Genomic DNA, 57,671 nt, shown 5'->3' with positions numbered 1-57,671 from the left:
GTTTTCGCCATGCACCAAAGCCGCCCTCCCTATTTGGATTGCAGTGAAGAAGGCAACCGCTACCTGCTGCCTATTTTCAACATGCTGAAAGAAGAGTGCGCACGAGAAGAGAGTGACTGGGACTTAGTAGAGTCGCTCATGAATAGCTTTTTGCGCTACATCCTGCGCTTTGCTAGCCAGTCCTCGCTGAAAGGTGAAGTACGCGATAGTCGAGTGAACAAGGTGGTTGATTTGATTGAGCAGCACTACGCCACCCATAAACATTGTGATTTTTATGCGCAAGCTCTGTCGATAACCAACAAACGCATTAACGAGATCGTCAAAGCTGAAAAAGGTAAAACCGTCACTCAATTGATCCACGACCGAATCATTTTAGAAGCGAATCGAGAACTGATCTTCTCAACCAAGACCATTAAGACCATCGCTTTTGAACTCGGCTTCGAAGACCCGGCCTATTTCAGCCGTTTTTATCGCGGCCAGATGAAAGAGTCACCAGCACAGTTTCGAAGCCGATGTGCAGATAGTGCAATATAATACGCAGATAATCCCTTTTTTAGCCGCCACTAAGTTCCGATAATGCTCCCTCTTTATTTCATCCATTTTGGTACATCCAAATTGTTGGGAGCTTGTTCGAATGGCCATCAACCTAAAAACCGATCCAATATCTAAATCCTTTTATCAATACCTTTGGCCTGCGTTAACCGGCATGGTGATCAAATCCCTTTTCATCATGGGAGACGCTTGGTTCGTTGGGCATGGTGTCGGTCCTGATGGCTTGGGCGCTATCGCTCTCACCATCCCTGCTTTCTCAATATTCACTGCAATTGCCATGATGGTTGGTATTGGCGGCGCGGCGCTGATGTCTATTGAAGTGGGCAAAGGCAACGTAACCTCTGGGCAAACTCTTTTTAATCAATCGATGTTGATCACCGCTCTGTTTAGCACAGTAACTGTCAGCATTGCCTTGTATTGGCTCGATGAGGTTATTGCGCTGATGGGTGCTTCTGGGTACATGGCAGAGCTCACTCACGACTACCTATCTGTAATGTTTCAGTTCTTCGTGCTCTACTCGTTAGCTTGGGTTATGTCGTGCTTTGTGCGTAACGATACCAACCCAAAACTGGCGACTTACGCCATGTCGATTGGTGCTGTGGTCAACCTCGTATTGGATTACTTCTTCGTCCTAAAATGGGGCTGGGGCATGAAAGGGGCCGCCTATGGAACAGCCATAGCGCAGGGTGTCATCGCGTGTATTTTATTGAGTCACTTTGTACGCAAACAAGGCACCTTAACACTGAGTTTAAAAGGCATTGGTTTTGATAAACTGCCAAGCATCCTGAAGATTGGCACTCCAACTTTCTTCATTGAAGTAACAGCCGCTATGACGATCTTGCTGTTCAACTATGTACTGTTGGATCAGTTTGGTGAGAACCACATTATCGCTTATGGTTTAACAGCCAACATCGGGGTCTTTGCTCTATTTGTGATGGTCGGTATTGCTCAAGCTTGTCAGCCTATCATTAGCTTTAATCATGGTGCGAACCAGCCAAATCGCATCGAAGAAATCTTCCGCTTAGGATTAAAAAGTGCGGTCGGCAGTGGCCTAGTATTTATGGGGATTGTGTATCTGTTCGCCCCTCAAATCGCAGCGCTTTATCTGGGAGCTTCAAGTGATTTGATAGGGTTATCCGCGACCGCACTCACCTTCTTTTTCTTTGGTGTGCCGCTAATGGGAATCAACTTAGTGATTGCTAACCTGTTTCAAGCGACTGCCAAACCTAAACAGGCAACGCTGATATCTCTTGCTCGCGGTTTTGTGTTCGTGGCTTTAGGTATCATCATTCTGCCAAAGCTGTTCCCAGAACAAGGGATTTGGGCGAGCATCTTATTTGCAGAAACTGTCACTGCGATATTCAGCCTAAGCATGCTGCGAGCCTACAAGAAGCGTTTCTCGGGTTCGTTAGAAGAGCAAGCAGCTTAGAGCGTTACGCTTTTGGTTAGCACATACAAAAAAGCTCCAATATCGCTATTGGAGCTTTTTATTTATCTCATCAGAGCTATAGCAGTCTAGCGCCAGCTAAACACTCGCACTTCATTACCCTCTTCAGGCTTCTTAGGAATGTTTAAAGATAGCGCCAACGAAACCGCTGCCATCACTGCACCAATATAGAAAACCGTTGCAGGAGACGATAACCAAATCACACCAAACGCGACTGGAATAACAATCGCGGCGATATGGTTGATGGTGAAAGAGACACCTGCGGTTGACGCCATGTCTGCTGGATCTGCAATTTTTTGGAAGTAGGTTTTAATCGCTAACGCCAACGCAAAGAACAGATGATCGACCACGTAAAGTGCCGCCGCCCACTCAGCGCTTTGCACCAAGCCATAACCAACAAATACACCGATCAAACCAACATATTCGAAGATCAACGCCTTGCGCTCCCCAACCACACCAATGAATCGTCCAATACGTTTCGCGAACAAGAAATTAAACAGGTAATTCACTAAGAACAGTAACGTGACATCGGCAGCGGAGTAACCGAATTTCTCCACCATCAAGAAGCCTGCAAACACGGTGAAGATCTGTCTTCTCGCGCCACTCATAAACGTCAGTGCGTAGTAGAGCCAGTAACGCTTCCTTAGCACTAACTTCTTATTCTGTTGGGTCTTGGTTTGAAACTCAGGGAAACCAAAGGTCATCACCAACACCAGAACGAAGCCGATGCCTCCGGTAATGCCATATACACAAGCGAAATCGAATTTTAGCTGTTCTAGCATCACCCAGATAGAGCCATAGGTGAGGAGAGATGCAAGTGCACCCACCGAGATCATTTTGCCTAGCATCTCTGGCGCTTCTTCTTTACTTAACCATTGCAGTGACAAAGATTGCTTCAGCGTTTCAAAATAGTGGAAACCCGTCGACATCAAAATGGTGGTAAGCAAAAGGCCTGTCAGTGAAGGGAATAAACCAGTAATCGCCGTGCCCACGGTCAGCATCGCTAGCGATATCAACATGAAGCGTTGCTCACGAATGAAGGCTAAAACAAACACCACAGTAAACGCTAAAAAGCCGGGTATCTCACGAACACTTTGCAGCAAGCCTATATCAGCACCGTCAAAGTTCGCTTTCTCAATCACGAAGTTATTCAGCAGAGCCATCCAGCTCGAAAACGCGATAGGTACAACAATCGAAATCAGTAATAAAAAGTTTTGCGGCGTTTTCCAGCTCGCGGGTGATGCTCTCATAGCAGCCAAATCCTAAATAGTAATCCAGTATCATACTCCGGTTTTATGGTGATTAACAAACGATTAACTTTTGTTTTTCTCATGTTCATACAGGCCGAAAATACATACAACAACAAGGTATAAATAAGATGAATTAGTAGCTATATCTAGAGAGAATAGTGAAATGAAAAAGGAGGAATAAGAAGGGAGAAACTCTCCCTTCATTAAGGCAATTAGCCGTTAAAGACCTTTATAAAAAGTTAACCACTCCCCACGCTCTAAACCGCTCACGTGGACTCCAGAGATACCACTAGAGGTCGTTGCGTTCGTCGGCAAGAATGACAGATTTACGTTTTTAAATTGATCGGAGATTTCACTTTCCGTGCCCGTTTGAGAAAGAATGTAACCCAAGTTTGTTGAGCTCCAGCTAGAGTTACCGCTGTCCTCCCACTTTTTGAGGAGTTCTTTTGTCACCAATTGGCTACCAACCTTGAGGGCTGGGCCGCTGATATTGCGGAACTGATAATAGTCAGCGCCTGAAGACGTTAACGCGATTACCTTCTCAGACAACACATATAAAGATTTGATGCCATTGCTACTCAACGACTCTTTGGCCAGTAAGGTTCTCGTCTGGTTATCTACGATATAAAGAGAATTTGCGGTTGTAATAGCACTGGTTTTTCCATCACGAGATGTCGCTATCTTGCTAATTTCAGCATCGACGACCAGTTCCCCAAGCACAGTTTGTTGTATTGAATTAGAGACCCACTCAACCTTATTGCTATCCAGCCCCAACAGTATCTGCTGGTTCACGACAATATTGGCGGTTTTGAGGTTTAACTTATCAACAGTCATCTTAGTGGAAAGGTTAGAGGTATCGATAATTTCTGCTGCTAAATTGCTGTTTGAGAAATAGTTCTTATAGACAATCACGGCTTCACTTTCGTCATAAGATGGCATGACTTGCGGTGAAGAAGCTTTCAACGCATGGCTCCAGCTTTTCATATCAAGCTTATTAGCACTTAACGATTTGAGTTCTTGCTGTGAGTATATCGAGCTTCCAGTATTTTTAATCGCCAACAACGAGCCGCTTTGTAACAGAGGGATCACTGCCGCAAAGTTATCGTTAATGCACGACTCACTCGATTTAGGCTGAACTGCAGGGTTAGGTTTTGGTATGGGCGGAAGCGTACCTCCACTACGGCTGCTGTATGTATCAATCGCAAAAGCTTTGACGCCGGCATTGTTGTTATTCGAACCATTGAGACTCGTGAGGAAAACACCATTAGCGCCTTGGCTATTACAAATATCACTCGCTGTCGGTGAAACGTAAGCTGTCGGCTTATAAACTTTGTAAGCCTGGACACCATTTAACGCTGGCACTAACTGGATGATTTCATTTGCATCTATCGTAGTTTCCCCACCGCCAGTACCACTTCCATGATCGCCATCGTGGTCATCGTCATCATCATCATCGTCGTCGTCATCATCGTCGTATGAACGAATGCTAACTAAATCAGAAGCCGTTTGAGACGCTGGGTCACCATTGATTGTCACCGGTTTATTGCGTGACGAACTATCGATCTGCATAACCACATCGTCCGCCGTTACGAACACTATCTGGCTGTTCGCAGGATTCAACGCAATCGACTTAGCAGCATATAATTCTGGTACTGACTGAGAGCCTCTTACCACTAATGAATTTTCAATTTGCAGGTGTCTCGACACTGCTCCAGCAACATCAATCGCCGATAAATCCAGAGTTTTATGTTCGATCATCAGATCTAACGCGTGAGCAATATTTGTGTAGGAAGATTGTTTACCGTCCGTTTGTGCCTTTTTCAAAGAATTTAACAACAAATCAGATAAGTCTTTAGGTCCATAGGTGGTATCAAGCACACTGAAATTGATGCCAACATGATCCCCTAATTTACTCTGAAGTGATGCTTTTGCTTGTTCAACATCATTGCTTACGCCGGGGTTAAACATCATCTCGCTATGAATCAAAGTCGTGAAGGGTGTCACCAATTCCATGTTGGGAGAAGCGGTTAAAATTGCACCATCATATTGCCTCTGTTTAGCGTACCCAGAAACCTCTTCAAGCTGTTTTTCTTGATCACTGCATGTGCCATTCAAATCTGCATCAGCACATACTAATGAACCTTGATAGGCATAGCCTGAGGCAGGCGTTCCAACTGAGCTATTCCCGTCTGAACCTCCTCCACACCCAGCGACCATTAAGACACTAGAGATAGCTAGTGACAATTTGCATATTAAAAATTTATTGTGCATTTTTTCGACCGATTCACCTAGTTTATTATTGGATTGATAGTATTTTATTTTGCTATTAAATCACTTAACGAAATAAAAGATCAAATGATATTGATAATTACTATCATTTAAATTAATATCCTCCGCCTTTCCTATGGGTAATTTATAAATTATTTGGAGTTCAGGTGGTCAGGAATCCATACAAATTAATGAGTGTTTCACTCGTTTCCACAATGCTCATTGCTTGTGGCGGAGCAGGGTCAGATCCGAAGCTTAAACAGTCACAAACTCAGCCAAATTCTCAGAATATTTTGGGGATCGCTTTGGATGGTTATTTACACAATGCGAAGGTTTGTTTCGACAAAAACAGCAATGCCATGTGTGACTCTGCTGATGGAGAGATTGCTACTACGGACTCCGAAGGAAGATTTCAACTAGACATCGACAATGATGTCACGCAATACCCAATATTGGTCGAAGCGGTTGCAGGTGTCACCATCGATATGGATTCACCGAATAAACCTATCGAATCTGGATTTACGTTAGAAGTGCCTAACAACAATTCGGACGTAATCAGCCCCGTGACATCTCTCATTGCCAGTGTGTCGAGAACCAGTGGAATCAGCTTTGATGAAGCAACTAAGCTTGTTGCCGATGACTTAGGTATCGATACACAACTGGCAGTTAGTGATTACTCAGCCTCGAATTCAACCAAAAGCCGCGAACTACACATGTTTGCGCGCGGCGTTACTCGCGTACTTCAAGAAGCACAAATAGCTTCTGTCGACGCTGGTATCGACCAAGTCAATGCTCGTAAAGGCGCAATGTACAAACTGGCCGAGCTTGACTTGGCAGAGTTTAAAACCAAGACCGATTTACTGTCTCATGGCGCATCTGGAACCGACAATGCGTTGAAACAGCTGGGTAAGGAATACCGAGATCAACTCAAAGTTTCCCAAGAAGACGTCGATGGCAATGACATCATCACTAGACCGCCAGCGCCTAAGCACGGTCAGGTCAATGACGCCTCAGACACCTTCAATTGGCAGTTTGTTCGTAGCTTCAACCAAAACACAGATTACGAATATTCATTGGATTCAGGTAAGACGTGGACGACAGTAATTCGTAAACCGATTGTTGTAGGAAAGCTAGCGTTCGAAAAAGGAGCCGTTCAAGTTCGGGTTGCCGCGTCTAACGTTCGCAATACTCCTGCCGGAAAACCCATGCTCTCAGACAAAGCGTTTACGTTAACTACCGTGCCTGCTGCTCCAGCTTGGATTACGGTGAATAACGCAATCAATCAATTTGATTGGGCATTGGTCGATTCATTTAATGAACTGGATCTTTATGAGTATTCATTGGACAACGGTTCAAGCTGGACAAAGGCGACTGAAAAGCCACAGAACATTCAAGATCTGGATATTCCTCTTGGACACTTAAAAGTTCGTATTGCTAAAAATGATTCTCTGGGTCACCCAACTGGCTTAAGTGCAATGTCAGAGAAGCCGATGACAGTAACACCAGCCCAATCAGCAAAACCGGTGTTGGAATTTGCTAACGACAGCACGAATCAAATCAACTGGCTTTGGGCCACTGGATACAATGCGCCATCTTTCTACGAAATTAATCTAGGTAGCGGTTGGAAGGACGTAACCTCACTGCCGTACCTGGTTGGTAATGTGTCACTTCCTGCGAACTCGATTTCGGTTCGCGTTAAGTCAAATGCATTGGATGCTCGCCCTGCAGGTGTTCCGTTGGTTATCAGCTCGGCATTCACTCGCTCAGAAAATCAGCCTGTAGCACCCACCTCACCGATTGTTGACGATGCAGAAAACACATTCGCATGGACGAACGTTGAAGGTTTCACGGGGAGTGATTCCTATGAATACTCACTGGATAGAGGCATTACTTTTACTCCTGTAACTAGCAACCCACAAGCCATCCCCGATGAAATACTTACCAAGGGACAAGTCTGTGTACGAGTGAAAGCAGAATCGGATCCTCTGCATGATCCTGGCGAAACGCTATGTTCAGACAAGAGCTACTCTGTGACTCCTAGCATGCCTGCCGCTCCGACATCACCAACCACCCATGATGGGTTAGATACATTTGATTGGACGTTCGTACCTGGCTTTTCAGAAGCAACGGATTACGAGATCAATGTACTCAACGCAGGTTGGGTTGTGATTACCCAAAAACCATACCAGTTAAACGACCAAGCCTACGCTATTGACTCAATTCAAGTGCGTGTTAAGCGAGACCCAATTACCGGTCGCCCTAGCAGTTCAGAGTTGACCAACGATGTCGCGTTTACTGTACGTCCGTCAGCACCAAGCGCCCCGACTGGCCTGGTGGTTAACGACACCGACAACACACTCGATTGGACATACTTCGGTGAATTCACACAACCGGAGCATTTCGAAATCACGCTCGACTCAGGTTCTACTTGGACTAAAGTCACTGCAAAACCAGTTGTGATTGGTAATGTCGACAGGAATATCGGTGAGGTTCAAATACGCGTCGCTCAAAACCCGACGAATGGCATGCCTCATGGCGTAGCAGCATTAACCACACAAGCCTTCACCAAAGTGTTTGAGATTTCAGCACCAACATCGCCTGAGATAACCAACACTTTTACTGGCTCAAACCCAATCAAGACCAATGGTTTTGAGTGGGACTACTTAACGGCTAACGTTGATGGTCAATCTGTTCGCTTTGATGAAGCCGAATACTATGAGTTCACCAACGACAAAGGCCTGACCTGGCAACCTGTTGTTTCGATTCCTCAATTTATTGGCCCAGAAGCGTACGACAAAGCCAATGTCGGTGTTCGACTAAAAGAGAATGCGAAACAAGGTGTATCAAACTCAATTAGTGACACCCTTTGGGCTACAGCGGCGAGTAGTCGCTTCACGGCATTAAAATTCGTACCGATGAAAACCCGTTCGCAGGCCGCTGGTTTTAATTACGGTGGCTCATGGAATACCTACTCCCTAAATTGTATTGCTGAATACGATGATAAAGGGCAAGGGGAACCGACGTTTTGGGCGGAACGATTCTCTTCAGAAATAGATACTGTATTCGATAAAGTCACACAGCTGGATGATTGTGGTATTGCGGGTTGGACACTTCCAGACACCAGTGAAGTAATCACGTTGTCGCAGAGAGATCCTGCAACACTGCCATCAAATCTAAGAAGTGGTTACTTGGTATCGAATAAGTCAGTGAATGTATTAGCGGATAAAAATGGCGTCGCTGTCACTATCAACAAAGGCCAAGAATCTGTTGAGCAATATTATTCAAAATACGCATACGCTAAATGGCAATTGCCATCAGGTGCAGAGTTACTCACTGGTGTAGATAGCGCGACAACTGAAATAACCGCCTTTCTGAGTACACAAGATACGAAGATTAACGCTACGGAGCTTTATTTAGAAACCTGGCTAACCGCCAACCAATCTAAGAGCAAAGGTTACGCTGCATTAGAAACGGAAGCGCAAGCTAAAGTAGTAGAACTGCAGGCTTTGACCCAACCATGGGCAGATGATCTTAAGAATACGCAGCTAAAGCTAAAAGCTCTTGAGTTTCAGGCGTCTGTCGCTCAAAGCCGAACTGATGCGGAAAGCCTTGAATTCATTACCAAAGTAAAAGCGTATAAGGAACAGGTCGCTCAATTAGAGCAAAACACAGTTGCGTTAAGCGCATTAGTCTCTGGTTCTGAATTTGCTCAAAAATTGGCGTTCTTGCAACAGAAATCCGCCGCCCTAACCAGCGCAACCAACACACTAAGTTCAGCCTCACTCGCTAAGGATATTCACCAGGCAAGTTTAGACCTGTACAACGCGATTTCAGATTTGGAACATCAATATGGCTTGGTTAATACGTTCGTAAACGAGCTGAATACCTCGACACAATTGATAGGCTCAGAGTTTGACACTCTTGCCGCATTGTTCCAGAAGTTTATCAGTGAGATGAACACCACAGCCCAAGCCCACAATCTAATGCAATCAAAAGTGTTGGCAAAAGACGGACTAAAGCTGGCTAAGGACAATGGCTTTAGTGTCTCGCAAGCAGACGCAACCATAAGCAGCCGCTTCGCTAAATTGGATGAACTAGGTAACTACCTACCGAAAAGCACCACCTACCAACAAGGTTGGCGCTGTGTTGAAGACACCCAAATAGCGGGCAAGCGCCGAGTATGGACACTGCTTAAAGACGGCCGACCAAACGGTGCTGACGATCTCGCTTATGACGCTTCGGCATCAGGTGTAGCGAGTGTCTTGGGCAGTAATGGTCTGCTAGAGAGTACTAACAACGCTAACTTATGTGGCTTCAATGATTGGAAGGTACCAGGGCTATCTCAGCTGTTATCACTACAGACTAAAGCTATCTCTAGTTCAAACTCGACCATAACGATCGATACAGATGCATTCCCTCATCACCGAGGACTGGACCCGGAATATGACAAGTCTAGCTATTACGGTGGCGTGACCTTTTACTACTGGTCGAATCAAGCAAAGGACTCTAAGCAATACGTCACAAACTACAGCTCTGAACGCAGCTACCAAGATGTACGTAGTTCGAAAATCGACGGTACTGAAGATGCCGTCATCTTAGGACGTCTTGTCAGAGAAAAAGCGACCACATACCAGTACCTAGATATGCAAGGGAACGTCGTGGCCGATCGCCAAAATGCCATTTGCGTACAAGACACTGACAGTAACCTCGTTTGGCAACTGTTTACCAACGGAGACACTAGCCGTTTCAAGAAATACGTAGATGTAACGCCTTTAATTTCAACACGAAATACACAAACCGTATGTGGCAAGACGAACTGGCGCTACCCATCGAAAGCAGAGCTATACGGGTTGCTGCCGATCAATGCGGATGTCTTTAAATTTAACGAAGTGACTGGTGGAGGTTATTCCAACCATAGTTCCTATATCACCAGCGACCCCGCTCCTTACGGTCGAGTCCTCGGATTGAATATGACAACCATGGATGAAAGCCAAGTTGGCACTCAAAGTTACGACGGCCGCTACCTATACCGAATCGTTGCCAAATAGGCACTCAAAACACCTTTATTAATGACTACAGCAGCCTCAGCTGAGGCTGCTTTCATCTAGGAAATAACAACATGTTTAACAAGAAAAAGCAGCGCGGCGCGGCCGCTATCGAATACGCAATTCTCGCAGCAGCAATGTCTGTGGTCTTGCTTAATTTTGTAGGCGGCGAAAATGGTGATCTAACCGAAGCCATTACTGGCGCTTACCAAACTGTCGTCGATCAGCTCCGCGAAGCTCAAGAATCAGAATAAGTCCGTTTACCGTAAATTAAAGGAATAGTTATGACTGCCAAGCGACTCATGTTGCTGTCGTTATTTTGCTCGGTGCTCGGATTGTCCGTTTTACTGTTGAGCCAAACCAATAGCGAGTCTGCGACCACCTCTTCTAAACACGCCGCTAAGCAAACGGTCAAAGTGCTGGTTCCAACTCGCACGATTGAGATAGGCCAAGCCTACACTCCAAACTCGTTCCGATGGAAAGAAGTTCCACAGCAAGAGTTGGAGAACTACATCGACCATGTGACGCCGGAAGATATTTCTGCCGACCACACGATGTCAGGGCTAGCACGTACCAAGTTAGTCAAAGACTCAGTGCTATCGAAGGCCGATATTACAGAACCTAAAGGTGGCTACTCGCTCTCATTGAAGTTGCAACCGGGCTATCGCGCGATTTCGGTTCCGGTCGATCAAGTCACGTCTAATTCAGGATTCATTGAACCGGGCGACCGAGTGGATATTCTCCTACTCGGTTCACAAGATGGTGAGCTACTTCGTTACGGCAATTCATCTCAAGGATTGTACGTTACAACGATAGTGCACGATGCAAGAGTCTTGGCATTTAATAACAAGCAAACGGCAGAATCTTATCAAAAGGCTCGGGAATCTAATGGTTTCGAAAATGGTATCCCTGACGATAGCAGTGTCTCTTTAGAAGTGACACTCGAGCAAGCAAACCAAGTGGTTCTTGCGAAACAACTAGGAAAGTTAACGCTTGTGTTGCGCGGGCAAAACGAGGCCCAAGATCAACCTCAACACGCAAATGCAGTAACGCTGAAAGTCATTTCTCCTGATACAACTCAGGTATTACCTGACGTGGGTTTAGTGGAATTTAGAGCCGACAATAAAACCGTTAAAACTAATACTGGAGCTGATAACAATGGCTAATATCTGTCGTTGGTGGGGTGTTCTCCTGCTCTCAAGCCTATGTGCCTCTTTTGCATCTGCAGCGTCAACATTTGATGTCACGATCAATGAGGCAAGAATGATTCACTTACCAGAGAAAGCGAAATCCATTTTCATCTCGAGCACCCATATCGCTGATTACCAAACCTTAACCAATACCAAGGTGATGATATTCGGTAAGCGAGCGGGCAGCGCCACGATCACCGTTTTGAATGAACAAGAACGCGTGATTTATACCAACAAGATTCGCGTCACGCATAACAGCCGTGAGTTCAATGAACTGGTTAAAAACAAGTTCCCAGAAGCGTCAGTCAACGCGGAGTCTCTGGGCGGAAAGTTATGGCTTAAAGGTCGTGTTCCCTCGCCTATGATGGCACACAATATCGTAGCGCTAGCGAAAGGCTACTTATCCCCTATTGTCGGTTCTACCGAACAACAAGAGAGCTCGAATTCACGGGGAAACAGTAACAACAGCAGTAATTCAACCAATCAAAATCAGCAGACTCAATCCAATGATGATGAACTGATCAATCAGTTGGTCGTGACCATGCCAAATCAGGTCAACATTCGTGTGAAGATCGCAGAAGTTTCAAGAAATGTGTCCAACAAGTTGGGAGTGAAATGGGGCTCGATCGCCGATGGTGTAGGGCAGTTTTCATTTTCAAAGCTGCCTAATGTCAGTAGTTGGGGCAAGCCGAGCATTACTGCTCTGATTGATGCACTCGCAACCAACGGGATGATGTCTGTGCTTGCAGAGCCTAACTTGACCGCAATGTCAGGCGAAGATGCTGAGTTTTTGGTGGGTGGACAAGTTCCCTTACCACTGATTACCGCTGACACCACTCAAATCGAATACAAGGATTTCGGTGTAAAACTGAACTTCACCCCAACCGTGCTCAGCCAAAACCGCATTAGCTTGAAGGTGAACCCTGAGGTCAGCAACGTCTCAATCGAAAGCCAACAAGTCATTCACGGGACTAACTTCCCATCGTTTACGACTCGTAGTGCGTCCACCACCATTGAATTGGCCAGTGGGCAGAGCTTTGCTTTGGGTGGGTTATTGAAATCGGAAGACATCGAACAACTGCAGAAAGTCCCGTTGATTGGCGAGGTTCCCGTTCTAGGTTCACTATTCCGTTCAAGTGAGTTCACTCGCAGAGAAACCGAGCTAATCATCATAGTAACCGCGTACCTGGTGCAACCGACTCGCTCAGATTCAATGCCACTACCAACCGATGGATTAATCCCATTGAGCGATGTTGAACGATTACTGGCATGGCCAAGTAATCAACAAAAAGCATCAAATAATAAAGCGACTTACACCGACAACCAGAAGCCTCGCTTACTGGGTGACAACGGGTTCTATTACTGAGGTCATGATGAATAAATTATCCTTATTGCTCCCTGCCCTATTTGTGTTTGCGGGATGCGCTCCAACGCTTACACCACAGCAACCTTCTGTCGATGTCGTGTCCGTGACAAACAAACTGACTTTAACACTGTCGGGCAAAACGTTGTCGGCTCAAGAACAAGCAGACATCTCTGACTTTATTGTTCGTCGAGGCACGCTGTCCAACTTAATGGTCAAGATCGAAAATACGACTCCGAAAGGAGAAAGCCAAAGCGAAAAAGTCAGGCTTGGTCTTATTGAATCGGGTCTCTACCCTTCGCAAGTTTTAGTGTCAGACGAAGTAACAGAAGGTAAAGGCGACATCACAATTTTAGTGGAATCTTACCGTGCGAAAGTCCCTGAATGTGACGCAGGGAAAACGCCAAGAACCACACTCAACGCTTATCGTACTCAGCGCAACTTTGGTTGTGCGAATGCGAGCGCACTTGCACAAATGGTCGCGAATCCAAAAGACCTAATTGTTGGTCAAGCCATCGACAGCGCACAAGGACAAAAAGCGGTGTCCAGCATCAACAATTACTTTGCGCCACCAGCACAAAACCAACAGACCAACTCTGGTTCTTCGAATACCACATTAGGAGGCTCGCAATGAATCAAGTACATAACTTAGCGGTACTCATCGCGGCATCGGAGCAACTCGATACATTAGCACTCACATACACATTAAATGACTGTGGTATCAACAACATCACGACCTCTTCGATTCAAGAAGATGACATAGTGAGACAGGTACTCAAGAATGACATTAAAACCCTATTCCTCGATGTTCTGAATTGGGATCTGTCAGAGTCGAAACAGGTTGTGCAACGTTTGATCAAACGTACTGGGTGCCAAGTTATCGCGATTGGGCATTCAACCGAAATTCTTGCATACCGTGGAATGCTCGCCTCAGGTGCCAGTGACTACTTGGTCAATCCTGTGACATCACAAGATCTTGAACATGTCTCGTTTGCTGCTTTGCAACTCAATAGCGAACAACGCCATGAAAAAGTCATTTCTATTGTCAGTGCGAAAGGTGGTTCAGGAAGCAGCACCATTACCGCGACGCTATCTCAGCAGCTTGCCGAACTCGGTAAACAAGTGACCTGTATGGATCTCGATTTCTCGATGGGCGATTTGGATCTGCTACTCAATGTAGAAGGCAACACGGCGTTGGTTGAGCTTTTACAGTATCCAGAAAGATTAGAACCCCTCGTGTTCGAGCGCAGCGGGATCAGTGTGTCACCCGAGCACACGCTCTTTACCGGTTATCTGCCTTTAGACACAACACCATTCTGGCCACAAAAGAGTGCATTCGATCAGTTTACAAAGTTCTGCCTGCAAAGCTCAGACTACTTGTTAATCGACATTCCAACCTATTCCTTGCGTGACCAGGTTGGCTTTGAAGCGCTAAAAAGTGCCGATATCCGCATCATAGTGGTGGAGCCTACGCTCAGCTCGATCCGCAATGCCGGTCAGATAATTAAACGACTTCAAAACCAAGCGGACTCACAAACGATTGTGGTGCTGAACCATTGTAAATCCGATTCTGCATCCCTGATTTCAGTCCATGATGTGAAGAAATCACTCGGAACATCTGTAGATGTCGTGATTCCATTTTTACCAAACCATTTCTTGAGCAAGTCATCGCTTGGTCAACCGGCCCATAAAGGCAACCGGAAAGTGAAACTCGCCTTTAACTCTCTACTTGAATTGGTCACTGGTGAGCCGCAGCAAGGCAGCCGCCGTTTTTGGAAGCGAGGCGCATAATGTTTGGTCAGAACACGCAAACCATTGATCCGATTGAAGTGAATAGATCTCTATCGCATAAATCCATGACATCAACACCTTCAGTTCGTGAGCATTATCATGTGATTCATGAAGAAGTAATTAAGGCGATCGACCCATCGGTTGTGGTGAGCTTAAGTGCGTCCGATCTTGAGGCTAGAATCGCCGAAATGGTGTCAGATATCGTGATCTCTAAACAGCTACCGCTTGGTCACAAAGATGTCGCTCATTCGGTGGAACAACTGCTCAATGAGTTTCTCGGTTTAGGCCCACTACAGCCCTTGCTTGAAGACCAAGGCATTACCGACATCATGGTCAATGGTTACCGTGAGGTCTACGTAGAACGTTCTGGGAAATTACAAAAGACTGCTGTTCAATTTCGTAACGAGGAGCAGCTACTCAACCTAGCGAGGCGCATCGTCAGTAAAGTTGGGAGAAGAATCGATGAATCAAACCCGTTAGTCGATGCACGACTGGATGATGGTAGCCGTGTCAATGTGATGATCCCACCGCTGGCGCTGGATGGAACCTACATTTCCATCCGAAAATTCAACGAGAATAAGCTAACGCTCAGCCAATTGGCGCAGTTTGGCGCAATGTCGAAATCGATGATTAAGCTTATCGATATTATTGTGCGCTCCCGACTTAATGTGCTTGTTGCGGGAGGCACTGGTGCAGGTAAAACCACATTGCTCAATGCGATGTCTTTTAGCATTTCACCTCAAGAACGCATCATTACCATTGAAGACACCGCAGAACTGCGTCTACAACAACCTCATGTTGTGCGCGCAGAAACACGCCCTGCCAATGCAGAAGGTTTAACGTCGATTACTCAGCGAGAGTTAGTACGAAATGCGTTACGTATGCGACCAGATCGCATCATTTTAGGCGAAGTTCGTGGTGATGAAGCCTTTGAAATGATGCAGGCAATGAACACTGGCCATGATGGTTCACTGTGTACATTGCACGCCAACTCCGCGACTGACGCCTTGGTACGTATGGAAAACATGCTAATGATGAGCCAAGCGACTCTGCCTTTATTCTCATTACGCCGCCAAATCGCCGACACCATTGATGTCGTTATCCAAGTCGAAAGAATGCGTGATGGCAAAAGGCGCATTGTTTCGATCACCGAGGTGCAAGGGTTAGAAGGAGAGCAATACATCACTCAAGACTTGTTCGCCTTCAAGCCATTATCGGAAGATCAACAAGGTAACCTGATTGGCGAATATAAGAGTGCTAAGTGCGTACCGAGCTTCAATGAAAAAGCTAAGTACCACCAACTCGATGCTCAACTCAGAGTCGCTATGGAGCTTGAAGCCGGATGATTCTAGTTCTCACTGTTTTCGTTTTGCTGATCGCGATCGCGTTGTTACGTTTGAACTCAAAGCAAGCCATTGTAAATAAGCGCTTGTTGTTAGTCAGTGGTAGTCAGCGATCACTCTCAGCAGACGTTTCAATAAAAAAAACTAACCACCAGCGAAACAACAAGCTGCACGCTTTCTTCTTACGAGTTAATGCGTTGCTGCCGGTTTGGGATAAATATTTTATTGCCTTATCAGCTGTCGGCTTCCCGGTTGCGGGTCACATGTTGTTTCCCCAACTGGCAATGCATCATCAACTATTGGCCGCTGTTGGGCTTTGGTTTGTATGCGCATGCTTCTTGGTGATGTATCGCCGAAAAGTGCAGGTAGAGGAATTCGAACAAGGCATCATCAATGTACTGGGCTTAATTTCTAGAGCTGTGGCAGCGGGGCTTTCTGTTCCACAAGCGATTGAGCAAGTTTCAGAGACACAGCCGGGGCTATTAGGACGTGAGTTCTCTTACATTCGCGATAACTTAGCGCTTGGTTTAAGCCTTCGCCAAAGCCTCGATGATGCATGTGTTCGCCTTCCTTACAGCAGTTTCCGCTACTTCTCGGTCGCGTTAATCCTGAACCAATCGAATGGTGGCCAACTGCGCGACATTCTTCAAAGCTTAAGCCGGACCATGCATGACAACCGAGCGATGAGAAAAAAGGTCAAGAGCTTGACCTCAGAGCCTCGTATGACTGCCCTGTTTTTATCCCTACTGCCCATTGGTTTATTAGCCGCGATCGCGGTAATGGAACCGACGATGATAGATCGCTTGGTCAATACAAAATCAGGACAAGATGTATTGGTTTATGCGTTATGCAGCGTCTGCTTGGGAACCCTAGTCTTGAACTCTCTCACTCGTAACAAGAGGTTCTCGTCATGATCTATGTTGCCTTGCTTCTATTGGGGTGTGCATTACTACTCACGCTTATCGCGCACTTATCTTCTTTCAAACGAGATGTTGTAGCCGAGCGACTGACTCGCGTATCGAGCTACTCCTCTAAATACACCGCAGCTTCAAGTAAATGGCGTTTCCAAGGAGCAAAACCACGACGCCAGAAATTGATCCTCATTGGATGGTTGAACCCGAATGCCGAGATCTATTTTCTGGGCTTGAGACTACTGGCAATGATGACTGGCTCTATTGCTTGGTATGCCACTCGAATCCAGGTGCTTAGCATCAACTCTGCGGCCGAATGTATCGCTATCGCCATTGTGGTCGGCATCCTGTTCGATCGCCTTCTAGATTGGCGTGTGAACCAAGTCCGAATGCAAATTAGCCGCGTGATTCCTGATGCGGTCGATTTGATGGTGGTGTGTGTTGCATCAGGTCTAACACTTGAAGCGGTATTTCGCTGTGTCGGTGAAGAGATGCGTTCTATCTCTCCAGCGTTATCACGCGAATGGTTACTCACTGCGACTGAAATCTCGGTTCTTGATTCACCACAAACGGCACTTTCAAACCTAGACAAGAGAGTGCAGCTTCCTGACATCAACAATATTGTGACCACCATGAATCAAGCGCTTCAATACGGTACTCCTCTTGCAGAGGCATTAAAACTGATTGCCTCTGATAGTCGTCAGTATCACTTTCTTGAGCTCGAAGAGTGGGTAGGAAAAATACCAGCGAAGATGTCATTTCCCTTGGTGATACTCATCATGATCCCTTTTGTCATCATTGTTGTTGCGCCAATCATGTTAACCCTGAAACATACTCTGGGGGGCTTATGAACAAGATTTATCTCTTGGGTTTGGCGTTGATCCTAGTTGGCTGCCAATCAACTAGTAATGTTGAAACCGAGACCACTGAAGATATGAAAGTCGCCGAGGTGGCACTGATGAATGGCAAGCCAGAAAGTGCCATGGATCTTTATAGAAAATTGCTGGCAGCGAATCCCGATGACCCACAACTGCTATTGCTTATGGGCTCTGCCGCGAATCAAGCCAGTCGTTATGATGAAGCTCTGCATTACCTACAGCGTGGTATCGAGCTTAACCAATCGAGTGCAATTTACAGAGAGCTTGGCCGATCATGGTTAGCCCTAGGTGAAATAGAGCAAGCCACATCAGTTCTCGAAGAATCTGTCAGATTGGAAGCGTCAGATGATGTTGCCCAAAACAGTTTGGGCGTGAGTTACTCGCTCAATAAACAATACTCAAAAGCGCGTGAATCTTACTCACATGCTCTCAGCTTGATGCCATCCAGTAATGAGTACCGCAACAACTTAGCCATGGCTTGGATTCTCGATGGAAAACCAGACCAAGGGATCCGAATTCTGCACCCGATCTTTGTCCGAGGCGAAGCGAGTGTAAAACTTCAACTCAACCTAGCACTGGCTTACGCACTTTCAGGAGACAGTGATTCAGCGAAAAGTATCGCTCGCGCGCACCTATCTCAACCGGAATATGCCAATAATAGCCTGTATTACCAAGAGCTTGCAGCTCAAGCTGATAAGGGAGCACAGTAATGCTCTCTCGTCAGAAAGGGGCGCAGAGCGTCGAGTTTGCAATGTTGGTGATTCCATTTCTGATACTGATTATCGGATTCTTTGAGATCTGTCGCCTGCTGTTGGTCAACATCATTTTTGATGCCGCCGTGAATGCGGGCGTTCGAGAGGCTAAGACACGGTCGATCAGTCCTATTTCAGACCAAGCTTTTGCCGAGACTATCGCAAAGTTCCCATTGATAGATAAGAGCAAGCTCGTCTTGGATCGATCGCCACTATACGCCGAAAACTTCTCAGATTTAGTCAATAACAAATCGGTTTCCAAAAGCAGAGCAGTGTTGGGAGAGTACGACGTGTCTTACTCATTTTCTTTTGCCCTGTTACCAAGCCTAACCGCCCAGTTATCTGAGCCTATCGGCAACATGACAACCTTGAAAAGAAAGGTACTGGTTAGTTATGACAACAAATAAAACACCTCGAAAAAAACAAGCGGGTTCAGCAGCGATTGAATTCCCCTTCGTTGTACTCGCACTCATGATCATTTTGTGGGGGCTTGTTGCGGCCTATCGCCTATTCAACCTACAAACTCAACTCGACAATGTGACGTATAACCTAGTCAATGCCGTGTCTTTAACGCAACTGAAACCAGAACAGGCTCCAAACGGATTGCCTAATTCGTTAAAGAATCAGCTTTTAGTTCTCGCCGAGCGTTATCTACCGCACAACATTGATCCAGGAAATATCGGGCTGTCACTCGAAAGCCGTGTGTTTAATACAACCGCCTTGAACTGGGAATACAAACACATCCATGCCGGGATCACCTGCCAAAAGTACACACCCATCGATCAACTAGAGACACTTATCGTTGAGGGAAGCGGCGACCCTGCGTTAGTTGGAAGACCATCCACCTTGGTTCAACTCACTTTATGTGTGAATACACCGTTTGACTACAAGCGGCTCGATCTTCCTAAAACACTCTCAAGTTCATCAGTCGTGATAGGAAAGCATTATGGTTAAACCAATATTCGGCAGCATTGCGCTTAAAAAGCAGCAAGGCTCCATGACCATTTCATTCTTGGCGTTACTGTTTCCAGCGCTTTTCATCGCTGTTGGCACCCTGATGATCTCCGCACAAGTGATGGTTTCAAATCGAGCAGCGCAAGCCGCCGATTCGGCCGCATTAGCGTGTGCTTTTGCTGACACAGCCACACTCCCAATGATGCGGGCTTACCAAGAGTACTATAAGCCAACCCTAAAAGGTGTGAGTGGATTAACACCACAAAACCAAGGATCAAGCTGTCGTATTAGCCTTGGTTATTCATTGTCACCGTTACTGCCCAACTTTGAATATGAAAGCTACGCAAAAAAAGTAACGGCGACAGGTGGTGGTTATAAAGGTGTAGTTGAAAGCAAGCACTCTTCGATTCCAACAGAGCTGGTTTTAGTCCTTGATGTGTCTGGATCGATGGGTTCAAACATCCAGTCGTTGAAATCCATTTTGTCCGATGCTTTGAATACGATTCAATCTCAGAGTAGGAATGCTAACGATTTAGATTCTGTAAGCATTTCAATCGTTCCTTTCGACTCTGGAGTCGCAGCGCAGCGCCCACCTTGGATATCCAAAGAAGCGGCAGGAATCTACTGTATTGATGGGCTTAGCTATCGCAATGGCAATTTTTCTGCGGCACTGACCGTCGACAACCTAGCGACGCTGCACTCAGAACGCCCTGTGAAGTTTACACCTCCAAGCCAATGGTTAAGCGACTGTAACCAAGATTCACCAATGCTGCCATTAACCAGCGTCTTTTCTCGCGTCCAAAACTCGATAAACAACCTAACGGCGAATGGCGGCACTCGCTCTTTTCACGGTTTGTTATGGGGAGTGAGACAGCTGATCCCGAGCTGGCAACAAGCATGGGGAATCAACGTAAGTACAGTACCTGAAACCAGAAGAAAGCTGGTGCTCTTCACCGATGGTGCTGACGAGGGAGACACGTTTGACCAACTGGTTAACGCTGGGTTCTGTACTACCGCAATCAATCAATATGGCATCGAAATGAACTTCATCGGCTATGGCGTCAGCTCGTCTCGAATCGCCCAATTCGAGCGTTGCGCAGGGAATCCATCACGTGTGTTTAGTGCCACGAATACCGTCCAACTCAACGAGTATTTTTCCGACATTCTCGCCGTTGAATACTCGGCAACCATCAAACTCACTCAAGCATCTAATTAGCACTTCTTAATTAGAAACACTGAATTTTAAACACAATTAAAAACAATGGAGAACAACATGTTTACACGAGCCTTAGCGTTATTGGCGCTGTGCCTTTCTTTACCTGCATTGGCTTATCAAGAAGGCGATTCTTTATCACCAGACGTTATCGAGAAACTGCAACTAAACAACGATGAGCTGACCATTATCGACTTCTTTGCAGAGTGGTGTGTCTCTTGCCGTGAAGAGCTACCGGAAGTCAATCAACTCTACACCGAACTCAAAGGCACAGGCGTCACATTTAAAGGCGTCGATGTTGATGAAGATGTTGATGTTGGCTTGGCGTTTCAAAAGCAGCTAGGGCTGGAATTCCCTGTTGTTAACGACCCTGAACAGGCGTTGATTGCCGAGTTCAAGCCGATCGGCATGCCTGCGCTTTACTACATCTATCAAGGCAAGGTTATCAAGATTCGCTTTGGTGCCATTAACCACATTGGCGACGTCATTACTGACGACCTCACCAAGATGGGAGTGCAACTGTAATGCTAAACAAAGTCACCCTTATTGGGCTACTCGCTATTCCAATGACCGCAAACGCAGCTCTGGAACTCGACCTTAGTGGTTTAGGCAAAAAGCCCGTTGAACAACAAGCCAACGATAGCGGGACAAGCGAAGGCCCAATCATTGAAGAAGAGATCATCTCCAGCACTGTTTATTCAAGTGGCGGTGATTACTCAAACCCAGAAGCAAAACGTGCAACCAGACGAAATATTGAAATGGTGAAGCCCAAGGCAAAGCAACTGGTCATCGAAGAGAAAGCACCAGAAGTAAGCAACGAACCCTCTGCTCTGGCTTTCGTCGATGAGTTTCTTGGTATTGAACCAGTAAAGCCTTGGGAAAAAGGCACATTGGCTCAAAAAGAGATGAAACCCGGTGGCCCAGTACCTGAGTTCGACGTCTTTTCTGAAAAGGTCTTCGCTTACAAACAAGGTTCCGTCGGCGGCAGTGGTGTTGGTGGCGGTGGCTGTGGTTGTAACTAACCGAACCATCAACGAACAAATCAGTATTTAAAAACAAAATAAGAAAAAAATGAAAAAACTACCAATTACGCTGCTCAGTGCAGCGGCAGTGGCTAACGTGGCATTAGCTGAAGATCATATCTCTGTTCACTACCTTAGCTATGAGGAATACGATGACAGGGTATCAGCCAACGACACCATGGTTTCGATTGAGAAAAGCATCGGCTTAGATTGGACATTAAACGCAGAAATAAGCTACGACAGTGTTTCCGGAGCTTCACCAGCATGGGGGCCGACGACACCTCCCGCGTCCAATGCCGATCAAATCAATCGCGCCTTGAAAACTCAACAAGCACAAGACAAAACCAACGAAGTGATTCGTGCGGGGTACGATCCTCACCGTAGTGGTTATGAAATCCAAAAAGTAGGACTTGAAGACACCAGAAAATCCATCAGCTTGAGCGCGACCTATCGCGACACCTTACGTAACGAATGGACCCTCGGTGGTAATGCTTCACAAGAAGAAGATTATGAAAGCCTTGGTATCAATGGTAAAGGTTTAGTCTATGCCGACAGCGCGAAAAACCGTTCGTACAGCTTAGGTGGCTCAGCCCTTTTCGATAAGACTCAAGCGTTCGGCAAATACTCTCTGGGCTCATCCAATAGCCAGAGCTGGGAAGATATTTTCACTGGTAGCTTGGAAGCTGGTTTATCACAAACCTTCACGCCTAATTTATATAGCATTTTTACCGCTTATGCGGGTTACCGCAGTGGCTATTTAAGCAATCACTATTTAACGGTTCTGCGTGAAGTTGATATCAATGACGACGGTAAAATCGATGATGACGAAGTGTTCTTAGGGCAAGATTCTCGACCAGACACACGACTCTCTGGCGGTATTAATCTCCAAGCCTTTTACTCACTGTCCGATAGCCTAAAAATCCGACCAAGATACAAATGGTTCATGGATGATTGGGGCGTGATGTCTCACCAGTTAGGCGGCAAATTATCTTGGCGTGTGAGCGAATGGCTAACATTAGCACCGGGCTATTTCTGGTACACACAAGACGCGGCCGATTTTTATCGCGATCCAAGCAGTGCAGATCCTTCTTTTGCCTCAACAGGTTATGCCACTTCTGACCTTCGCTTAGGTAACTTCACAGCCAATGCTTATGAACTGGGTGCGAGTATTAAGGTACATAAGAAATTACGCTTGAATGCGCTTGCGGCGTATTACGAGCAGAGCAACGGTTTTGAAGCTCAATGGTGGGCGGTTGGAGCAACCTATGAGTTCTAACCTGCCCTTTGTACATCGTTTTCATGCGATGACCGTGCCCTGTGAAGTGCAAATCCTGTCGATTGATTTAGCTAACTTTCCAGGGGCAACTGCGAAAGAAATCGCCGATGAGATAGAGCAAAACACACGCCGTTTAGAAGACAAATATAACTTCTACTGCGAGGACTCGTGGCTAACACAATGCATTAATCAACGAACGTCATCTGATGTCGAACTCGACTCTGAATCTGCCGAAGTATTCCAACATCTCGACCGATTAAGCCAACTGACATTCGATACCTTTGATACTACGGTCGGCAGCATCAAACATCTTTTAAAACAAAAGCCAAAGATGCTACACAGCCACGCCTTCCAAGCTCTATCTTCTGCTTTAGGTAAGCAAGCATGGGAGCTGGAAGGGGCCGTCGAGCTACAAGGAACCGACAATCTACAAGGGACTGCAGCTCTACAAAGGACAAAGCTACACATCCCCGATTCACGCACTCGCTTCGATTTTGGCGGTGTTATCAAAGAGTACGCCGTCGACCAAGCGGTAGAGATTGGCAAACAACGTGGGGCGACGTCGATGTTGGTGAATTTTGGCGGCGACATCTATGCGTTGGGAACCAAACCGGATGGCTCGGCATTTAACATTGCAGTGTTGGACCCAAGAGACAACAAGACACCATTTTTCGCAGTGCCTCTAACCAACGCAGCGCTCACGACTTCAGCTCATAGCGAACGTCAGATGCAATTTGGCGACAAGACCACCTCTCATATTTTGTCGAAGCAAGGTGTTGAGAAAAAGATTCTATCGGTTACCGCGATTGCTTCTTCCACATTGGAAGCGGGCGTGCTCAGCACATCTCTCACACTGAACCCCAATATTTCAGTGCCTGAAGACAGCGCTGTTATCTACATCGACGATCAATTACACATTCACCAAAACACGGAGTTTTTGCATTCATGAAAAGCTACCTACTCACGTTAATTTTATTGTTTATCAGCTTTTTGCATGCTCAGGAAAACGAATTTCTTCCTGTTGAACAAGCCTTCCCTGTCACATGGGAAGCAACAGACCAAGGCGCGGTAATCAGCTTTGATACCCACAAGGGTTATTACCTGTACCAATCTCGATTCTCGTTCAAAGAAGAGTCATCATTATCGACACGAGAGCCTCAATACTCGCTGCCAGGTAAAGAAAAACAGGATCCTAACTTTGGTAACGTTGTTGTCTTTCACGAGCCGCTCACCGTTACAATACCTTACACCGGAAGTGGCAAACTCACCGTGCGTTACCAAGGCTGTGCAGACAAAGGGCTTTGCTATCTGCCACAAAAGTTAGTGCTCGATTTACCTATGATCGAGACCTTAGATGAAGCACTTGTCGAGGAGCAATCAAACTCTCTGGTTCAAACCCTCGGTGAGATCAGTGAAGACACGAATAGCTTATCTTCGTTCCTATCCCAAGCCGGTAAATTACAAGCGCTGCTTGTGTTCTTCTTGCTCGGTTTGGGCTTATCCCTCACGCCATGTGTACTGCCGATGATTCCAATTTTAGCCAGTATCATCGGTGGTGAAAAAGCGATGACAGGTAAAAAAGGCGCGGCACTTTCTAGCTCTTATGTTCTGGGGATGGCAACCAGTTATGCGATGACCGGAATCCTAGTTACCACATTAGCCAAAGGGGTCAACCTACAGGCTGCGATGCAACAGCCTTGGTTATTAAGTATCTTTGCGGCGGTTTTTGTTCTGCTTGCATTGGCCATGTTCGGCTTCTATGAACTTCAACTACCAGCCGCACTGCAGCAAAAACTCAACAGCGGCTCAGACAAGCTGGGCGGAGGTAAGATCGCCAGCGTGTTCGCTATGGGCGCAGTATCAGCATTGGTTGTGTCACCTTGCGTCAGTGCTCCATTAGCAGGTGCACTGCTGTATGTTTCAACGACTCAAGATTGGATGTTTGGCGGGGCGACTTTGTTCGTTATGGCACTAGGTATGGGCGTTCCACTTATCGCGATTGGAGCGAGTGGTGGACGCCTGTTATTAAGAAGTGGCGCGTGGATGGTGTCCGTAAAACAAGTGTTTGGCGTACTGCTATTGGCGGTCGCTATCGTATTGTTGAGTCGTTTTGTTGCTCCGTCGATCATCATGATCTTGTGGGCGCTACTTGCTATTGGGACTGGTGTACACTTCGGTGCGTTAGAAGCAGCACAACCGGGTTGGGCACGCACTCGCAAGTTCTCTGCTCTTCTTCCATTGAGCTACGGTTTGATTCTGTTTGTCGGTTATTTCCTAGGGAACACCGATCCGCTTAACCCGCTTGCAAACCGAGAATCTGCCCAACCTATTGCGGCTACTCCCTTTGAGAAAACAGACTCGATTGTTCAGCTAGAACAACAGATACAAAACGCTGCAAACGCTAAACAGAAAGTACTGGTCGACCTTTATGCGGATTGGTGTGTCTCTTGCAAAGTAATTGAAACGAATGTGTTCAATGACCAACAAATCAGCCCAAAACTGAAAGAGTGGAAGACAATAAAACTTGATGTGACCGAAAGCTCACCAGAACAAATGGCATGGCTTAACGAAAAAAATGTGTTCGGTCCACCAGCTATTTTCTTTTACTCGCCCGATAGCGGTGAAATAGAGCCTGCGCGTGTGATGGGAGATATTGATAAAGAGGGTTTCAATAACAAGCTTAAACTTGCCAATCAGCTTGCTGCGACTCGCACAACAGAGCCAACCAGCCTAGCGAATTAAGCACCCCCTAAACAAACAAAAACGCCCAATCATCGACTGGGCGTTTTTTGATTTGGTTTGCTGACTGAAGAAGCTTACTTCGACATTTCCAACTGCTGAACCACCGCTTGAGTCAGCTGTTCAGTATAAGGATTGATCTTCCAATGCTCTGGGCTCCAACCTTTGACAAAACGTTGGAAATCAGCCCACGCCACGTAAAACATTGGTCGCCATGCTTGTTCGACATCATCGAAGGAAAGCTGTGGTTGGTAGTGTGCCAATGCTTCTTTCAGGTGTTGGAAGTAAGTATCTAACACCTGTGATTCAAGCTCTGCACAATCTTGCGGCCTAATCGCACTGCTCATGAACAAAGCCACGTCTTTCATCGCACACCCGTTTCCAACATATTGAAAATCGACGGCAGCGGCGTTTTTGCTTTCTGAATCAAAACAGAAATTGGGTAACTTAGCGTCACCATGCACCAAGGTTTGATATGGGCACTCTCTGAGTAGACGGTCGATGTTTTGTGCTTGATTCTTCAGTGGGACATCTGCCAAAGCATTCAACTCATCGGGGCGAGTGTCTAGGTGCCAGTATGTGCCGACTTGCCACAATGATACCGACTGTTCTTGATCGATATGGATGTGCTTTGCGTGAAAGTGAGCGAGCCATTTTAGGCAAGCATTACGCTGTTTAATCTCGACAAATGTATAACGAGGTTGAGTACCTTTTACAACCGACTCATCAGAAGCGGCGAGTACATCGAACTGAGAAGTTAACGGGAAGCCGATATCCGCAAGGTCTTGCATCACGATAAGCCACTCGTTCTCTGCTATTTCACAGTGCAGCCCTATAGGGACAGGACAACACTCGTCCCACTGTTGAGTGAACGATTGATACCATGCCGTTTCCACTTGGTAAGAATGCACTTTGCGCTGGTGAGAGAGCTTAGTATTCCAACCTTTAGGGTGTTCCGCTTTATCTGGCAACGCGACATGTTTAACGATGACGCTGTTCATCGAAGCGCTGTTATCGTTAGCAAAGACCAAGCGAACTAACTCGCCGTAACCGCCCCACAAACGTTGAATAACTTGAACATCAAACCCTTGCTGGCAACCCAGTGAGGTCGCTATTTTTTGATAAAGCTCATTTTGATAAAGTTCAGGTTGGTTTTGACTTGAACTCGCTTGTGGTTGAGCAAGGTTGTTTGAGGGTATTGATTGAGACATATAACTCGTTACTGTGCTTTATCGGAGAGAAGATGTGACCACTGTTTTTGCCTATTCATGTAGTGCACCACGTAGCTACACACTGGCACAATTTTGAAGCCCGCCTGTTCAATTTCAGGCAAAACCGACTCCATCATCACCTTGCCAAAGCCTTTGCCTTGCAGTTCATCAGGAATACGCGTAGAGGTAATGTGCAATACATCGCCTTCCTTCTGATACTTAACAACCGCAAATTGGTTCGGTTCTAACTCAACTGTGATCTGGTTCTCTTCTTGAACCCATTTTACTGCCTTCATTCTCAACTCCTGCAAATAATTGATACGACAAACAATTAAAGTTTGAAGTATGAGTTCCTTGTAATAGACTAACGCAAGTGCATATAAATAAAACTAAGTACTTACAAACAAAGCAAATATTTTTAGAGTTCGCGAATTTACATAAAATCAGCGACAAATAAAAGCACTCTATAAATCATGCAAAGTACGCCTACTAAATCTAGCACGTAATAACCCCTTGTTAGCAAGTTATCAATATATCTAACAGACGCATGTTGGCGCATGGAGAACAAATAATGAACGCACCACTGAAGAAGCCTTTGGAGCATAATCAGGCACTTCAAGATCCTCGTAACCGCACCATTTCTACGATTAACAGTACCGATGCGCTGGCCATGATTGAGCACGGCAGTGAGTTGACGCTAAACGTCTCGACTCCTGTTGGCACCAAGTTTCTTGCCACTACCAAATTTATCGGTACTCACAGTGATAACTGTATTGTAATTGAGGTGCCGGAAGTATCGAGCGATGATCTACGCTTTTTCTTCCAAGAAGGCTTTTGGATGACCGCTCGTGCTTACTCTTTAAGAGGTGAAGGCGCACTTATCCACTTTAGATGCCAGATTCATCATACCATCGGCGAACCCTTCCCTATCATCGTGCTTTCAACACCCAGTACGATGCAAGTGACTCAGCTGCGTAAAGAGACACGTTATGAAGTGAACCTAAGCTCTCGAGTGATCTTTGATGATCAACGCATGAACTGCGAGATTAGAGACCTATCAAAAAGTGGCTGTCGCTTTGTGACCTCACCGACCGCTCGTTCGATCCAGGTTGCCGATAGAGTCTCTATCGAAATCACGCCTGAGAACTACAACGGCCCGTTGATTCCACCACTGAGAGGAATTGTGTGTAATCTTCAGAAATCTACGCACTACGCGCGCTATGGTGTCGAATTTGATGATATTGGTCGTGCTAACGCTAAAAACTTATTGGGTAAGCTCAAGTTCGATGGCACCAAGCTTCGTTTACGAAATGCTTAAGCGCTAGAGATTGTAGGAATCAAAAAAACAGCCATCGATAATATCGATGGCTGTTTCGTTTTATGGTTAACGGTTATTTAGCTAATTTACTTAAAGCGTTAAGCTACTTACGCAGCGCGTTGAGTTTAGCCTGAGCGATACCAAAGATAGTATCGATTGGGTAGCTACCCTCATCACTCGGTTCACCAGCGGCTTTACCCGTGAACAACTCAATCGCTTCGGTCACATGGTCAATCGCCCAGATATTGAACTCGCCCTTTTCAACCGCTTTAACGATATCGCTACGCAGCATCAGGTTGTGAACATTCGAACGTGGGATGATCACCCCTTGTTCATTAGAACGCCCTTTGATTTCACACACATCAAAGAAACCTTCAATTTTCTCGTTCACACCACCAATAGGTTGAGATTCACCGAACTGGTTCATCGAGCCAGTAATCGCGATATCTTGACGGTTTGGCTGCTTAGAAAACGCAGACACCACCGCACAGAACTCGGCCATACTCGCACTGTCACCATCCACGCCACCATACGATTGCTCGAAGGTGATATTGGTAGTGAGCGGCACTTTGGCTGTCTTACCAAACACGGAAGAAAGGTAAGCCGACAAGATCATCACCCCTTTGGAGTGAATACTGCCACCTAAGTCTACGTTTCTTTCAATATCAATAACTTCACCATCACCATAAGCGGTGGTTGCCGTGATTCGGTTTGGCGCGCCAAACATATGATCGGTCGTGCTGAGTACAGAAAGCGCATTCACTTGACCAACAGCCTGACCGTCCACATGGATAAGTGTTGTGCCATTAGTGAAGGTTTCCATTACGCTATCTTGCAATCGTCCGACACGCATCTGTTGGTTAGACAGTGCTTGGTCTACGTGCGTTGCACGAATCAGGTTCGATTTAGAACCTCTCGCCACGTAGTTAGATTCACGAAGCAGATTGGCAATATGCGCCGAGTGCAGAGACAACTTGCCTTGGTCACCCGCCTGACGAGAGCTGTGCTCAATGATGCGCGCAATCGCTTTGCGGTCACAATGCAGCATGTTGTTGTCATGCACGATGCTCGAAATGAATCGTGCGTAATGCATTTCTGAATCGGGTGTACGCTTCATCTCATCTTCAAAATCGGCCGTCACACGGAACAGTTCACCAAACTCCGCATCGTAATGTTGCAGCAGTTGGTAGGTACGATAATCACCAAATAGGATGATCTTAACGTCTAGTGGGATAGGCTCGGGATCAAGCGAGACCGCACCCGTTAACGTCACTTCTTTTTCTAATGAAGTGAAGCTCAATTGACGCGAACGAAGCGCACGCTTCAAGCCTTCCCAAACGTAAGGCTGTTCAAGAACTTTCACCGCATCCATCAGCAATACGCCACCGTTAGCTCGGTGTAAGCTGCCTGCGCGAATCAGTGAGAAATCTGTAAATACGGTGCCTTTGAACGTCGCCGTTTCTACATAGCCAAACAGAGAGTGATAATTCGGATTCTCTTCCACCACGATTGGCAAAGTGTCTTCCTTTTGGCTCACAATCACGTTGACCTTGTAACGACGTGGCATTTTCTTATCCAAGGAAGCAGTCGCCACTTCGGCCTGCTCAGTGCTCTCTTCTAAGAAAATATCGGCGTTATCGACAATATCTTTACGCAGCGCTGTGAGGTACTTCTTGATGTCTGGATATTGGCTGTAATCCTGCTTCAACTGCTTGATAAAGTGAGTGATCACATCGCGCGCCGTATCATCATTCAGCTTTTGGATTTTCTCAGTGTAAGTCTCTTCCAGCTCAGTCAACTCACGAGAAATAGTGCGCAGGCCAACTTCTAAGGCATCAATGGTTTTATCGAACTGGTCTTGTTCTTCTTCTGAAAGAAGATCGAAGCTCTCTTCGGTATGAAGATCATCGCCATTCATCGCCACAAACTGGTAATCACCCTGAGTGGTGATCGTCAGGTTGATGCCTTTCTCTTTCGCTTCTCGGCTAATGCTTTCTAGCGCGGCTTGTTGCTTGGCTGCTAACTGGTTTTTCAGCCTATCAGCACGGCTAAAGTACATCTCGTTATCAAACGCAAGAGGCATACCTTTCAGCAATTTACGCATCAGCTTTTCAATATCTTGCTTTAAGCTGCTGCCGACACCTCTTGGTAACTTGAGTACCTTAGGTGTACGAATATCTTCAAAGTTTGCGATATAACACCAGTCAAAAAGCTCCTGAACTTCTTGAGGGTGTCGGTTTAGATAGCGCAAGATCATGGTGCGTTTACCCAGACCGTTTCGCCCTATCGCATAAATGTTGTAACCCTTTTCCTTGATTGACATCGCGAACTCAACGGCCTTTTGAGCGCGTTCTTGCCCGACGATCTCGTCAATTGGAGCCAGTTCTTTGGTCGACTTGCATGGTAACTTCTCGAGTTCTGCTACCTGATACAGCTGTTCTGTATTGAGTCTTTGAATCGCCATCGCCGCCTCCTTAGTCCTTCATTACTTGGGTGTAGATAAAATCAGTGTAGATGTAATTTCCTATAAATTTAGTGACTTACGCTACACAGCTGTTCAACTGCACAAATAACACACAATTTAGTGCATTTTTACGAATGTCGAGGGTTTTAATTCACCAACTTAACATGTGAATGATTTTAATTTGCAATTGATAATAAATATCATTAACATTTTCAGATATTGTAAATTGAGGATGTGGACATGGAAATTGAACGATGCTGGATGCACTACCTAAAAGCTGAACAGTTAATGGAGCAAGGTCACTGGCCAGAAGCACAACGCCTTTACGGTGATGTTCTCAATTCTCTCCCACATCACATCCAAGATGCGGCATACCAAAGCGATATTAAACCCTGCCAGTTTGCTTGCCTACTTGCAGGTTTAAGAGACGCAAGCGTTGCTCAATCAGAGATTCTCAACCGTTTAGGACAGCATCAACAAGCCTTTGATACCTTGAACCAGTCTTATGCTCTGATGCAATTTATCTCGCTTGAAAGCACCGAACTGATTCAACGCACCTATGGGCTATTGGAAAAGCAGAGTGAAGACCTGCTCAACCACCTAATCGCTTTTTGCAGTGCTCAGCGCAGTTCACATTGGATGCTCGAACTAGAACAAATTCAACGTGCTCATCACCATTTTGGGCAACTAAAAACAACGTCAGAAGTTCAATCTTCACCTAATGTCTTAAATTGATAAGGATATATCATGTCGGACCGGGCCATTCTTAAAGTTAATAACCTCTCCGTAAGTTTCAAAACCAATGATGGAATCATTGATGCGGTAAAAAAGGTTAACTTTACCCTTAACTCAAGCGAAACCTTGGCCATTGTTGGTGAATCAGGTTCAGGTAAATCCGTCTCTTCCAACGCGCTGATGCGTTTGCTGCCTGATAACGCGATTATCGATGAGCAATCAGACATCGAGTTTGAAGGTCAATCGATTCTTGGCAAAACTGAGCGAGAAATGCAGTCAATTCGTGGCGATAGAATCGGCATGATCTTTCAGGAGCCAATGACCTCTTTGAATCCATACCTGCGTGTCGGTACTCAAGTGGCGGAAGCCATTATGTGTCACCGTAAGGTATCGAAATCAAAAGCAAAACAGCGCGTATTAGAGCTGTTCAACCTTGTGCATTTACCTATGCCAGATCAGGCTTACACCAAATACCCACATGAGTTTTCTGGCGGTCAGCTACAACGAATCATGATTGCGATGGCTCTGATCAATGAACCAGATATTCTGATTGCAGACGAACCTACCACGGCGCTAGACGTAACCGTTCAAGCTGAAGTGCTCTCTCTTATCAAAGAGATACAAGGCAAAATGGGCATGGCGATTCTATTCATCACCCACGATTTAGGTGTGGTGAAGCACTTTGCTGACCGCGTACTGGTGATGTGTAAAGGTGAATTAGTCGAAGAAGGGCTTACTCAAGAGCTATTCGATAGCCCTAAGCACGATTACACACGCATGCTGATTAACTCGATTCCGAAAGGCGCGAAGGTTCCAGTTGAGGCATCCGCTCCTGAACTGCTTTGTGCAGAAGATATTCGCGTGAAGTTCTTGATCAAATCTCACTTTATCCAAAGTAAGAACCAGTATTTCGAAGCGGTTAAAGGCATTTCGTTGAAACTGAAACAGGGCGAAACCTTGGGCATTGTGGGCGAGTCTGGTTCCGGTAAATCGACCCTTGGACGAGCTTTGATCGGCTTGCTGCCAAGTAGTGGGCGTATTGTCTACAAAGGCCAAGACGTCAGCTTATTGACCGATAAAGAGCGCCACAAGCTTAAGAAAGATGTTCAAATGGTGTTCCAAGACCCTTATGGTTCTTTATCACCACGTATGACGGTTGGGGAGATCATCACCGAAGGCTTAACGGTGCATCAACCTCACTTATCAAAACAAGAACGTTTAGAAAGAGCGCGCAAAGCACTGATTGAGGTCCGCTTAGAACCAAACTCAATTAACCGCTACCCGCACGAATTCTCTGGCGGACAAAGACAGCGTATCGCGATTGCTCGTGCGTTGATCCTTGAGCCATCTTTCATTCTGTTGGATGAACCGACGTCGGCACTCGACCGCTCAGTGCAACTGACCGTGATTGACCTGCTGAAAGACATTCAAGCCAAGCACAATATCGGCTTCCTGTTCATCAGCCACGACCTTTCGGTAGTCAAAGCACTTTCTGATCGTGTGTTAGTGATGCAGAAGGGTGAAGTGATGGAAGAAGGCGCGGCAGAAGAGATTTTCAATGCGCCGAAAAACGACTACACCAAGAAACTCATCGCGGCGTCATTCGACTTAGAAAATAAATCGGAAAAAAATGCCGCATAGAGGGAACTAATCAAGATTAACAGCGTCTTATAAGTACATTCTGAAAAAGCATCTAATGGATTGCACTCTAGAATGGATATAGCAAAACTGGTTTGGCCGCCAAAAGAGAAATGTCGCATGGATGCGACATTTTTCGTTTCTGAAAGATAATAATTTTCAGTCTCTCGACGAAAAAGTTTGAGCTTAGCGATATAGAGACTTGGTTGACTCTCTGACGATTAAATCAATCGGTGGTAATCGCGCTTCATGTCTCTCGCCTGAAAGTAAATTCAAAATAGACTGCGCACACACCTCTCCAATCTCTTCAATCGGCTGTCTCAAGGTCGTTAATGCTGGCGTGAAATACTTCGACGTTGGCAAGTCATCAAAGCCAATCACGGATACATCTTCTGGCACCTTGTAACCGTGGTCATGCAACGCCTTAATCGCGCCGTAAGCCGTTTGGTCATTGGCCGCGAACAGAGCAGAAAAGTGAATCTTCGACTCAATCAATTCAACAGTTTTCTCATAGCCAGACTCACTACTAAAATCCCCTTGCTTGACGAGCTTTGGCATCACCTTGATACCCGCCTCTTGCAGCGCTTTTTTATAGCCTTCAAAACGATTACCCGCGTCAGGTTGGCTCGAAAGTCCTTTAATATGAGCAATGTTCACATGCCCTTGTTGCAATAAGTGAAGCGTCGCCATGTAACCGCCTAGCACATTATCGATGTTGATTGAACGAACGTTGTCTTCAGCAAAGTCATAACCGACTGCGACAATCGGGATGTCTTGTGCGTACTTAGCAATATCCTCTTTGGTGATGCTGCCCGTTACGATGATCATGCCATCGACATTGCTCTTAGCTAGATACTCCAAAGCATGTATCTCGAGTTTTTTCTGCCAATGCCCCGTTGCTATGACTAACGAATAGCCTTGAGCTATCAGGGTTTTCTCCATGTCGTTGAGGATACGACTGGTATAAGGGCTATCAGGGTGTTGCACCAATACGCCTATCGTGAGTGAACGGCGATTGATGTTCTCCTGCATTTGAAAGTTGGGCTTGTAGCCAGTGTCTTTGATGGCCTGCTCGATGTTCTGGCTTTTATCATCCGACACATAAGTGGTTCGATTAAGAAAACGAGAAACCGTGCTTGGGGAAACGCCGGCGAGCCTAGCTACATCGTATACGGTGGTTTTTTTAGTTTTCGTGCGCATCTCGATACCCTAATCCAGTGACATTTGGGGAGCCCTAGAGCTCCCCATCCATTTCAACCTGCATACCACTGCTTTCGTTGAAATTCGTGTCATTAAGTTAATACATGTAGGCGAAGATCATCCCCGGTCTGAAGTAACGACCAGCGGTATATTTCAACCCTGTGCTCAATAGCCATTTATGAAGAACCATGGCTTGCTCTGCGGAAATTTCGCCTTGCAGCATACTAACAAATTTATCACTGTCTTTAGTCAGCTCAGGATTAACTCGTCCGTCAGACAGCACACACTTTTGCAATTTAAGTGCAGTAAGCCACTTTTTTGCATCATTTTGTGACAAATTAAAAGACTCTGAAAGATCTTTCTCATCAAATGAGACTGAACAATTGAACCCTTCAGGTGCGGAAAATGGAATTTTTGAATAGTCATACAGCGCGGTATACACGGTATCCATCAATGTTTCTGCTTGCTGCGATTTACCCGCTAGGCTCAACGCAGTTGCGACACTAAATTGCACACCAATCCACACATCTTGGGCCTGAAAAGCCTCATGTGGTGAGCCGTCTGCCAATGTCATGTTCGCCACACCCAGCTTAGGGCTGTTGATCTCAAAGTTATGTTTACAAACATAGTCCAATGCGCGTTGAATACGCTCTTGCGGGAAAATACCCTCTAAGCCAATCAACTTCAGATAACTGTCGGCAAGCAAGGCATCACCAAAGCTGTTGTCTGAATCTGGTACTAATTCTAGATATTCTTGCGTAAAGGCTTGAGGCGCGGTCTCACTCAGCAAGCGTTTCTTAGAGACTCTTTGAGATACCTTACTGATGTTGATGGAGATGTCGGTCTCATTGAGATAAGCATTGAGCTTATTCTTGTCAGTAATCGAATCGCCCGTCAAAGTCAGGCCTAAGGTTTCCAGAGCTTGGTAGCCTTCGCCCGTTAGATGCTTGGCTTGAACTGGCGTCACGAAAAAGTGGTAGTAGCCTTCTTTCTCATCCCACAAGCTTTGTTCAACCGTCGCTAATGCCTTTTTAGAACGTGTTAGATAACCCGCACCTAGATCGTTTTCACCCATCAATTGTGCAAGTTCACTCGCGGCTTGAAGACCAGCAACCCACAAGCTAGCGCAGTAAATTGAGATACCATGAGAAGCGAGGTTATCGAAGGTGTCGTCTGTGCCTCGGGTTAGCGGTAAATCATCGCCCTCAGCGATCAAGTTCGATAAGAAATCGATGCTCTCAGTCACAGCCTGCCAGCACTCTTTAACTACAGAAATATCTTGTGTGTTTTGATAGTGACGGTACACCATCAGAATGTATTTTGGTGCTAAGTCCTTCCACTCTTTAACATTGTGCCAGCTATACGCGTCAGGCTGGATGTCGAACGGGCTACCTAAATCGTGAATAACCGCACCTCGAATAGCACGCACACCTTGGTACTTTTCATCGATAAGCTCAGCATTCGGTGTCGCTTCGTATTCCCAGTAACGGCGTTGAGTGAAGTCTTCGGCCAAGATGGCTTTTGAGAACTCTTTCATCACACAGCCATCAAGCTCCGGCAGTAAATAAAGCAGTGAAAACGAGCCGTAGAAATACACATCCAGAGAGTTAAAGAATGGGTAATCGACACACTCTTTCACCAAGAACTTATCTTCTTTATCCCACACTGTGGATTCGGCTAAGAATGATAGTGAGTTCATCGCCATCGTCGCATAGCGAAGTGCCGATTCAGGTTTTGAAATCTTGCTTTGAGCCTGTTCGAGGAAAGCCGTTTGTTGCTTCACGATCTGCTGTTCAATGCTCTCAAGCTTTGGCAGAACATCCTCTAACATGGGTAAGGCAGGCTTTGCTTGCGGGTAGAATTGAGTGTAAGCCTTGTCTGAGTGCCAACCATTGAGCATAACTTTACTGTGTGCCATCACCTGTGCGAAACGCAGGTCAACGGATTCGCCCGGCTCCAGTTCAACCTGAACCACAACCAATGCACTCAATGCTTCGCGTCCAGTGTAGATCCCAGTTTGGAATTCGGCGTTAGTACGGCCTGTTTTCAGTGCGAACTCTGTTTGCTGGGTCACTTTCGAAGTATAAAGCGTCGGCTTAACAGACACCGATACCTTGCCAGACTCTAGTAAGTGGTTATCCGTTTGGACACCAAACACCACCTCACCCTCAATATCACTTTGATAAGGGGACTGGCTAGTGAGCTGAACACCGCTAAAACCGTGGCTTTCACCGTTTACCTTCACCGCTTGATGCTGCTGAGCTATCGGGTTTTGAGATAAGGTACACGCCGAATCTTGAATCCCATCGCGACCTTTTCGATAGGTTGAACCAATCAAATTTTGCAGAGGTTGAGCAAGCGTAATCACGCGAGTTTGCTGTGATTCGTTGGTGAACTGGAAGTGGTTCCAGTGCATCGGTAAAGAACAGAGGCGTTTATCGTCTTTAACGATCGGTGAGACGACCTTACGCTTTATTTTAATATCATCAAAACTATTATATTGATATTCAGCTAATGGATATAAAGCCTTATATTCTATATCGCTACCATTAACATTTTCTATATCACCATTATTTCCCGCAGTTAGTGATAGCTGTCTCGTTGCACCATTTATTAATAAACCATTAAAGAAATCTAAGGCTACATATAATTGACAAACAATCGACGATGAATCTGATTCAATTAATAATTGAGTCTTATTAGAAAATTCAACATTCCACTTTATAAAGCTCTCTCTATTTTCTTTATAGAAGTTGCCATTTTTTAATGCGTTACGAATGAGGTTAATCGCATTCGAACTATTATCTATTTTCTTGCCATCGAATAATGCCGGGTAGAAATTCAGGTGAACACTAAGCTCTTGTTCGTTAAGCACCTGAAGGGTATCAATGGTCGGCACATCCATAACCGAAGCATAAAAATCATTAAAATTAACAACTTGCTCTGAACAATCAACAAATATTCCTGGAATAAAACTGAAGTTCGGCGTGTTGCCATTTGGCGTCAGTGTAAATGTATTGCCAATACCGCCCACAGCCATACCAGTATTTTCTGGTGTTGTAGAAATTGGCGTGTACCAAGGTTGAATAAATTCAACTGCATCACCTTTTTTACTCAGGTGTTTTGAATTTCCTGAATAGCTTGTATATGGAATTTTATTATTCATTTTAAAACCGCCATTGAATATTTTTTTCTTCTTGTTAATATCTTTACAAAATGGAGACATCAACATGTTTAAAATTATAAATGAAAAATTTGGAAATATTGACTCTGTCACATTAATAAACCACCAGCATGGTATAGAACTTCAAATAATCAATGGATTTGGTGCTGTTATAAATAAATATATTGTAAATAACAGCCCCTTCTCTTTTATTTGTGGTTATCAGAATTATGATGAACTGATCAACCAACATCCGTTCTTTTCCCGCAGTGCTAAATTATTCCCTTTTCCAAACCGTTTAAACTTAGGTCGTTACAGTTTCGATAACCAAAACCATCAACTCCCGGCTAACTTTCCTTGGTCTGATCACGCCGTACATGGCCTGCTCTACAACCAACCTTTTTCAATCACAAACAGCCAAGCCAATGAAGAGTCCGCCAGTGTGACGCTGCAGTATCAAACGTCATCTTTGCACCCTGCTTTCCCGTTCGCTTTTAACCTTGAAGTCACCTTCACTATCGACATCACAGGCAAGCTCTCTTGCTCGACAACTGCCTCTAATTGTGGTGATTTCGCCTTCCCATACGGTGATGCTTGGCATCCTTATTTCTCGCTTGGCACTGACTTGAAACAGTGTGGGCTTACCATGTCACCTTGTGCTGAGGTCATACACGATAACGACCTGCCTAATGGTGAAAAACAGGCTTTTGACCGTTTGTCTTTGGATGATTCCCTGACCAATCAAAGCCTAAACCACTGCTTTGAATTTGATTCGAAGATAACCAACCAGCTGACTTTCACACGCTCAGATTCATCTGCCGCGATTCACTATCAACAAGATGCGAGCTACCCATTTGTTCAGCTGTACACCCCAACGAGTGAGCAAAGTATTGCAATAGAACCAATGACTTGCCCTGCCGATGCTTTCAATAACCAGATTGGCTTACTGACGCTGAGCCCGAACCAATCTCAAACCTTCACTTGGCAATGCCAAGCCACCTATCAACCCAAATAACCGAACTAAAGCAACAGCTGAACGCGACACCAGCCCCCCCAGAGAACGCATTGCTAACGAAAAACTACAACGTAAAAAACAAACGAAAGAAACTAAACGAAAGAGCAATAAAGGGCGCATAAAGCGCCCTTCTCTTTGTTAACCTAAAACCACTTCTACCGTGTGCTCACCCGATGTAAATACCGGTGCTTTGTTACCTGAAATCAGGTCACCATTAACCTTCATCTCAACCACGCCCTTACACACGTTATTCGGGTTCGTGACATGAATGTTGTATGTTGCACCGCGGAACTGACGACGGACTTTAAACTCAGGCCACTCAGCCGGAATACAAGGGTCCACCAGCAAGCCATCCACTTCAGGGCGAACACCCAGAATCCATTGCGTACCCGCAACGTATGTCCAAGATGAAGTACCCGACAGCCATGCATTACGACCTAGGCCGAACTGTTTATGTTCGTCACCCAAGATGTTTTGCGGGTAGCAGTATGGCTCCGATTCGAAGGTATCAATATCGTCGTTCTTCGAAGCCGGATTAATTTGACGGTAGTACTCATAAGCACGCTCGCCGTTGCCCATTTTCGCTTCCGCTATCATCACCCATGGGTTTGAATGCAGGAATATACCGCCGTTCTCTTTCGCACCCGGTGGGTATGTCGAAACGCCACCAAGTTGCGGATCAAAGCCATTGTAACCAGGAGTTGAAAGCTTGATACCATTGGTCGTGTTCAGCTTGTTGTAAACCGAGTCTAGCGCTTGTGTAGCACGCTCTTGTGTTGCGAAACCAGAAATCACAGGCCAACTTTGACCGTTAGTGTAGATCTGCCCTTGCTCATTCCTGTGAGAACCAATCGGCAGGCCTTGCTCATCAAAGTAACGCACAAACCATTCGCCATCCCAACCGCACTCATTGACTGTGCTCTGCATCTGTTGGTACTGATCTTTAAACTTGGTTGTTAGCTGCGCTTCACCACGCAACTCACAAAGGTCCAGCATATCGAGCAGGGCTTTGCCGTACATGTTGGCTACCATCATCGACTCAGCACCCGTTGGCAGGTTCACCGTATCATTCCAGTCAGCAAAACCTAATAACGGTAGGCCGTGCTCACCCGTATTGGTGTACGTAAATTCAATTGCACGGCACAGGTGATCCCACACGGTGCCTGTTTCCACAGGGTTACCCGCTTTATCTTTTTGATAGAACGGAATCTCTTTATTCAAGAAATCTGCATTGCCCGTTTCTTTCACATATTGAGTGACTGCGTAGATGATCCACAGATGATCGTCACCGTAGTAATCCGGGCGATCTTCTTCTTCACGCGAGTCACCCGCGTTCGCTTCCATCGTTGACGGGAAGAACTGGTGCATCGCAGAACCATTAGTGTTTTGCACAGACAGCAGACGCTCAATGAACTCTCGCGCCTCTTCTGGCATGTGAGTAATCACGCCCAACGTATCTTGCGAAGAGTCACGGAAACCGATACCACGAGCGCCATAGCCAAGCTGATAAAGAGACAAGTAACGAGACCAGTTTTTGGTAGTGTGACACTGACGCGGGTTGTGGACATTAAGCATTGAGTTCATTGCTGGGTCTGGCGTTTCGACCTGAACTGCTTGTAGGTAAGAGTCCCAGTGTTCAGCCAGCTCAACGAAAGCCGAATCGACCACTTGATGGTCACGGTATTTAGCTAACAAAGGCAATCCAGCTTCTAGGCTCTCTTCTTGTGCGATCTGTACGACCGTACGTTCTGTCTGCTCTGGAGATAACCAACCCAGACGTAGGTTAAGTGCACCAATGTTATCGCCGCGCAAACACTCGGTGTTGCCAAGCTCGTCGTTTTCTATCGCTTGCGGCGCAGCCCATGTACCATAGCCAAACTGACCTAGGAATGACTGGCGATCACCGTCGAATGAAGTCGCAGGGCGATCTGCGGTCATCAGGTTTACCGCGTAGTCGCGCTTCATGAAGGCATACTGCTCAAGCACGGTGTGACCCGACTCTTGCTGGTGCGCTTTCAGCGTCATGGTTTGTGGTACCCAATCGGCATTCAGTAACTGCTTAAGTGCATCGAAGTGTGTGAATTCGTAGACTGGCACTACATCAACGTGCAGCGCTTTGTCTGAAATGTTGGTGACCTTGATGTCTTGCAGCAATACTTGGTCAGCTTTTGGTACGAAGAAGGTCGCTTCACAACGCACACCAAACGCTTCTGCAATGATGGTGGTGTAAGACAGGCCTGTATGGTTTTCAAACTTATCCAGCGGCTTCAAGGTTGGTGTATAGAAAGGTGAGAACACCTCTACGTTGCCCGCTTCATCGCGCACCTTGAGGTACATGGTCGAGCCTTTGAAATCTGAGTTTGGTAGTTGAGCAATGTACTTGGTGATACGGTTGAGTGCCGGGTCGCCCTTACACAACAGCACGCCGCCGTTGCTATCGACAATGCCACCGAAATCTAATGTGCCCACATAGTTACACCATTTGATCGGTGTGCATGGTGTGGTTGCTACGTATTCTTTGTTTTTATCGTCAAAATATCCGAATTTCATCATCACTATCCCTAGCCCCTCCCAAATCAGGAGGAGCCAAAACAATTTGTCGTAAGTTGGTTGGTGTCAGATCACTGGCTGATTTAAATTAACTGGCTAGCTCGCTAGCGAGTTCTCACTCAGTGCGTCAAACAGGTGGAAAGCATCCAAATCCAAGTAAAGAGTCAGCTCTTTCACATCTACCTCAGCAGCTTGGGTTTCAATCATCAGCGGTTGGCCGCCGATTTCTGTTTTCAGAAGAATGCTCGCGCCCAACAGTTCCTTGTCTTTGATTTTCACAGGGAATGGCAGCACACGGTCGTGGTCCACTTGCTCTGCACGTAGGTGGATGTCTGTTGGACGAACACCAAAATGCAGCGCTAGGTTTTTAGAGGCCAGAGACTTAAAACGCTCCGGCAGTGGAATGTGAACATCGCCAAGTTCAACGAAGTATTCGCCTTCTTTTTCAATCAGTTTCGCTTCCAACATGTTCATTGACGGGTTACCAATGAATTGCGCGACAAACTTGTTTGCAGGGCGTTGGAACACCTCGGTTGGTGTACCCACTTGAGCCACATAACCGTCTTTCAGGATCACGATTCTGTCCGCCAACGTCATCGCTTCGATCTGATCGTGCGTTACGTAGATCGTGGTGGTTTTAAGTTCACGGTGTAGGTGTTTGATCTCTTCACGCATCACACCACGCAGTTTGGCATCTAGGTTAGATAGCGGCTCATCAAACAAGAACACTTTCGGTGTACGAACCATCGCTCGGCCCATTGCCACACGCTGACGCTGACCACCAGAAAGCTCTTTTGGCTTACGGTTCAGTAGAGGATCAAGCTCCAGCATTTTCGCCGCTTTTAGCACTTCTACGTCGATTTCTGCTTTCGGCATGCCCTTAAGTTTTAGAGCGAAAGCGATGTTCTCGTACACAGTCATGTGTGGGTACAGTGCGTAGCTTTGGAATACCATCGCTAAGTCGCGGTCTTTAGCATCGACCTTATTCATCACTTTGCCACCAACCACGATGTCACCAGAGCTGATGCTCTCTAGGCCAGCAAGCATACGTAGTGTAGTCGACTTACCACAGCCAGATGGGCCAAGGAAAACCACGAACTCACCGTCTTCAACCGTAAAATCAAACTCTTTTACAACCTCAACATCACCGAATGATTTTTTGATGTTCTTAAATTCTACTTTAGCCATTATCTGTTCTCCTCAGCGCGCTCTTGAAGCATGTTTCGGTACGCAATTGCGCTCTGTTTCAGTGTTCTTTCTTGGGTGGTGTAATCAACATGGACGATGCCAAAACGTTGGCAGTAGCCGAAGGCCCACTCAAAGTTATCCATCAGGCTCCAAGCGAAGTAACCATCCACTTTCACACCGGCTTCAACTGCATTGTGAACAGCTTCGATGTGGCCTTGGAAGTAACGAACACGTTGGTCATCCATCACTTGTCCGTTAACACGCTCGTCGTTACCTGCTGCACCGTTCTCTGTAATGTAGATAGGCGGCATATTTTCGTAACGAGCGTCCAGTCTTACCAATAAATCGGTAAGGCCTTGTGGATTGATTTCCCAGCCAATGTAAGTGTGTTCAGCGTCAGTCTGTTTTACTGATTCAATGTCGCCGTTCTCGTTGAAGCGAGCGACATTGCGTGTGTAGTAATTGATACCGATGTAATCAACTGGTGCACTGATGATGTCTAGATCGCCCTCTAGAATCATCGGCATGTTCATCGCTTGGCGCTCGACGACCAACTGTGGGTATTCACCTTTCAATACTGGGTCGATGAACCAGTGGTAGTTCTCCGCTTCGCAGTAATCTGCAGCACCTTGATCTTGCGGTGTTAGTGGGTAAGCCGGAGTCGCGTTAAATACCACGCCATGCTTAGCATGAGGCGCATTCTTACGCAGAATCGGCATCGCCAAACCGTGTGCCAACATTAGGTGGTGAGAAGCTAAGTAGCCCTCTTTCTCACCTTTGATGCCTGGCGCGTGCTCGCCCCAACGGTAACCTAGGAACGCAGACACAAACGGTTCGTTCAATGTTGTGTAAACATCAATCTTGTCGCCAAAATAGTTACTCACCACTTCTGCGTATTCTGCGAACTTGTAAGACGTTTCACGGTTTAACCAACCACCTTTGTCTTCAAGGTATTGCGGCAGATCCCAGTGATAAAGCGTTACGTAAACCTTCATGCCACGAGCATGGCACTCATCAATGATCTGCTCATAGAACTCTAAGCCTTGCTGATTCACCACACCGTCTTGCGGCAGGATGCGTGGCCATGCAATTGACAGGCGGTAAGCGTCAACGCCGAGGCCTTGAATCATCTCGATATCTTGTTGCCACAAGTGGTAGTGGTCGCACGCCACATCACCATTGTCGCCGTTATCTACCTTACCCGGCTTCTTACAAAACGTGTCCCAGATAGACGGTGTACGACCGCCCTCTTCAACGCCGCCTTCAATTTGGTATGAAGATGTCGCGACACCGAATACAAATTCCTTACTGCGTAACTTTGAATCACTTGGAAGTTGAAATTTATTCATTGTTATAACCCTTATACCTAACCTTTAACTGCGCCGGACGTTAAACCACTGATCATCTGTTTCGATGCGAACAGGTATGTAATCACGAGTGGTAAAATAGAAATTGTGGTACCTAGCATTACCGCGCCCCATGGCGTATTCGGAATGCCTTGAACACTTCGTAGTGCTTGTGTGATGACGTAATTGTCAGGGTTGTTTAGCACCACGAGAGGCTGCATAAACATATTCCAGAAGAAGACGAACTGTACGATAGCTAATGTTGCTAGTGCTGGTTTCATCAGTGGCAGCACCACACTCCAGTACGTTCTGAACTCACCTGCGCCATCTAACTTCGCTGCTTCTAATAGCTCTTTAGGAATCGATGCAATCACGTGCTGACGCATCAAGAAGATACCAAATGGTGTGGTGGTGAACGGTAGCCATACCGCCATGTGGTTATCCAGCAAGCCTAAGAATTTCACGATCATGAAGTAAGGGATCAGGCTAAGCACAGGCGGAATCGCCATTGAGCCAACCAGCATGCCGAACAACACGTTCTTACCGCGGAACTTAAACACAGCAAATGCGTAGCCACCCATGCTACAAAACAGCAGCGAGATGGTGGTGCCTAAGAAGGCCACGTAGATCGAGTTAAACATCGCTTTCCAAAACGGCATGATTTCCAGCAGTTTTGCGTAGTTCACCATCAGGCTATCGCCAATAGCGAAGCTGATGCCTGAACCGAAGATTTCCGAACGGTCACGTGTTGAAAGCAGAGCTGACCACACAAACGGGAACACTGTAATGATTGCGGAAACAATCAGTAATATACCGAGCATGACCATCAAGATCTTAGTCATGATGTACATGGTGCGTTCGCTTGGCATTAGGCCACTTAGTGGTGAGGTATTTGTCTTAATTGATGTCGACATCTTAATGTTCCCCTAAGCCTTTCTTACCGAAGAATAAAAATTGAACCAAAGTACAAGACGCGATGAGTGCAAACAGAAGCCATGAAATCGCTGACGCTGTGCCCATTTCTAACCATTCCCAACCCACTTTGTAGAGGTACATAGAGATAGTTAAACCAGATTGACCTGTACCACCTGTGCCACGCGTTAGAACGAACGGTTCTTCAAACATTTGCAGGTTACCGATGATGGTCATGGTGATTGCAAAGAAGATGAATGGACGAATCATTGGTAGTGAGATGTTCCAGAAGCGGCGGAAAGCATTAGCACCATCCATACGAGCAGCTTCTAAAATGTCTTTAGGAATCGTCATTAAACCTGTGGTGTAAAGGACGATGTTAAAACCAGTGTATTTCCAGAAAACCATGATCGCGATAGACGGCTTCACCATAGTGGCATCGTCTAACCAACGGATTGGTTGAAAATCGTTAACCCAAGCAAATGCCCAACCAAACAGTGTGCTATCGGCCAGTGCCATCAGCGTTTGGTTAATGATTCCTGAGTTAGGAGAATACATATTGAAGAAAATCAGTGACGCTGCGACCGTTGATGTGATGAACGGTAGAAAGTAAGCCGATGTTAGCCAGTGACGCATACGGTCACCCATTGAAACCAACATGTAAGCTACTGGAATAGCAACTAAATGCTGAGCCACACCCGATGTGATTGCTAACCACAATGTGTTCTTTAATGAACGCCATAGCCACGGGTCAGTCAAGGCAATGTGATAGTTCTCAAAACCAACGAACTGCATTGCGTCCATGCCCTGTACTGGGTTCCATTCGTGGAACGACAGGTAAACAGAGAACAACAGCGGGAAGATCCCAAATACAGAAAAAATGATCAGAAACGGCAGAAGGAATCCATACGGTGTAAGCGCTTTCAAATTTAGACGAGAAAAAAGGCTTTTGTCCGCAGGTTCTATCGTTGTGCTCGCTGTATGATTCATAGTAACGACCTCTTAAAAAAGGAAGCGCGTTATCCACGCTTCCTCACTTACTCAAAGTAATAACAAATTAAAGATTACGCGTACGACGCTTGATTAGGCGCTCTGCCTCTTTAAGTGCTGTCTCGATGTCCTTGCCTTCATCAAGCACTTCCATCAATGCGTTCTCTAAGATGATAGAACGTGCAACGTGGTCGCCTTGAGCTGGAGATACTGGTTTGATGTTCTGTGCCACTTCAGCAAACAGAAGACGCGCTTTCTGACCGCCTAGGAATTCCATCTCTTCTTGGAACAACTCATCGTCATATGTCGTTACGTTCGCAGGGAAAGCAGCAATCGTTTCGAAGTGCTTAAGTTGAACTTCACGGTCAGTCGTCATGTATTCAATCAACGCCCAAGCTTCATCTGGGTTGTCAGATTGAGTTGGAATAGATAGGAATGAACCACCCCAGCTGCCGTAGATGCCATCAGGTAGGTTTTCTACTGCCCACTTACCTTTGGTTTCAGGTGCGATCCAGTTGTTTAGGTGACCGAGTAGCCAAGCGCCAGAAAGTTGAGTTGCAAATGTGCCGTTGCGGAAGCCTTCGTACCATTCGTTAGACCAAGCCAAAATGCGGCCATCTAAGCCTTTGTCGCGAATCTCTTTTGCTACTTCAAAAGCGTGAACAAAACGCTCAGATGTCACAACTGGGTTGCCATCTTTATCGAAGTAAAGACCTTCGCCTTCAGGAACCGTTGTGAAGATGATTGCTTGTGCAACATCGGCTGCTGAAGCGATAAGTTGTACGTTTTGCTCTTTCAGTTTTTCACCCGCAGCGATGTATGAATCCCAATCTTTAATTGCGTCTTCTACATTAATACCGGCTTTTTCAAACACGTCGGTACGGTAGTACATAACACCTGGACCAAGGTCGACAGGAATGCCGTACATGTCGCCGTCAGCGCCTTTGCCTTGTGCCCATGCGTAAGGTGCGAATCGTTCTTCGTATTTATCTGCACCGTAGTTTTCAGACAAGTTAACTAGGCCGCCAGAGCCAACGAATGGACCGATTTTCTCAACGTCCACAACAATCACATCACCTGCACCAGAGCCCGTTGCTAGGTTAGTGGTTAGTTTCGTGTGGTGGTCACCGTGGTTGTTCATAAGGTAATCAACTTTGATCCCTGTTTCCTTTTCGAAATCAGGCAGTAATACCTTCAGGCTGCTATCGAAATCAGGGAAACCGTCGAAACGAATCTCTTTGTCAGCCGCGTTCACCGCTGTTGTACCTAATCCTAAAGCAACCGCGCATGAAAGCGCCAAGGTCTTAAATTTCATGTTCTATCCTTAATATTTTTATAGGGTAACGAGTAAATCCGATACCGAGTTTCTAGTGACCAACGTCGGCAGCAATTTAAAGTTCACGTCATGTTTGATTTTTTTTAGCTTTTGTAGAGTGAGCTGCACTGCTTCGATGCTCATCTCTTCAATGGGGAAATTAATAGTGGTCAAACTAGGGGTCAGATAACGCGCGAAGATGGTGTTATCGAAGCCGACAAGAGAAACGTCTCTCGGAACAGACAATCCCTCTTTATGCAGAACTTCGAACGCGCCAAATGCCATGTGATCATTTGAAGCGAATACCGCCGTAAAGTGGCATTTTCTGTTGATCAACTTCTTCATGGCGCTGATGCCAGTCTCTTCAGTAAATCCCGCCTCAGAGACTAAGGCTTCATCGTATGGCACACCGGCTTCTTCCAGTGCCTTGCGATAACCCTGCAAACGCCCCCTAGCGTCGGCTTTATCTAAAGGCCCGGTAATACACGCGATATCTGTATGTCCCTTTTGCAAAAGATATTGAGTAGCGAGTAGCCCCCCGGCTTCGTTATCAATATCAATGCAACTCATCGCCATTTCTGGGATGAAGCGGTTAATCAAAACCACAGGGGTCCCCTGTTCTTCCAATTCAATTAAATAGTCATCACTGAGCAGTTGAGTATGAAGAATCAAAGCATCGACACGACGCCCCAACAGAAACTCCACAGACTCGCGCTGCCCTTGTTCGGTGTTCGAACCCGCTGTAACCACAGCGTGGTAACCGAAGCGGCGTAGGTTTTCCTCTATACAATGCAAGATGCCTGAATAGAAAGATCCGCCCAGCTCTGGAACAACAACACCTACACTTCCGGTACGACTTGAAGCCAAAGCCTGAGCGATAGAGTTCGGGCGATAACCCAATTCTTTGATCGCTTTTTCAACCTTTAACTTCTTGTCATGACTCACTCTACTGGTGCCATTGATAACCCTAGACACTGTCGCTTGAGACACACCTGCATGTTCTGATACGTGTTTAATTGTTGCCACTCGAACCTCGATACTTCATTAGCTTGTAACCGCTTACAAAACGATTATTAAGAGATTACGTTTTAGTTGAAGTGAGTGTCATCACACTAAACTTGGAGGTAAAAAGGCTGGATTTGGAAATCTTGAAAGCGCTTACAGATTCACTTCACGCCATGAAACTGTTTCATGAGATTCTTGCTTACCTTATCAAAACGGCGCTCGGTTACCTGTTCCCAAAGTGCTAACAAGCATGCTTAAACTCCGTTTTTCAAAAAGCACAATTCGGAGATGAACCCGCAGCAGACGGTAATATACGGGGATAAATTGACCCTATTATTTCAGTGGCTATGCGAAATTGTATGGGAACATTTCATAGGTACTTCGAATTCGCTTTCCAGAACCCGAAACTTGAAACAACAACGCCCAGCAAAGGCTGGGCGTGAAACAGTGGAGGAGCTTAGAGTCGCCTCTAAACCTTGTTTTCTGATTGCTCGGCGAGCTTAAACTCTTGAGTTAGTGAGAATTGCTGCTGCGACATAATTTCAAGCTGCTGCCCGTGGGAGAACAGAACCTGAGATCGTTGAGAGTTGTCCTCTGCCAAGGTATGTATCTGGCTGATGTTTTGTGTAACTTGAGAAGCAACCACTTGGTGCTCCGTGGTTGCAGTCGCGATTTGATGACTCCTTTGCTCGACCTCATTGAGCAGATCTGACACGCTTGATATTGAGTGATTCACTTCGCCCGTTTGTTCAACACATTGAACCATCCCAACCACACATTGATTGATTTGTTCCACCGCCAGTTTAGAACTGGTTTGCAACTGTTCAATCTTGTTGTGTATCTCTTGCGTCGAGGCATTGGTTTTGGCCGCTAACACGCGAACTTCATCGGCCACCACAGAGAAACCACGCCCTTGTTCACCCGCTCGCGCGGCTTCAATGGCGGCATTCAATGCCAACAAATTGGTTTGTTCAGAGATCCCAGATATCACATCCAAAATCGAACCAATGCTGGCACTTTCGCTTTCAAGCTGGCCAATGGTCGCTGTTGATTCTGCCAACTTACGCTCTAAACTGCCCATCAGCTCGACGCTTTTATCCATCGTCTTCTGGCCATCACTGGAACTCGACACCGCTTCGGTCACCAGCGTTAGCGTTTGATTAGCCGCTTGAGTTATTTCTGTCACCGAGCACTCGATCTGTTCCATGGCTGTTGCCACCATCACCGTCTGATTGGTTTGGTCTTGCATCGCCTCGCTCAATGAACGGCTCGTGCTTTGGTTCTCTATAGACGCCTCTTTTAAGCGCGTCGACGATTGACGCATGTTCTCAATCATTTGAGTCAGGTGACTGATCACTAAATTGACCTTGTCGCTCACTGAACCGAACTCATTATTGGCTTGATACTGCACCATCGCGCTCAAGTCTTTGTTGGCAACTTGGTCGAGTGCACTTTGCAGTAGCTTGCTTGGTTTACGGATCCCTTTGGCGATATTCAACCCGATCAACAGAGCAATAAGCACGGAAGCAAGTGCAATAACACCCTGCATCACAAGGGCTTGCTGTGAAGAGTCCATCGACTCGTGATACAAGCGCGTCGCTGTGTCTTCAGCGTACATTGAGAGCTCATCAAAGTGGCTTAACTGCTGATCAATTAGCTGTTCAATTTCTTGCTTTTGGAGGGAGATAGACTCATCGAGTTTAACGGTTTCTTTATGGGTAGCGACTGAACCATTAGCTGAAAACGCGTGTGAAGCGAGCAGTGATAAAGACTGTTTACTGCGGCGCAGCAATGACGAATCTAGGTTATCTAAATCTGCTACCGCTTGTTCGAATCGCTCTTTTCGACTTTGCAGGCGACGCTCTACCCCACGAACCTCCGAAGATGTTTGCAGTGAAAACGCCTCATTGGCTTCCGCCGCAATCAAACTCAATTGCACCAGTAAAGCCTCTATCGCCTTTTGTGTCTGCTCTGAATCTGCACTCGCGAGTTGATTCACCAAGGTATTATTAAGCTGCCCCACCACAGATTGAAATTGCGCTTGCCCCATCGAACCGAGATCTTTGCTATCCAAATACTCAACGTAAAGTTCCAATACTCGCTCTATCTTATCGATAGTCGACACGCCGGTTTGAGTGATGTTGTTAAGCATGGCTTCCATTTGTGAACCAGCCTCACCCTTGCCTTCGAACCAGCTCAATTGCTGCTGATATTGTTCGATGTTGTTTAATACGGTTTGTTTCAGTGGTTCCAATTCGTCGATGTAATTGGCGGATAAGTAGGGAGTGGTGCTGCGATTAATGTCCAAAAATCGAATCGTCAGCGCAGAGGATTGAAGCATTAATGGGGTGGCTTGCTGGGTGATGTTTTCGATTCGAGTCGTTATGTCTTTATTGCTACTGATGCTTAACCATGCTGAACCCAGCATGATCACGATCAGTACGAAGAAACCTAAATATACTCGAGACACGATGGAAGAAAGTCTCATAGTGAATCCTTGATCTAGTGGCGAAAAAAAGGGCACAAAGAATGTGCCCAAGAATGGAGTTATATAACGTGCCCTAATCAATCTGCCTTTAGGGCTAAAATGGACAGTATTACGTGCTCTTAACAAGCATAGATATTCGAAAGCATGGCTCCTTGAAAATATGCCGAATTCAAAGAGCTGCGCTTTCTATAGCTGTGATTACCACCAAGCTTCAAACATTGCGCCGAACGACAATGTATCAACATTCGTTGTCTTCACTGTGTTGCCTTTCGTTTCTACATCACCCACTGTTGTGTAGAAGCGAAGCATTGGACGGCTCCAAGGTAAACCACCTAGAGAAACGTTTTGTGACAGCGTTACTTTCCACGCGTTCTCTTCACCGTCGTCATCGTAATCAACCATGCCGTAGCCTGCTTCTAACCATGTAGAGTGAACATCATCCCATTGGTATTGTGGACGAACGATACCCGCGTATTCCGTGTTCTCACGGTCTAGATCTGAGCCAGAGTTATCTTTGTACGACACTAAGTAATCAATGATGAAGTTGTCTGTTGCTGCGTAGCTACCTTCAACACTTGCGTACAAAGTTTGGTAATCACCTTTCAGGTCAAATACAGATGAATCCGCACCGTCACCATACTTAACTACCAACTTGTTAGACTCACCCAAGCCTAAGGTTGCACCCAATAGGTATGCCGTTTCATCGCTGACTTTTGGATCACCCGCTACGTCAGAGTCTGCTTCATCTGAAGCAAAACCATAGTTCGCATATAGGTCTAGTTGGCCGATACCCGCGTTAATTGAATGAAGCTTAGAAGTAATTGCGTATCGACCGTTGTCGTTCACTAGGCCGCCTTTCACTTGGCCAACAAAGCCCATGTCTAGCTTGGCACCGCCAAAATCTAGGTTGTTAAAACCTGCGCCTTGACCATCGTGAGACATCCAGAAGTAATCGTTCAAACCTTGTTGCGGACGTTGATGGAAGTCACGACCAGCCCACATGTACAGCTCAGGTTGGCTTTCAAATACATTGGTTACACCAGCGTACATTTTTTTCATGCTCAGGCCGCCATCGTCAGCCCAAGAGTCAGCTTCCCAGTGGTCAGCCATGAATACGATGTCCCAGATAGCGCCGTTGTCAGCTTGGAAGAGCTTAGCTAACTGAACTTCACCACCGTTAGCTTCGTTACCCAAACGACCAACAGAACGGCCTGTTGTACCGATGTCTACGTAACGCTCATCACCACTTTTGTAGTGAGCGCCGTAACGAGCGTAACCAGAGAAGACGATGCCGTCTGGTACATTCGTTTCTGCCGTTAGAACCGCTTGTTGTTGATCATCAACATACTTGATGTCACCGACTTGAGATTCTAACTCTAGGATTCGTTGTTCTAGAGCGGCAAGATCCGTTTCTGCAGCAAAAGAAGAGAGTGAAGCAAGCGAAGCCGCCACTGCGACCGTTATTGGCAAAAGCTTAAATTTTTGCATTGTAATTCCCTATTATTTTTTTGAGTTTTCATCGAACAGGGAAATATTAAGCAATGAAAGCGTTGAAAAGTTAGCCGCTGTTCACATTGATAAATTAGCTTGAGAGCCATGAAACTTTTAGAAAATCCATGACCAAAAGTATTAAATAAAGATCAGTCATTTAGATTGAATAATGCGTAAAATATCAGCTTGAAATCGCTTTCATTTCATCAATAATGGCGGGGTCTATCACGGAAAAGTGTGTGTAAAAATGAAGGAAATATGGTGCAGTTTTGATTGGTTTTCATATATATGAAAATCCTCAAAATCTAAGGTCGATTTTGAGGATTCTTGGTCTGAGTCAAATACCCAATTATCTAGAATCAAGCATTATCTAAAACGAGTCTAGAGATTCAACGCCCATATTGAACAGCGTAAATGCATAGATATCGGCAGTGAGATCGATCGCTTTGCTCAGCGGCATTCCCGCACCGTGACCCGCATTAACATCAATACGAATCATCACAGGCGCACCACCTTCATGCTTATCTTGCAGCTCTGCAATGAACTTATAAGAGTGTGCTGGCACCACGCGGTCGTCATGATCAGCGGTCGTGACCAAAGTTGCTGGGTAATCGACACCGCGCACCACATTGTGAACCGGAGAATAACCAAGCAGGTATTCGAACATCTCTTTGTTTTGCGCGGAGGTGCCGTAGTCGTACGCCCAGCCTTCGCCAGACGTAAAGGTATGGTAACGCAGCATATCTAGCACCCCAACAGCAGGCAGAGCCACTTGGAAAAGCTCAGGCCTCTGTGTCATACAAGCGCCCACCAGCAAACCACCGTTAGAACCGCCACGAATCGCGAGCTTGTCACTGCTGGTGTAGTTTTCTGCGATTAGGAACTCAGCTGCGGCAATGAAATCATCAAACACATTCTGCTTTTGCTGCTGAGTGCCCGCTTTGTGCCACGCCTTGCCATACTCGCCACCGCCACGCAAATTAGGTACCGCATACACACCACCTAATTCCAACCAACTGCCCACCGTACCTGAGAAAGAAGGCGTTAGGCTAACGTTGAAGCCACCATAGGCGTACAACATAGTTGGGTTATTACCGTCCAGCTTTAGTTCCTTCTTATAAGAGATAAGCATCGGAACCTGAGTGCCATCTTTCGAGGTATAGAAAACCTGTTTAGATTCGAACTTGTCCGATTCAAACGGAGACTCAGAGAGCTGATAAATTTCTGAGCGGCCAGATTCAACATCAAAACAGAAAATGGTGGGCGGCGTAACATAGTTGGTAAAGGTGTAATAAAGCTGAGTTTGCTCTTTCTTACCACCCAAGCCGCTGGCCGTTCCCAGCCCTGGCATGTGGAGCTCACGAACTCGATTACCTTGGTAATCCAGCTGCTCAATTTTCGACACCACATCCACCATGTAGTGAGCAAACAAGTAACCACCACCAGTGCTGATGTCTAATGGCTGTGGCTTTTCAGGAATGATATCTCGCCACTGCTGAGTGCGACTATCAAAGCTCACCACCTTGCCGTTCGGCGCATTCAGATTAGTGTATAGAATAAAGGTATCATCTTGGTTATCGATGAGATAAGTATCGCTATCCACATGATCAATCAACGTATTCAGAGATTGTTCTGATGCGTTTAAGTCGATATAAAACAGTCTGTTACCAGACGTTGATTCTTTGCCAAGAATAATTAGGTAACGATCGTCTTCGGTGGTGTAGCCTGATACATAGCGGTGCTGCTCGGCGTTGATCGCACCGAAGATCACCTTGTCGCTCGCTTGCTCTGTACCCAATTCATGGAAGTACAGCTTGTGTTGTTCAGTACGAGCTGAGAGTTCACTGCCGTCTGGTTTGTCGTAGCTGGAGTAATAAAAGCCACGATTGCCTAACCAAGAGATACCGGTAAATTTGGCGTCGGTGATTTCCGGTTCGAGCTTCTGCTTAGTCTCGGTATCAATCACAAAGATCTTACGCCAGTCGCTACCGCCTTCAGAAATGCTGTACGCCACCAAGCTGTAGTCTTTTGAGAACGAAACAGAGCCTAATGATGTCGTGCCATCTTCCGAGAAAGTGTTCGGGTCTAGGAAGACTTCAACCGGCTGCCCCTCTTTCTGACGATAGAGAATGCTGTGGTTCTGCAGTCCATCATTCTTATAGAAATAGGTGTAATCGCCTCTTACGAACGGCTGCGAGCTCTTTTTGTAGTCTTGCGCTTTTGCTAGTCGCTCTCGCAGTTCTGCGCGGTAGGGAATTTGAGCAAGGTAATCGAACGTGACTGCATTTTGACTCGCCACCCACTCCGCAGTTTCGTCACTTCTGTCGTCTTCTAACCAACGATACGGGTCTTCGATTATCTGACCAAAATAGTCATCGCTGACGATCTGTTTATTGGTGATTGGATATTGATACTCTTTTAAATAGCTCATCGTGATCCTTATTAAAAATAGTGAGAAATCGTCAGATAACGAGTTCTAATGTGTTCAATCAATAACTTAATCTTGTTGGGCGGCTGGCGCGTAAAAGGGTACACCGCATAAATACCGAGCTTCTTGCCCACTAAGTCAGGGAAGATATCCACCAGCTGACCGTTGCGAATATCGTGATAAACCAGACAACGTGGTACGTACGCAACGCCATGCCCGCCCAATGCGGCTTTTCTTAACGCGGTTGCGTTGTCAGTCGAGAAAGAGCCCGAGACACGTACGATATATTTATCGTTGTCGGTACAGCCATCTTTACTGTGCAGGAACTGCCACTCACTAGCGCCTGTGGTTTGATAAGCGTATTGCAAGCAGTTGTGCTCAACTAAGTCTTTGGGCTGCATCGGTTTGCCGTTTTTAGCAATATAAGATGGCGAAGCACACACCACCCATTGTGAATCCAATATATGACGAGCGATCAAGCTGGAATCTTCCAGATAGCCCGTACGAATTACCAAGTCCAACCCATCCTCAACCAAATCAACAAAACGATTGTTCAGAGACATATCGACCGTTAAACCTGGGTGCATATTACAAAACTCGGCAACAGCGTCTGCCAGTATCAAATCTCCGGAGATAGTAGGCACTGACATTTTGATATGACCGCTAACATTTTCACCAAAGCCTGAAACTGCGTCCATAGCCTCTTGAGCCGCCTGCTTCACATTTTTGGCGCTGTGTAACATTGCCTTGCCTGCCTCGGTCAGGGTCAATTTACGCGTAGTTCGATATAATAATTGCACGCCAATTTCTTCTTCCAGTCGAGCAATTCTCTTACTAACTACCGAATTTGTAAGGTTATTTTGTTCTGCCACCTTACTAAAACTACCCAGTTCAACTACCTGTGAAAACAGGATCAAATCGTCTGCTCGCATCTGATTATGCCAATTTTGGAATTAATTATTTTCATTATTTCCCTATATCAATAAAAAATAAAGGGGTAAATTCACGCCAAATTAACAAAACAATTACAAAAACAGTCATTCCAATTACAAGAGTCGCCCAAAGAAGGTTCCCGTTTAGAGGCCAAAGCGATTCAAATGACGACAAACCATAACGTGATCTTTACTTCAAACATGAACGTTTGAAAACAGTACGAGGAAGTACCCATGAGTGAAACTCTACTAGCTTTATTGGCCTTTTCGCCAATAGTTGTTGCAGCGATTCTACTGGTTGGCATGAACTGGCCAGCGAAAAAAGCGATGCCAGTGGCATTTGCACTAACCGTTGCTATTGCCCTATTTGCTTGGGATATGTCTGGCACTCGCGTGTTGGCTTCTGTATTCCAAGGTTTCGGCATTACTGTGTCGGTTCTCTGGATTGTGTTCGGCGCCATCTTCTTATTAAACACTTTGAAGCACACCGGAGCTATCACCACTATTCGTAACGGCTTCACGGATATATCCGCTGACCGTCGCGTTCAGGCAATCATCATTGCTTGGTGTTTTGGTTCATTCATCGAGGGCGCATCTGGCTTCGGTACACCTGCAGCGATTGCCGCTCCGCTGCTGGTTGCTATCGGTTTCCCAGCGCTTGCTGCGGTACTGATGGGCATGATGATCCAATCTACGCCAGTATCATTCGGCGCGGTTGGCACTCCAATTATCGTCGGTGTGAACAAAGGTTTGGACACACACAACATCGGTGAAAGCCTGATTGCTCACGGTTCTACTTGGGATGCTTACCTACAACAGATCACATCAAGTGTCGCGCTGATTCACGCCTCTGTTGGTGTGATGATGCCTGTGCTGATGGCGATGATGCTGACTCGTTTCTTCGGTAAGAACAAAAGCTGGACGGAAGGTTTAGATATCCTACCGTTCGCACTATTCGCAGGTGCTGCTTTCACTATTCCTTATGCACTGACGGGTGTCTTCCTAGGCGCTGAGTTCCCATCATTGATTGGTGGCTTGGTTGGCCTAGCAATTGTGGTTACTGCAGCAAAGCGTGGCTTCCTAGTACCTAAATCAAAATGGGACTTTGAGAGCGAAGACAAATGGCCTACAGAGTGGCTAGGTTCTTTGAAAATTGACCTTGATGACAACAATCAGAGCCATAAGAAGATGAGCATGGCGATGGCATGGGCACCTTACGTGCTGCTCGCTGTAACTCTGGTTGCTAGCCGCGTGAGCCCTGAGTTCAAAGGCCTACTGAAGAGCGTTAGCCTTTCATTCAGCAACATCCTTGGTGAGACAGGCGTAAGCACAGCGATTCAACCTCTGTACCTACCGGGCGGCATCTTAGTCTTCGTCGCGCTGGTTGCAGTTCTCATGCAATCTCGCAGCGTAACGCCACTGGCTAAAGCCTTTGGTGAATCAAGTAAAACACTGATTGGTGCAGGCTTTGTGTTGGTGTTCACCATCCCAATGGTACGTATCTTCATTAACTCTGGCGTGAACGGTGCAGATTTAGCAAGTATGCCTGTAACCACTGCAAACTTCGCAGCTGACCTAGTTGGCAGCGCATTCCCAGCATTGAGTGCAACGGTTGGTGCGTTAGGTGCCTTCATTGCAGGTTCGAACACAGTATCAAACATGATGTTCAGCCAATTCCAGTTCGAAGTAGCGCAGACTTTAACTATCTCTAGTGCGGTGGTTGTCGCTCTGCAAGCCGTTGGTGCTGCAGCCGGTAACATGATTGCGATTCACAACGTGGTAGCCGCATCGGCAACCGTAGGCTTGTTAGGACGCGAAGGCGCAACACTACGTAAGACAATCATCCCAACGTTCTACTACTTGGTGATGACCGGAATCATCGGCCTAGTGGTTATCTACGGCTTCAAAATGACAGACGCACTTATGTAAACCATAAGTCGTTACAAAAGCACTTGGCGTTAATACTCAATTCCCCGACTGCAACACCGTCTAATAAGACAGTTGATGAGTTTCGGAATGGATACTAAAACACATCAACACCCTCGGGTATTAACGCCATTTTCCCGCTTTACAGTTTTACAGTTTTACAGTTTTACAGTTTTACAGTTTTACAGTTTTACAGCTTATTTGTTTCAAAGCGAAAGAAAGACAGAACACTTACTTTTCAAGAATTAAAGCAGCCCAAGCCAAGCTCTCATAGAAGGGCAACATCCCAAGAATTTAGGACTGAAATTATGATCATATCCGCATCGACTGATTACCGCGCCGCAGCAAAAGCGAAATTACCA

The 57,671-nt window shown here is 46.1% G+C and carries 44 protein-coding genes (2 of these 44 running past the window's edge); 26 read left to right on the top strand and 18 right to left on the bottom strand.

Translation table 11 applies throughout. The annotated features are described in order from the left end of the window. On the top strand, positions 1-534 hold the 3' portion of the coding sequence (locus L0992_22035; GenBank protein XGB69078.1) for a helix-turn-helix domain-containing protein. Its footprint begins 309 nt before the window's first position; only the last 534 of its 843 coding nucleotides appear in the window; the start codon falls outside the window, past its left edge; it ends in the stop codon at positions 532-534. A gap of 100 nt (positions 535-634) precedes the next feature. After that, positions 635-1,981: an MATE family efflux transporter gene (locus L0992_22030; GenBank protein XGB69077.1), complete on the top strand. Its 1,347-nt coding sequence runs from the start codon at positions 635-637 to the stop codon at positions 1,979-1,981. 86 nt (positions 1,982-2,067) lie between these two features. On the opposite strand, the gene L0992_22025 is transcribed toward L0992_22030, so the two are convergent. Further along, entirely contained in the window at positions 2,068-3,249 is a 1,182-nt protein-coding gene (locus tag L0992_22025; GenBank protein XGB69076.1) for an MFS transporter, read from the bottom strand. 219 nt (positions 3,250-3,468) lie between these two features. Beyond that, positions 3,469-5,466: a hypothetical protein gene (locus tag L0992_22020; GenBank protein ID XGB70405.1), complete on the bottom strand. Its 1,998-nt coding sequence runs from the start codon at positions 5,464-5,466 to the stop codon at positions 3,469-3,471. A 242-nt stretch (positions 5,467-5,708) separates the two neighbouring features. Here L0992_22020 and L0992_22015 point away from each other — a divergent pair, with 242 nt between their 5' ends. The 18 genes from L0992_22015 (at position 5,709) to dsbD (ending at position 25,997) form a co-directional block, all read left to right on the top strand. Then, on the top strand, positions 5,709-10,565 hold the full coding sequence (locus L0992_22015; GenBank protein ID XGB69075.1) for a DUF1566 domain-containing protein: 4,857 nt from the start codon (positions 5,709-5,711) through the stop codon (positions 10,563-10,565). Positions 10,566-10,636: 71 nt separating this feature from the next. Then, a complete protein-coding gene (locus tag L0992_22010; protein ID XGB69074.1) occupies positions 10,637-10,816 on the top strand; it encodes a Flp family type IVb pilin in 180 nt (59 codons plus the stop codon). A gap of 30 nt (positions 10,817-10,846) precedes the next feature. Further along, positions 10,847-11,728 (top strand): Flp pilus assembly protein CpaB, encoded by an 882-nt coding sequence (cpaB, locus tag L0992_22005; GenBank protein ID XGB69073.1) that lies wholly within the window; start codon positions 10,847-10,849, stop codon positions 11,726-11,728. Continuing rightward, positions 11,721-13,118 (top strand): type II and III secretion system protein family protein, encoded by a 1,398-nt coding sequence (locus L0992_22000; protein ID XGB69072.1) that lies wholly within the window; start codon positions 11,721-11,723, stop codon positions 13,116-13,118. The genes cpaB and L0992_22000 overlap by 8 nt, the downstream gene beginning before the upstream one ends. A 7-nt stretch (positions 13,119-13,125) precedes the next feature. After that, complete coding sequence (locus L0992_21995; GenBank protein XGB69071.1) at positions 13,126-13,749, top strand: CpaD family pilus assembly protein; 624 nt, start codon at positions 13,126-13,128, stop codon at positions 13,747-13,749. Beyond that, entirely contained in the window at positions 13,746-14,906 is a 1,161-nt protein-coding gene (locus L0992_21990; protein ID XGB69070.1) for an AAA family ATPase, read from the top strand. The genes L0992_21995 and L0992_21990 overlap by 4 nt, the downstream gene beginning before the upstream one ends. Then, entirely contained in the window at positions 14,906-16,252 is a 1,347-nt protein-coding gene (locus L0992_21985; GenBank protein ID XGB69069.1) for a CpaF family protein, read from the top strand. The genes L0992_21990 and L0992_21985 overlap by 1 nt, the downstream gene beginning before the upstream one ends. Next, the gene (locus L0992_21980) at positions 16,249-17,163 is read left to right on the top strand and encodes a type II secretion system F family protein (GenBank protein ID XGB69068.1); all 915 of its coding nucleotides are present in this window, start codon (positions 16,249-16,251) and stop codon (positions 17,161-17,163) included. The genes L0992_21985 and L0992_21980 overlap by 4 nt, the downstream gene beginning before the upstream one ends. Continuing rightward, positions 17,160-18,011, top strand: coding sequence for a type II secretion system F family protein (locus tag L0992_21975; protein ID XGB69067.1), 852 nt, complete (start codon positions 17,160-17,162; stop codon positions 18,009-18,011). The genes L0992_21980 and L0992_21975 overlap by 4 nt, the downstream gene beginning before the upstream one ends. Continuing rightward, the gene (locus L0992_21970; protein ID XGB69066.1) at positions 18,008-18,748 is read left to right on the top strand and encodes a tetratricopeptide repeat protein; all 741 of its coding nucleotides are present in this window, start codon (positions 18,008-18,010) and stop codon (positions 18,746-18,748) included. Before L0992_21975 ends, L0992_21970 begins: the two co-directional genes overlap by 4 nt. After that, positions 18,748-19,197 carry a pilus assembly protein gene (locus tag L0992_21965; GenBank protein XGB69065.1) on the top strand — a complete coding sequence of 150 codons (450 nt, stop codon included), beginning with the start codon at positions 18,748-18,750 and terminating at the stop codon, positions 19,195-19,197. The genes L0992_21970 and L0992_21965 overlap by 1 nt, the downstream gene beginning before the upstream one ends. After that, on the top strand, positions 19,184-19,744 hold the full coding sequence (locus L0992_21960) for a hypothetical protein (protein ID XGB69064.1): 561 nt from the start codon (positions 19,184-19,186) through the stop codon (positions 19,742-19,744). The genes L0992_21965 and L0992_21960 overlap by 14 nt, the downstream gene beginning before the upstream one ends. Then, on the top strand, positions 19,737-20,960 hold the full coding sequence (locus L0992_21955; protein ID XGB69063.1) for a VWA domain-containing protein: 1,224 nt from the start codon (positions 19,737-19,739) through the stop codon (positions 20,958-20,960). Before L0992_21960 ends, L0992_21955 begins: the two co-directional genes overlap by 8 nt. 57 nt (positions 20,961-21,017) lie before the next feature. Continuing rightward, entirely contained in the window at positions 21,018-21,482 is a 465-nt protein-coding gene (locus L0992_21950; protein ID XGB69062.1) for a TlpA family protein disulfide reductase, read from the top strand. Further along, entirely contained in the window at positions 21,482-21,979 is a 498-nt protein-coding gene (locus L0992_21945) for a DUF4266 domain-containing protein (GenBank protein XGB69061.1), read from the top strand. The genes L0992_21950 and L0992_21945 overlap by 1 nt, the downstream gene beginning before the upstream one ends. A gap of 49 nt (positions 21,980-22,028) precedes the next feature. Next, complete coding sequence (locus tag L0992_21940; protein ID XGB69060.1) at positions 22,029-23,255, top strand: DUF3570 domain-containing protein; 1,227 nt, start codon at positions 22,029-22,031, stop codon at positions 23,253-23,255. Further along, on the top strand, positions 23,245-24,204 hold the full coding sequence (locus tag L0992_21935) for an FAD:protein FMN transferase (protein ID XGB69059.1): 960 nt from the start codon (positions 23,245-23,247) through the stop codon (positions 24,202-24,204). The genes L0992_21940 and L0992_21935 overlap by 11 nt, the downstream gene beginning before the upstream one ends. Next, the gene (dsbD, locus tag L0992_21930) at positions 24,201-25,997 is read left to right on the top strand and encodes a protein-disulfide reductase DsbD (protein XGB69058.1); all 1,797 of its coding nucleotides are present in this window, start codon (positions 24,201-24,203) and stop codon (positions 25,995-25,997) included. The genes L0992_21935 and dsbD overlap by 4 nt, the downstream gene beginning before the upstream one ends. A gap of 74 nt (positions 25,998-26,071) precedes the next feature. Here dsbD and L0992_21925 read toward each other — a convergent pair whose 3' ends face one another. Together L0992_21925 and L0992_21920 are read right to left on the bottom strand one after the other, a co-directional pair. Next, positions 26,072-27,205 carry a phosphotransferase gene (locus tag L0992_21925; protein XGB69057.1) on the bottom strand — a complete coding sequence of 378 codons (1,134 nt, stop codon included), beginning with the start codon at positions 27,203-27,205 and terminating at the stop codon, positions 26,072-26,074. Positions 27,206-27,213: 8 nt separating this feature from the next. Further along, positions 27,214-27,501 (bottom strand): N-acetyltransferase, encoded by a 288-nt coding sequence (locus tag L0992_21920; protein ID XGB69056.1) that lies wholly within the window; start codon positions 27,499-27,501, stop codon positions 27,214-27,216. A gap of 275 nt (positions 27,502-27,776) precedes the next feature. Here L0992_21920 and L0992_21915 point away from each other — a divergent pair, with 275 nt between their 5' ends. Further along, positions 27,777-28,523, top strand: a complete 747-nt coding sequence (locus L0992_21915; protein ID XGB69055.1) for a flagellar brake protein — start codon at positions 27,777-27,779, stop codon at positions 28,521-28,523. 103 nt (positions 28,524-28,626) lie between these two features. On the opposite strand, the gene L0992_21910 is transcribed toward L0992_21915, so the two are convergent. Continuing rightward, positions 28,627-30,987, bottom strand: a complete 2,361-nt coding sequence (locus L0992_21910) for an AAA family ATPase (GenBank protein XGB69054.1) — start codon at positions 30,985-30,987, stop codon at positions 28,627-28,629. Between the two features lie 240 nt (positions 30,988-31,227). Here L0992_21910 and L0992_21905 point away from each other — a divergent pair, with 240 nt between their 5' ends. Both L0992_21905 and L0992_21900 read left to right on the top strand, forming a co-directional pair. Next, the gene (locus tag L0992_21905) at positions 31,228-31,722 is read left to right on the top strand and encodes a hypothetical protein (GenBank protein ID XGB69053.1); all 495 of its coding nucleotides are present in this window, start codon (positions 31,228-31,230) and stop codon (positions 31,720-31,722) included. A gap of 12 nt (positions 31,723-31,734) precedes the next feature. Then, positions 31,735-33,363: an ABC transporter ATP-binding protein gene (locus L0992_21900; protein XGB69052.1), complete on the top strand. Its 1,629-nt coding sequence runs from the start codon at positions 31,735-31,737 to the stop codon at positions 33,361-33,363. 183 nt (positions 33,364-33,546) lie between these two features. Here L0992_21900 and L0992_21895 read toward each other — a convergent pair whose 3' ends face one another. Further along, positions 33,547-34,560, bottom strand: a complete 1,014-nt coding sequence (locus L0992_21895; protein XGB69051.1) for a substrate-binding domain-containing protein — start codon at positions 34,558-34,560, stop codon at positions 33,547-33,549. 97 nt (positions 34,561-34,657) lie between these two features. Further along, positions 34,658-37,726, bottom strand: a complete 3,069-nt coding sequence (locus L0992_21890; GenBank protein XGB69050.1) for a non-lysosomal glucosylceramidase — start codon at positions 37,724-37,726, stop codon at positions 34,658-34,660. Between the two features lie 64 nt (positions 37,727-37,790). Here L0992_21890 and L0992_21885 point away from each other — a divergent pair, with 64 nt between their 5' ends. After that, positions 37,791-38,738, top strand: a complete 948-nt coding sequence (locus tag L0992_21885; protein ID XGB69049.1) for an aldose 1-epimerase — start codon at positions 37,791-37,793, stop codon at positions 38,736-38,738. A 138-nt stretch (positions 38,739-38,876) separates the two neighbouring features. On the opposite strand, the gene L0992_21880 is transcribed toward L0992_21885, so the two are convergent. The 11 genes from L0992_21880 to L0992_21830 all read right to left on the bottom strand — a co-directional run bounded on the left by L0992_21880 (position 38,877) and on the right by L0992_21830 (position 55,383). Beyond that, positions 38,877-41,291, bottom strand: coding sequence for a glycosyl transferase (locus L0992_21880; GenBank protein XGB69048.1), 2,415 nt, complete (start codon positions 41,289-41,291; stop codon positions 38,877-38,879). Positions 41,292-41,384: 93 nt separating this feature from the next. Continuing rightward, positions 41,385-42,476, bottom strand: a complete 1,092-nt coding sequence (gene ugpC / locus L0992_21875) for a sn-glycerol-3-phosphate ABC transporter ATP-binding protein UgpC (GenBank protein ID XGB69047.1) — start codon at positions 42,474-42,476, stop codon at positions 41,385-41,387. After that, positions 42,476-43,825 carry a GH1 family beta-glucosidase gene (locus L0992_21870; GenBank protein XGB69046.1) on the bottom strand — a complete coding sequence of 450 codons (1,350 nt, stop codon included), beginning with the start codon at positions 43,823-43,825 and terminating at the stop codon, positions 42,476-42,478. Before L0992_21870 ends, ugpC begins: the two co-directional genes overlap by 1 nt. A gap of 17 nt (positions 43,826-43,842) precedes the next feature. After that, on the bottom strand, positions 43,843-44,691 hold the full coding sequence (locus L0992_21865; GenBank protein ID XGB70404.1) for a carbohydrate ABC transporter permease: 849 nt from the start codon (positions 44,689-44,691) through the stop codon (positions 43,843-43,845). A gap of 46 nt (positions 44,692-44,737) precedes the next feature. Continuing rightward, positions 44,738-45,724, bottom strand: a complete 987-nt coding sequence (locus L0992_21860; protein ID XGB69045.1) for a sugar ABC transporter permease — start codon at positions 45,722-45,724, stop codon at positions 44,738-44,740. A 67-nt stretch (positions 45,725-45,791) separates the two neighbouring features. Next, entirely contained in the window at positions 45,792-47,039 is a 1,248-nt protein-coding gene (locus tag L0992_21855; GenBank protein ID XGB69044.1) for an extracellular solute-binding protein, read from the bottom strand. Positions 47,040-47,057: 18 nt separating this feature from the next. Next, complete coding sequence (locus L0992_21850; GenBank protein XGB69043.1) at positions 47,058-48,065, bottom strand: LacI family DNA-binding transcriptional regulator; 1,008 nt, start codon at positions 48,063-48,065, stop codon at positions 47,058-47,060. 448 nt (positions 48,066-48,513) lie between these two features. After that, the gene (locus L0992_21845) at positions 48,514-50,532 is read right to left on the bottom strand and encodes a methyl-accepting chemotaxis protein (protein XGB69042.1); all 2,019 of its coding nucleotides are present in this window, start codon (positions 50,530-50,532) and stop codon (positions 48,514-48,516) included. A 198-nt stretch (positions 50,533-50,730) separates the two neighbouring features. Continuing rightward, positions 50,731-52,020 (bottom strand): carbohydrate porin, encoded by a 1,290-nt coding sequence (locus tag L0992_21840; GenBank protein XGB69041.1) that lies wholly within the window; start codon positions 52,018-52,020, stop codon positions 50,731-50,733. A 373-nt stretch (positions 52,021-52,393) separates the two neighbouring features. Further along, positions 52,394-54,454 (bottom strand): prolyl oligopeptidase family serine peptidase, encoded by a 2,061-nt coding sequence (locus tag L0992_21835; protein ID XGB69040.1) that lies wholly within the window; start codon positions 54,452-54,454, stop codon positions 52,394-52,396. 11 nt (positions 54,455-54,465) lie between these two features. After that, positions 54,466-55,383 carry a LysR family transcriptional regulator gene (locus L0992_21830; protein ID XGB69039.1) on the bottom strand — a complete coding sequence of 306 codons (918 nt, stop codon included), beginning with the start codon at positions 55,381-55,383 and terminating at the stop codon, positions 54,466-54,468. Positions 55,384-55,617: 234 nt separating this feature from the next. Between L0992_21830 and L0992_21825 the strand changes: the two genes are divergently transcribed. Both L0992_21825 and lldD read left to right on the top strand, forming a co-directional pair. Then, entirely contained in the window at positions 55,618-57,312 is a 1,695-nt protein-coding gene (locus tag L0992_21825; GenBank protein ID XGB69038.1) for an L-lactate permease, read from the top strand. A gap of 305 nt (positions 57,313-57,617) precedes the next feature. Next, positions 57,618-57,671 carry the start of an FMN-dependent L-lactate dehydrogenase LldD gene (lldD, locus tag L0992_21820; GenBank protein ID XGB69037.1) on the top strand. The gene runs 1,086 nt beyond the window's last position, so only the first 54 of its 1,140 coding nucleotides appear in the window; its start codon is at positions 57,618-57,620; its stop codon lies beyond the right edge, outside the window.

The organism is Vibrio pomeroyi (assembly GCA_041879425.1).
Classification (GTDB): domain Bacteria; phylum Pseudomonadota; class Gammaproteobacteria; order Enterobacterales; family Vibrionaceae; genus Vibrio; species Vibrio pomeroyi_A.
The sequence above is the reverse complement of the archived record's forward strand: the minus strand, read 5'-3'. Positions and strand labels throughout refer to the sequence as shown.

What these genes read in the sequence shown, in the direction of transcription:
- ugpC (XGB69047.1), bottom strand. Translation starts at nt 42,476, where the DNA reads ATGGCTAAAGTAGAATTTAAGAACATCAAAAAATCATTCGGTGATGTT.
- L0992_21900 (XGB69052.1), top strand. Translation starts at nt 31,735, where the DNA reads ATGTCGGACCGGGCCATTCTTAAAGTTAATAACCTCTCCGTAAGTTTC.
- L0992_21965 (XGB69065.1), top strand. Translation starts at nt 18,748, where the DNA reads ATGCTCTCTCGTCAGAAAGGGGCGCAGAGCGTCGAGTTTGCAATGTTG.
- L0992_21970 (XGB69066.1), top strand. Translation starts at nt 18,008, where the DNA reads ATGAACAAGATTTATCTCTTGGGTTTGGCGTTGATCCTAGTTGGCTGC.
- L0992_21995 (XGB69071.1), top strand. Translation starts at nt 13,126, where the DNA reads ATGAATAAATTATCCTTATTGCTCCCTGCCCTATTTGTGTTTGCGGGA.
- L0992_21985 (XGB69069.1), top strand. Translation starts at nt 14,906, where the DNA reads ATGTTTGGTCAGAACACGCAAACCATTGATCCGATTGAAGTGAATAGA.
- L0992_21955 (XGB69063.1), top strand. Translation starts at nt 19,737, where the DNA reads ATGGTTAAACCAATATTCGGCAGCATTGCGCTTAAAAAGCAGCAAGGC.
- L0992_21950 (XGB69062.1), top strand. Translation starts at nt 21,018, where the DNA reads ATGTTTACACGAGCCTTAGCGTTATTGGCGCTGTGCCTTTCTTTACCT.
- L0992_21940 (XGB69060.1), top strand. Translation starts at nt 22,029, where the DNA reads ATGAAAAAACTACCAATTACGCTGCTCAGTGCAGCGGCAGTGGCTAAC.
- L0992_21840 (XGB69041.1), bottom strand. Translation starts at nt 52,020, where the DNA reads ATGCAAAAATTTAAGCTTTTGCCAATAACGGTCGCAGTGGCGGCTTCG.
- L0992_21920 (XGB69056.1), bottom strand. Translation starts at nt 27,501, where the DNA reads ATGAAGGCAGTAAAATGGGTTCAAGAAGAGAACCAGATCACAGTTGAG.
- L0992_21990 (XGB69070.1), top strand. Translation starts at nt 13,746, where the DNA reads ATGAATCAAGTACATAACTTAGCGGTACTCATCGCGGCATCGGAGCAA.
- L0992_21890 (XGB69050.1), bottom strand. Translation starts at nt 37,726, where the DNA reads ATGAATAATAAAATTCCATATACAAGCTATTCAGGAAATTCAAAACAC.
- L0992_21845 (XGB69042.1), bottom strand. Translation starts at nt 50,532, where the DNA reads ATGAGACTTTCTTCCATCGTGTCTCGAGTATATTTAGGTTTCTTCGTA.
- L0992_21980 (XGB69068.1), top strand. Translation starts at nt 16,249, where the DNA reads ATGATTCTAGTTCTCACTGTTTTCGTTTTGCTGATCGCGATCGCGTTG.
- L0992_21910 (XGB69054.1), bottom strand. Translation starts at nt 30,987, where the DNA reads ATGGCGATTCAAAGACTCAATACAGAACAGCTGTATCAGGTAGCAGAA.
- L0992_21905 (XGB69053.1), top strand. Translation starts at nt 31,228, where the DNA reads ATGGAAATTGAACGATGCTGGATGCACTACCTAAAAGCTGAACAGTTA.
- L0992_21880 (XGB69048.1), bottom strand. Translation starts at nt 41,291, where the DNA reads ATGATGAAATTCGGATATTTTGACGATAAAAACAAAGAATACGTAGCA.
- L0992_21935 (XGB69059.1), top strand. Translation starts at nt 23,245, where the DNA reads ATGAGTTCTAACCTGCCCTTTGTACATCGTTTTCATGCGATGACCGTG.
- L0992_22010 (XGB69074.1), top strand. Translation starts at nt 10,637, where the DNA reads ATGTTTAACAAGAAAAAGCAGCGCGGCGCGGCCGCTATCGAATACGCA.
- cpaB (XGB69073.1), top strand. Translation starts at nt 10,847, where the DNA reads ATGACTGCCAAGCGACTCATGTTGCTGTCGTTATTTTGCTCGGTGCTC.
- L0992_21885 (XGB69049.1), top strand. Translation starts at nt 37,791, where the DNA reads ATGTTTAAAATTATAAATGAAAAATTTGGAAATATTGACTCTGTCACA.
- L0992_22025 (XGB69076.1), bottom strand. Translation starts at nt 3,249, where the DNA reads ATGAGAGCATCACCCGCGAGCTGGAAAACGCCGCAAAACTTTTTATTA.
- L0992_21915 (XGB69055.1), top strand. Translation starts at nt 27,777, where the DNA reads ATGAACGCACCACTGAAGAAGCCTTTGGAGCATAATCAGGCACTTCAA.
- L0992_22020 (XGB70405.1), bottom strand. Translation starts at nt 5,466, where the DNA reads ATGGTCGCTGGGTGTGGAGGAGGTTCAGACGGGAATAGCTCAGTTGGA.
- L0992_21975 (XGB69067.1), top strand. Translation starts at nt 17,160, where the DNA reads ATGATCTATGTTGCCTTGCTTCTATTGGGGTGTGCATTACTACTCACG.
- L0992_22030 (XGB69077.1), top strand. Translation starts at nt 635, where the DNA reads ATGGCCATCAACCTAAAAACCGATCCAATATCTAAATCCTTTTATCAA.
- L0992_21960 (XGB69064.1), top strand. Translation starts at nt 19,184, where the DNA reads ATGACAACAAATAAAACACCTCGAAAAAAACAAGCGGGTTCAGCAGCG.
- L0992_21825 (XGB69038.1), top strand. Translation starts at nt 55,618, where the DNA reads ATGAGTGAAACTCTACTAGCTTTATTGGCCTTTTCGCCAATAGTTGTT.
- L0992_22000 (XGB69072.1), top strand. Translation starts at nt 11,721, where the DNA reads ATGGCTAATATCTGTCGTTGGTGGGGTGTTCTCCTGCTCTCAAGCCTA.
- L0992_21835 (XGB69040.1), bottom strand. Translation starts at nt 54,454, where the DNA reads ATGAGCTATTTAAAAGAGTATCAATATCCAATCACCAATAAACAGATC.
- L0992_21870 (XGB69046.1), bottom strand. Translation starts at nt 43,825, where the DNA reads ATGAATAAATTTCAACTTCCAAGTGATTCAAAGTTACGCAGTAAGGAA.
- L0992_21855 (XGB69044.1), bottom strand. Translation starts at nt 47,039, where the DNA reads ATGAAATTTAAGACCTTGGCGCTTTCATGCGCGGTTGCTTTAGGATTA.
- L0992_22015 (XGB69075.1), top strand. Translation starts at nt 5,709, where the DNA reads ATGAGTGTTTCACTCGTTTCCACAATGCTCATTGCTTGTGGCGGAGCA.
- L0992_21895 (XGB69051.1), bottom strand. Translation starts at nt 34,560, where the DNA reads ATGCGCACGAAAACTAAAAAAACCACCGTATACGATGTAGCTAGGCTC.
- dsbD (XGB69058.1), top strand. Translation starts at nt 24,201, where the DNA reads ATGAAAAGCTACCTACTCACGTTAATTTTATTGTTTATCAGCTTTTTG.
- L0992_21945 (XGB69061.1), top strand. Translation starts at nt 21,482, where the DNA reads ATGCTAAACAAAGTCACCCTTATTGGGCTACTCGCTATTCCAATGACC.
- L0992_21830 (XGB69039.1), bottom strand. Translation starts at nt 55,383, where the DNA reads ATGCGAGCAGACGATTTGATCCTGTTTTCACAGGTAGTTGAACTGGGT.
- L0992_21860 (XGB69045.1), bottom strand. Translation starts at nt 45,724, where the DNA reads ATGAATCATACAGCGAGCACAACGATAGAACCTGCGGACAAAAGCCTT.
- L0992_21865 (XGB70404.1), bottom strand. Translation starts at nt 44,691, where the DNA reads ATGCCAAGCGAACGCACCATGTACATCATGACTAAGATCTTGATGGTC.
- L0992_21925 (XGB69057.1), bottom strand. Translation starts at nt 27,205, where the DNA reads ATGTCTCAATCAATACCCTCAAACAACCTTGCTCAACCACAAGCGAGT.